General features: G+C 59.8%; 55 protein-coding genes (2 of these 55 cut by a window edge). 30 read left to right on the plus strand and 25 right to left on the minus strand.

The window, feature by feature from the left end; all coding sequences use genetic code 11:
- The 8 genes from ASE94_RS10265 to ASE94_RS10300 all read left to right on the plus strand — a co-directional run.
- Nucleotides 1–1195, plus strand: the 3' portion of a protein-coding gene (locus ASE94_RS10265; protein WP_062630314.1) for a DNA polymerase IV. Its footprint begins 134 nt before the window's first position; the window shows 1195 of its 1329 coding nt (coding positions 135–1329); its start codon lies beyond the left edge, outside the window; it ends in the stop codon at nucleotides 1193–1195.
- A complete protein-coding gene (locus tag ASE94_RS10270) occupies nucleotides 1192–1650 on the plus strand; it encodes a RidA family protein (protein WP_062630315.1) in 459 nt (152 codons plus the stop codon). Before ASE94_RS10265 ends, ASE94_RS10270 begins: the two co-directional genes overlap by 4 nt.
- 72 nt (nucleotides 1651–1722) lie before the next feature.
- Nucleotides 1723–2487: a glycerophosphodiester phosphodiesterase family protein gene (locus ASE94_RS10275; RefSeq protein ID WP_062630316.1), complete on the plus strand. Its 765-nt coding sequence runs from the start codon at nucleotides 1723–1725 to the stop codon at nucleotides 2485–2487.
- Nucleotides 2488–2521: 34 nt separating this feature from the next.
- The gene (locus tag ASE94_RS10280; protein WP_280137173.1) at nucleotides 2522–3646 is read left to right on the plus strand and encodes a GNAT family N-acetyltransferase; all 1125 of its coding nucleotides are present in this window, start codon (nucleotides 2522–2524) and stop codon (nucleotides 3644–3646) included.
- A 59-nt stretch (nucleotides 3647–3705) separates the two neighbouring features.
- Complete coding sequence (locus tag ASE94_RS10285; protein WP_062630318.1) at nucleotides 3706–4833, plus strand: hypothetical protein; 1128 nt, start codon at nucleotides 3706–3708, stop codon at nucleotides 4831–4833.
- 9 nt (nucleotides 4834–4842) lie between these two features.
- A complete protein-coding gene (locus tag ASE94_RS10290; protein WP_156352103.1) occupies nucleotides 4843–5262 on the plus strand; it encodes an HIT family protein in 420 nt (139 codons plus the stop codon).
- Nucleotides 5263–5405: 143 nt separating this feature from the next.
- Entirely contained in the window at nucleotides 5406–6119 is a 714-nt protein-coding gene (lexA, locus tag ASE94_RS10295) for a transcriptional repressor LexA (protein WP_062630320.1), read from the plus strand.
- Complete coding sequence (locus ASE94_RS10300; RefSeq protein WP_244484017.1) at nucleotides 6119–6499, plus strand: nuclear transport factor 2 family protein; 381 nt, start codon at nucleotides 6119–6121, stop codon at nucleotides 6497–6499. The genes lexA and ASE94_RS10300 overlap by 1 nt, the downstream gene beginning before the upstream one ends.
- Before the next feature lie 671 nt (nucleotides 6500–7170).
- On the opposite strand, the gene ASE94_RS10305 is transcribed toward ASE94_RS10300, so the two are convergent.
- On the minus strand, nucleotides 7171–8976 hold the full coding sequence (locus ASE94_RS10305) for an IlvD/Edd family dehydratase (RefSeq protein ID WP_062630321.1): 1806 nt from the start codon (nucleotides 8974–8976) through the stop codon (nucleotides 7171–7173).
- Between the two features lie 283 nt (nucleotides 8977–9259).
- On the opposite strand from ASE94_RS10305, the gene ASE94_RS10310 reads away from it, so the two are divergent.
- From ASE94_RS10310 to ASE94_RS10325, 4 genes are read left to right on the plus strand one after another with little or no spacing between them, the layout of a single operon-like run.
- A complete protein-coding gene (locus ASE94_RS10310; protein WP_062630322.1) occupies nucleotides 9260–10171 on the plus strand; it encodes a 2-dehydro-3-deoxygalactonokinase in 912 nt (303 codons plus the stop codon).
- Nucleotides 10172–10184: 13 nt separating this feature from the next.
- Nucleotides 10185–10796, plus strand: a complete 612-nt coding sequence (locus tag ASE94_RS10315) for a 2-dehydro-3-deoxy-6-phosphogalactonate aldolase (protein ID WP_062630323.1) — start codon at nucleotides 10185–10187, stop codon at nucleotides 10794–10796.
- Complete coding sequence (locus tag ASE94_RS10320) at nucleotides 10793–11668, plus strand: SMP-30/gluconolactonase/LRE family protein (protein ID WP_062630324.1); 876 nt, start codon at nucleotides 10793–10795, stop codon at nucleotides 11666–11668. Before ASE94_RS10315 ends, ASE94_RS10320 begins: the two co-directional genes overlap by 4 nt.
- Before the next feature lie 8 nt (nucleotides 11669–11676).
- The gene (locus ASE94_RS10325; RefSeq protein WP_062630325.1) at nucleotides 11677–13638 is read left to right on the plus strand and encodes a beta-galactosidase; all 1962 of its coding nucleotides are present in this window, start codon (nucleotides 11677–11679) and stop codon (nucleotides 13636–13638) included.
- Here the strand turns inward: ASE94_RS10325 and ASE94_RS10330 are convergent.
- Nucleotides 13607–15703, minus strand: coding sequence for a ComEC/Rec2 family competence protein (locus ASE94_RS10330; RefSeq protein WP_062630326.1), 2097 nt, complete (start codon nucleotides 15701–15703; stop codon nucleotides 13607–13609). The genes ASE94_RS10325 and ASE94_RS10330 overlap by 32 nt on opposite strands.
- A 106-nt stretch (nucleotides 15704–15809) precedes the next feature.
- On the opposite strand from ASE94_RS10330, the gene gltX reads away from it, so the two are divergent.
- Both gltX and gltA read left to right on the plus strand, forming a co-directional pair.
- Nucleotides 15810–17225: a glutamate--tRNA ligase gene (gltX, locus tag ASE94_RS10335; protein ID WP_156352112.1), complete on the plus strand. Its 1416-nt coding sequence runs from the start codon at nucleotides 15810–15812 to the stop codon at nucleotides 17223–17225.
- A 154-nt stretch (nucleotides 17226–17379) separates the two neighbouring features.
- Nucleotides 17380–18669, plus strand: coding sequence for a citrate synthase (gene gltA / locus ASE94_RS10340; protein ID WP_061911435.1), 1290 nt, complete (start codon nucleotides 17380–17382; stop codon nucleotides 18667–18669).
- A gap of 30 nt (nucleotides 18670–18699) precedes the next feature.
- Here gltA and ASE94_RS10345 read toward each other — a convergent pair whose 3' ends face one another.
- From ASE94_RS10345 to hisI, 14 genes are all read right to left on the minus strand, one after another.
- A complete protein-coding gene (locus tag ASE94_RS10345; RefSeq protein WP_062630328.1) occupies nucleotides 18700–19857 on the minus strand; it encodes a hypothetical protein in 1158 nt (385 codons plus the stop codon).
- Nucleotides 19858–20667, minus strand: a complete 810-nt coding sequence (lpxA, locus tag ASE94_RS10350; RefSeq protein WP_061911431.1) for an acyl-ACP--UDP-N-acetylglucosamine O-acyltransferase — start codon at nucleotides 20665–20667, stop codon at nucleotides 19858–19860.
- Nucleotides 20664–21137: a 3-hydroxyacyl-ACP dehydratase FabZ gene (fabZ, locus tag ASE94_RS10355; RefSeq protein WP_062630329.1), complete on the minus strand. Its 474-nt coding sequence runs from the start codon at nucleotides 21135–21137 to the stop codon at nucleotides 20664–20666. The genes lpxA and fabZ overlap by 4 nt, the downstream gene beginning before the upstream one ends.
- Nucleotides 21134–22162: a UDP-3-O-(3-hydroxymyristoyl)glucosamine N-acyltransferase gene (gene lpxD / locus ASE94_RS10360; RefSeq protein ID WP_062630330.1), complete on the minus strand. Its 1029-nt coding sequence runs from the start codon at nucleotides 22160–22162 to the stop codon at nucleotides 21134–21136. Before lpxD ends, fabZ begins: the two co-directional genes overlap by 4 nt.
- Before the next feature lie 73 nt (nucleotides 22163–22235).
- The gene (bamA, locus tag ASE94_RS10365) at nucleotides 22236–24359 is read right to left on the minus strand and encodes an outer membrane protein assembly factor BamA (RefSeq protein ID WP_062630331.1); all 2124 of its coding nucleotides are present in this window, start codon (nucleotides 24357–24359) and stop codon (nucleotides 22236–22238) included.
- Nucleotides 24360–24539: 180 nt separating this feature from the next.
- Nucleotides 24540–25676: an RIP metalloprotease RseP gene (gene rseP, locus ASE94_RS10370; RefSeq protein WP_244484018.1), complete on the minus strand. Its 1137-nt coding sequence runs from the start codon at nucleotides 25674–25676 to the stop codon at nucleotides 24540–24542.
- Between the two features lie 37 nt (nucleotides 25677–25713).
- On the minus strand, nucleotides 25714–26511 hold the full coding sequence (locus tag ASE94_RS10375) for a phosphatidate cytidylyltransferase (RefSeq protein ID WP_062630332.1): 798 nt from the start codon (nucleotides 26509–26511) through the stop codon (nucleotides 25714–25716).
- Nucleotides 26512–26570: 59 nt separating this feature from the next.
- Entirely contained in the window at nucleotides 26571–27332 is a 762-nt protein-coding gene (locus tag ASE94_RS10380) for an isoprenyl transferase (protein WP_062630333.1), read from the minus strand.
- A 34-nt stretch (nucleotides 27333–27366) separates the two neighbouring features.
- Entirely contained in the window at nucleotides 27367–27921 is a 555-nt protein-coding gene (frr, locus tag ASE94_RS10385) for a ribosome recycling factor (protein ID WP_061911417.1), read from the minus strand.
- A gap of 89 nt (nucleotides 27922–28010) precedes the next feature.
- Nucleotides 28011–28730: a UMP kinase gene (gene pyrH / locus ASE94_RS10390; protein ID WP_061911416.1), complete on the minus strand. Its 720-nt coding sequence runs from the start codon at nucleotides 28728–28730 to the stop codon at nucleotides 28011–28013.
- Nucleotides 28731–28907: 177 nt separating this feature from the next.
- Complete coding sequence (gene tsf / locus ASE94_RS10395; RefSeq protein ID WP_061911413.1) at nucleotides 28908–29837, minus strand: translation elongation factor Ts; 930 nt, start codon at nucleotides 29835–29837, stop codon at nucleotides 28908–28910.
- A 70-nt stretch (nucleotides 29838–29907) separates the two neighbouring features.
- Nucleotides 29908–30678 carry a 30S ribosomal protein S2 gene (gene rpsB, locus ASE94_RS10400; protein ID WP_061911412.1) on the minus strand — a complete coding sequence of 257 codons (771 nt, stop codon included), beginning with the start codon at nucleotides 30676–30678 and terminating at the stop codon, nucleotides 29908–29910.
- 365 nt (nucleotides 30679–31043) lie between these two features.
- On the minus strand, nucleotides 31044–34499 hold the full coding sequence (gene dnaE, locus ASE94_RS10405) for a DNA polymerase III subunit alpha (protein ID WP_062630334.1): 3456 nt from the start codon (nucleotides 34497–34499) through the stop codon (nucleotides 31044–31046).
- Nucleotides 34500–35149: 650 nt separating this feature from the next.
- Complete coding sequence (hisI, locus tag ASE94_RS10410) at nucleotides 35150–35599, minus strand: phosphoribosyl-AMP cyclohydrolase (RefSeq protein ID WP_062630335.1); 450 nt, start codon at nucleotides 35597–35599, stop codon at nucleotides 35150–35152.
- A gap of 110 nt (nucleotides 35600–35709) precedes the next feature.
- Here hisI and ASE94_RS10415 point away from each other — a divergent pair, with 110 nt between their 5' ends.
- Nucleotides 35710–36129 carry an EVE domain-containing protein gene (locus ASE94_RS10415; RefSeq protein WP_062630336.1) on the plus strand — a complete coding sequence of 140 codons (420 nt, stop codon included), beginning with the start codon at nucleotides 35710–35712 and terminating at the stop codon, nucleotides 36127–36129.
- Nucleotides 36130–36154: 25 nt separating this feature from the next.
- Here ASE94_RS10415 and folE read toward each other — a convergent pair whose 3' ends face one another.
- Nucleotides 36155–36775, minus strand: a complete 621-nt coding sequence (folE, locus tag ASE94_RS10420; protein ID WP_062630337.1) for a GTP cyclohydrolase I FolE — start codon at nucleotides 36773–36775, stop codon at nucleotides 36155–36157.
- A 142-nt stretch (nucleotides 36776–36917) separates the two neighbouring features.
- Between folE and ASE94_RS10425 the strand changes: the two genes are divergently transcribed.
- The 6 genes from ASE94_RS10425 (at nucleotide 36918) to ASE94_RS10450 (ending at nucleotide 41910) form a co-directional block, all read left to right on the plus strand.
- Nucleotides 36918–37370 (plus strand): iron-sulfur cluster assembly scaffold protein, encoded by a 453-nt coding sequence (locus tag ASE94_RS10425; protein WP_062630338.1) that lies wholly within the window; start codon nucleotides 36918–36920, stop codon nucleotides 37368–37370.
- Nucleotides 37370–37681, plus strand: a complete 312-nt coding sequence (gene yidD, locus ASE94_RS10430; protein WP_062630339.1) for a membrane protein insertion efficiency factor YidD — start codon at nucleotides 37370–37372, stop codon at nucleotides 37679–37681. Before ASE94_RS10425 ends, yidD begins: the two co-directional genes overlap by 1 nt.
- Before the next feature lie 161 nt (nucleotides 37682–37842).
- On the plus strand, nucleotides 37843–39831 hold the full coding sequence (thrS, locus tag ASE94_RS10435) for a threonine--tRNA ligase (RefSeq protein WP_062630462.1): 1989 nt from the start codon (nucleotides 37843–37845) through the stop codon (nucleotides 39829–39831).
- 28 nt (nucleotides 39832–39859) lie between these two features.
- Nucleotides 39860–40057: a hypothetical protein gene (locus ASE94_RS10440; protein WP_062630340.1), complete on the plus strand. Its 198-nt coding sequence runs from the start codon at nucleotides 39860–39862 to the stop codon at nucleotides 40055–40057.
- A 20-nt stretch (nucleotides 40058–40077) separates the two neighbouring features.
- Nucleotides 40078–40509: an alternative ribosome rescue aminoacyl-tRNA hydrolase ArfB gene (gene arfB, locus ASE94_RS10445; RefSeq protein ID WP_062630341.1), complete on the plus strand. Its 432-nt coding sequence runs from the start codon at nucleotides 40078–40080 to the stop codon at nucleotides 40507–40509.
- Nucleotides 40510–40533: 24 nt separating this feature from the next.
- Nucleotides 40534–41910 (plus strand): hypothetical protein, encoded by a 1377-nt coding sequence (locus tag ASE94_RS10450; RefSeq protein ID WP_062630342.1) that lies wholly within the window; start codon nucleotides 40534–40536, stop codon nucleotides 41908–41910.
- 92 nt (nucleotides 41911–42002) lie between these two features.
- Here the strand turns inward: ASE94_RS10450 and ASE94_RS10455 are convergent, their stop codons facing one another.
- Together ASE94_RS10455 and ASE94_RS10460 are read right to left on the minus strand one after the other, a co-directional pair.
- Nucleotides 42003–43802, minus strand: a complete 1800-nt coding sequence (locus ASE94_RS10455; RefSeq protein WP_156352104.1) for a hypothetical protein — start codon at nucleotides 43800–43802, stop codon at nucleotides 42003–42005.
- 110 nt (nucleotides 43803–43912) lie between these two features.
- On the minus strand, nucleotides 43913–44647 hold the full coding sequence (locus ASE94_RS10460; protein ID WP_082461149.1) for a rhomboid family intramembrane serine protease: 735 nt from the start codon (nucleotides 44645–44647) through the stop codon (nucleotides 43913–43915).
- A 160-nt stretch (nucleotides 44648–44807) separates the two neighbouring features.
- Here ASE94_RS10460 and ASE94_RS10465 point away from each other — a divergent pair, with 160 nt between their 5' ends.
- The 3 genes from ASE94_RS10465 to ASE94_RS10475 all read left to right on the plus strand — a co-directional run bounded on the left by ASE94_RS10465 (nucleotide 44808) and on the right by ASE94_RS10475 (nucleotide 47011).
- Nucleotides 44808–45482 carry a PAS domain-containing protein gene (locus tag ASE94_RS10465; RefSeq protein ID WP_162236081.1) on the plus strand — a complete coding sequence of 225 codons (675 nt, stop codon included), beginning with the start codon at nucleotides 44808–44810 and terminating at the stop codon, nucleotides 45480–45482.
- Nucleotides 45483–45552: 70 nt separating this feature from the next.
- Nucleotides 45553–46176, plus strand: a complete 624-nt coding sequence (locus tag ASE94_RS10470) for a PilZ domain-containing protein (protein WP_062630346.1) — start codon at nucleotides 45553–45555, stop codon at nucleotides 46174–46176.
- Between the two features lie 211 nt (nucleotides 46177–46387).
- On the plus strand, nucleotides 46388–47011 hold the full coding sequence (locus ASE94_RS10475; RefSeq protein WP_061911381.1) for a transglutaminase-like cysteine peptidase: 624 nt from the start codon (nucleotides 46388–46390) through the stop codon (nucleotides 47009–47011).
- A 120-nt stretch (nucleotides 47012–47131) separates the two neighbouring features.
- Here the strand turns inward: ASE94_RS10475 and ASE94_RS10480 are convergent, their stop codons facing one another.
- The gene (locus tag ASE94_RS10480; RefSeq protein WP_062630347.1) at nucleotides 47132–47452 is read right to left on the minus strand and encodes a hypothetical protein; all 321 of its coding nucleotides are present in this window, start codon (nucleotides 47450–47452) and stop codon (nucleotides 47132–47134) included.
- A 113-nt stretch (nucleotides 47453–47565) separates the two neighbouring features.
- On the opposite strand from ASE94_RS10480, the gene ASE94_RS10485 reads away from it, so the two are divergent.
- Complete coding sequence (locus ASE94_RS10485) at nucleotides 47566–48222, plus strand: hypothetical protein (protein ID WP_061911377.1); 657 nt, start codon at nucleotides 47566–47568, stop codon at nucleotides 48220–48222.
- 16 nt (nucleotides 48223–48238) lie between these two features.
- Here the strand turns inward: ASE94_RS10485 and ASE94_RS10490 are convergent, their stop codons facing one another.
- The 3 genes from ASE94_RS10490 to ASE94_RS10500 all read right to left on the minus strand — a co-directional run bounded on the left by ASE94_RS10490 (nucleotide 48239) and on the right by ASE94_RS10500 (nucleotide 50245).
- Nucleotides 48239–48457 carry a DUF3126 family protein gene (locus ASE94_RS10490; RefSeq protein ID WP_061911375.1) on the minus strand — a complete coding sequence of 73 codons (219 nt, stop codon included), beginning with the start codon at nucleotides 48455–48457 and terminating at the stop codon, nucleotides 48239–48241.
- A 112-nt stretch (nucleotides 48458–48569) separates the two neighbouring features.
- Nucleotides 48570–49394, minus strand: coding sequence for a serine O-acetyltransferase (gene cysE, locus ASE94_RS10495; protein WP_062630349.1), 825 nt, complete (start codon nucleotides 49392–49394; stop codon nucleotides 48570–48572).
- A gap of 80 nt (nucleotides 49395–49474) precedes the next feature.
- Nucleotides 49475–50245, minus strand: a complete 771-nt coding sequence (locus ASE94_RS10500; protein WP_062630350.1) for an alpha/beta hydrolase — start codon at nucleotides 50243–50245, stop codon at nucleotides 49475–49477.
- A gap of 148 nt (nucleotides 50246–50393) precedes the next feature.
- Here ASE94_RS10500 and ASE94_RS10505 point away from each other — a divergent pair, with 148 nt between their 5' ends.
- From ASE94_RS10505 to ASE94_RS10525, 5 genes are all read left to right on the plus strand, one after another.
- Nucleotides 50394–50639: a zinc-finger domain-containing protein gene (locus ASE94_RS10505; RefSeq protein ID WP_062630351.1), complete on the plus strand. Its 246-nt coding sequence runs from the start codon at nucleotides 50394–50396 to the stop codon at nucleotides 50637–50639.
- An 8-nt stretch (nucleotides 50640–50647) separates the two neighbouring features.
- The gene (locus ASE94_RS10510; RefSeq protein ID WP_062630352.1) at nucleotides 50648–51832 is read left to right on the plus strand and encodes an FAD-dependent monooxygenase; all 1185 of its coding nucleotides are present in this window, start codon (nucleotides 50648–50650) and stop codon (nucleotides 51830–51832) included.
- Between the two features lie 76 nt (nucleotides 51833–51908).
- Nucleotides 51909–53243 (plus strand): TCR/Tet family MFS transporter, encoded by a 1335-nt coding sequence (locus tag ASE94_RS10515; RefSeq protein WP_062630353.1) that lies wholly within the window; start codon nucleotides 51909–51911, stop codon nucleotides 53241–53243.
- On the plus strand, nucleotides 53215–53703 hold the full coding sequence (locus tag ASE94_RS10520; RefSeq protein WP_062630463.1) for a GNAT family N-acetyltransferase: 489 nt from the start codon (nucleotides 53215–53217) through the stop codon (nucleotides 53701–53703). The genes ASE94_RS10515 and ASE94_RS10520 overlap by 29 nt, the downstream gene beginning before the upstream one ends.
- Nucleotides 53704–53734: 31 nt before the next feature.
- Nucleotides 53735–55303 carry a cryptochrome/photolyase family protein gene (locus ASE94_RS10525; protein ID WP_062630354.1) on the plus strand — a complete coding sequence of 523 codons (1569 nt, stop codon included), beginning with the start codon at nucleotides 53735–53737 and terminating at the stop codon, nucleotides 55301–55303.
- Nucleotides 55304–55335: 32 nt separating this feature from the next.
- Here the strand turns inward: ASE94_RS10525 and ASE94_RS10530 are convergent, their stop codons facing one another.
- Nucleotides 55336–56637, minus strand: coding sequence for a chloride channel protein (locus ASE94_RS10530; protein WP_062630355.1), 1302 nt, complete (start codon nucleotides 56635–56637; stop codon nucleotides 55336–55338).
- 66 nt (nucleotides 56638–56703) lie between these two features.
- Nucleotides 56704–57671 carry the 3' portion of an NADP-dependent phosphogluconate dehydrogenase gene (gene gndA, locus ASE94_RS10535; RefSeq protein WP_062630356.1) on the minus strand. Its footprint extends 451 nt past the window's final position, so 968 of the gene's 1419 nt are visible here — the last part of the coding sequence; its start codon lies off the right edge, out of view; the stop codon is at nucleotides 56704–56706.

A 57671-nucleotide genomic window follows, 5' to 3' on the forward strand; every position in this document is an offset into this window, starting at 1 on the left:
CGACGCGTTCTACGCTTCAGTCGAAAAGCGGGACGACCCGAGCCTGCGCGACCGTCCTCTCATCATTGGCGGCGGTACGCGGGGCGTTGTTTCCACCTGTTGCTACATTGCCCGCCAGTTCGGCGTGCGCTCCGCAATGCCCATGTTCAAGGCGCGTGAACTCTGCCCCGACGCCGTAATCATCAAGCCGAACATGGCCAAGTATGTCGATGTCAGCCGGCAAATCCGCCGCCACATGGATGCCTTGACCCCACTGGTCGAACCCATCTCCATCGACGAAGCCTTCATGGATCTGACGGGCACCGAAAAGGTCCACAAAGCCGCCCCGGCTCTGACATTGGCGCGTTTTTCGCGCGCCATCGAGGAAGAGATCGGCCTTTCGATCTCAGTCGGTCTCAGCCACAATAAATTCCTCGCCAAGGTCGCCTCAGATCTCGATAAGCCACGCGGATTTGCCGTCATCGGTGCCGCTGAAACCCTGTCTTTCCTCGCGCCAAGGCCGATCAGCCTAATCTACGGCGTTGGCAAGGTGTTCTCCGAAACGCTCAAGAAAGACGGCTATCACACCATCGGCCAGCTTCAGCAGGAAGACCCGGTGCAGCTCATGCGGCTCTATGGAGAATCAGGCGCGCGCCTTGCACGGCTTTCGCAAGGCCAGGACAGTCGCCGGGTCTCCATCGATGGAGAAATGAAGACCGTCTCGTCCGAAACGACCTTTAATCGCGACCTCGCGACACTCGAAGAATTATCGACCGAACTTCTTAAATGCAGCGAACGCCTGTCTGAGCGGCTGAAAAGCAAGTCGCTCGTTGGCGACACAGTGACGCTCAAGCTCAAGACCACGGGATTTAAGTTGCGCACGCGGGCGAGACACCTGATGATGCCGACACAGCTTGCAAACGTCCTCTACGAAGCCGGTCTGACCCTGTTGCAGCGTGAAGCGGACGGAACGTCGTTTCGCTTGATTGGCATCGGTGTCTCGGGTCTCGATGCGGCAGATGGGTCTGACCCCAGCGACCTCTTGGAGCCACAAGTGGCCCGGAAGGCTGCAGCGGAAAGGGCCATGGACCGCGTCCGATCCCGCTTCGGCCGCACGGCGGTCGTTCGCGGCAAGCTCTACACCAACCGGTCCGAAACGCTTTCGGCTCCGGCATCCGAAGAAGAAGCAGAAGACCTGGAAGGTAAGACCAGATGACCGATCCGATCCAAAAGCTCCGCGAATATGGCTATGAGCTGCCAGCCGCCAAGGCGCCTGTCGCCAGTTATGTCCCCGTTACCCGCAGCGGCAACCTGATCTATGTATCAGGCCAGATTTCGATTGGCGAAGCCGGCGTCGTCGAGGGGCGGCTCGGCGACACGATGAATGTGCAGCAGGGCGGCAATGCTGCTGAACTCGCCATTCTCAACGTTCTCGCACACATCGTCCACACGGCTGGCGTTCAGCTCCAGGACATCAAGAAAATCCTGAAGCTCACGGTTCTCGTGTGTTCCGCCGATGACTTCACTGAACAGCACCTTGTCGCCAATGGCGCTTCGAACCTGCTCGTCGCCATCCTCGGCGAAAATGGCAAGCATGCTCGCGCAGCTTTCGGCGTCACCTCCCTGCCCTTTGGCGCTGCCGTAGAAATCGACGCGGTCGTGGAAGTCTAAGCCGAACTGCAATCACACTGTCACGGAGGCGTGCGAACCCCACGCCTCCACTCTCGCTGGCAGACTTTCACCATGACCGAACCGCTCTTTCCCCGCCCCGTCGCCCATCGTGGCCTCCATGATCGCGCCAACGGCGTCATCGAAAACAGCGCCAGCGCCTTTGCCGGCGCTATTGCGGGCGACTTTGCCATCGAATGCGACCTGCAACTCACCAGCGATGGTCATGCGGTGGTTTTTCACGACGAAAAGCTGGATCGTCTGACCGGCGAAACCGGACTCGTCAGCGACCGCACCGTCGCCGAAATGACCGCGCTGACGCTCCTAGACAGCGCCGCCGGCGATTGCCCCCAAACCCTCGACGCCTTTCTCGAGCAGATCGCTGGCCGCGCCCTCCTTCAGATCGAGCTCAAGCACCAGCCGACCACGCAAGCCACTCAGCGCCTTGCCCGCGTCGCCGCTGACGCCCTCGCGAAATATGCCGGCCCCGTCACCGTCGAATCATTTGATCCCAAGCTCATCACCCTCATCCGCGACTACGGCTTCTCCGGCCCGCGGGGCATCATCACCTATGACTATGAGGGCGAGGACTACCCACCGGGGATCTCCGAAGACGAGCGCTACTCCCTGCGCCACCTTCTCCACTGGCATGAGACGCAGTTCGACTTCATCTCTTGCGACAAGAACGCCCTGACCCTGCCCGCGATCACCTTTTGGCGCGCGCTCGGCAAGCCCGTGACCGCCTGGACGATCCGGTCTAAGGTTGAAGCAGAGGCCGCGCGCCCCTACATCGACCAGATCGTGTTCGAAGGGTTCAACCCGGACAGTGTCTCCCAATAATCTGACTGCCACCATTCATCCCACAACGGCATCTATCGGAGCCGACGTGTGGAACGCACTCGTGCCGGGCACCGATGGCGTGCCCGACAATCCGTTCCTCGACTTCGCTTTTTTCCGCGCGCTCGAAGAATCAGGCTGCGCCACCGGCCGTACCGGCTGGCAACCGCAACACGTCGTGGTTTCGGAAGGCGACACGCCCGTCGGCCTTTTGCCGCTGTTCCTCAAATCCCATTCCATGGGCGAATACGTCTTCGACCATGGCTGGGCCCAGGCCCTCGAGCGCGCCGGCGGGCATTATTATCCCAAGCTCCAGGGTTCAGTGCCCTTCACGCCCGCAACCGCCCCAAAGCTCCTGGTCCCGTCCGACAGAATCGAGATCAAAACCGCACTCCTCGAAACGGCGCAGCAGCTCGCCTTGCAGCGCAACGCTTCGTCGGTGCACCTCACCTTCCTGCCCGATGAAGATGCCGACATTGCCGAAGCAACTGGCTGGCTTGGCCGCGTCGACACTCAATTCCATTGGCACAACCAGGGCTTTGCGACCTTCGAAGATTTTCTCGAAACGCTATCCTCGCGCAAGCGCAAGACTATCCGCCGCGAGCGTCGCGACGCGCTCGCTGATGGCTTGACCGTCAAATGGCTGCGCGGCGATGAAATCAAGGAGCATCACTGGGATGCTTTCTTCGATTTTTATGAAGACACAGGCGCGCGCAAATGGGGCCAGCCTTATCTCAACCGGAAATTCTTCTCGCTTCTCGGCCGGTATATGGCCGAGCGGATCGTGCTGATCTTTGCCTATGATGGCGACGAGCCCATTGCCGGGGCCATCAATTTCATCGGCAAGGATCGCCTCTATGGGCGCAATTGGGGTTCGACCCGCGAAGTCGCCTTTCTCCATTTCGAGATCTGCTACTATCAGGCTATCGACTTTGCCATCGCCCACAAGCTTGCGGTCGTCGAGGCCGGCGCACAGGGCGAACACAAGCTGGCGCGCGGCTATACCCCCGTCACCACTCACTCCGTCCACTGGATCGCTCACGCGGGTTTACGCGACGCGGTAGCGGATTATCTCGAGGCGGAACGTCCCGCCGTTGAGCGGGAACAAGAGGCGCTTGAAGGGTTTACGCCATACCGGCGCGGCGATCGGCAGGAGCGTTAGCCCCAGCCGATCGATTGTGCTAGACAGCGCGCATCAAGTGATCAGGAGACCCGGGACTAATGGATTTGTGGGATGTCGTCGCCTTCATTATCGAAGCTCTTCTTGTCTTCGTAGTGGCAACGACCCTGTTCGACACCCTGCACTGGCTGCTGCACCGCTGGGAAAATTCCAAGATCCCGCTGCTGCGCACCTTCTCGTCCTGGCACTGGGTCCACCATAAATTCCTCGGTCTCGATATGCAGGTCAATCCGGCCTATGCCCGCCAGAATATCTGGTTTCACGTCCTGCCCGAATATTTGACCTCGATGGCCGCAATCGCGCTGTTCCTCCTCGCGCTGCCTTGGCAGCCCGTGGCCGTCGTTGCCGTCATCCGCACCGTCATGTTCGCGCTGACCCTCCGCGAGGAAGGGCTCGACTACAATCACATGTCGATGGACCGCGTGGGCGGCAAGCAAGGCCTCTTGTGGGTCAACAACAATTACCACGCCATGCACCACGTCTATCCGCACAATTTCTTCTCCTCCTTTGCCAATACCTTTGATCTCCTGGTCGGCACCACCTGCCAGATTGCTGGCCGGCGCTTCCTCATCACCGGCGCAAGCGGCGCCTTCGGCTCGGCCATGGTCAAAGCACTCGAAAAGCGGGGCGGCATTGTCGAAACGGCAAAGTCCGGCGTCGATTTCACCGCCGGAAATTACGCCGCGATGGACGAAAAGCTCGCGCGCGCCGACGTTCTGATCCTTTCGCACGGCGCCAAAACGGACGATTGCTGGAACGCCAATTACGTCACGTTTCGCGACCTGATCGAGCGCTTCACCCTCATGGGCAAGGATAGGCTCCTCGCGCCGGAGGTCTGGGCGCTCGGCTCCGAGGTCGAATTTCACGGCGATATGGGCATGGATGAATTGCGCGATTATTCCAGTTCGAAGCGCGCCTTCGCTGCCCGCGCCCGCCACTATTATCGCTCCGACGACCTCATCTATCGCCACATTGTCCCCTCCTCCTTCACCTCCGCCATGGGCAAGGGCGCGATGTCGGCGGAAACGGCGGTCGGCATCGCTCTCTTCTTCATCACCCGCGGCTTCAAATATGTACCGGTGACCCTTACCGGCCTTGCCGTCCTCAATTTCTTCCGCTTCCGATATGCCAACAATGCCGGCGACGAAGCGCTCGCCGCTGCCGAATAATCCGAGGCTTTGATGACCTACGACCCAACCAATATCTTCGCCAAAATCCTCAAGGGCGAACTGCCTTGCCACAAGGTCTACGAGGACGACACGGCCCTCGTCATGCTCGACATTTTTCCGCAGTCCAAGGGTCACACCCTCGTAATTCCCAAGGCCCCATCGCGTAACCTTCTCGATGCCGATCCCGCGGCCCTTTCGGCGGTGATGCCGCTCGTCCAACGCGTCGCCAAGGCCCTGCAGACTGTAACGAAAGCCGACGGCATCCGCCTCGCCCAGTTCAACGAGGCCCCGGCTGGCCAGACCGTCTTTCATCTCCATTTCCATCTGATCCCTGCCTACGAGGGCACCGCCTTCGGCGCCCATGCCAGCGGCCGTGCTGACGACGCCGAACTCGCCCAACTGGCGAAAGACCTCGCCGCCGTGCTCTAGTCTTGCCGCTGACGCGACGTCTTCCGGCGAAAGCGAGAATCTCTACTGCGCCTCTATTTGGCAAAGATGGGAGACTCTTGCGGAACATAGACGGAACACATATAGTCGTTCCGTATCCGTTCCGATTCTAGGGCTCACCGGCGATGCTGACGCGCAAACAACACGAATTGCTGATGTTCATCCACGAACGGATGAAGGAAAGCGGCATTCCCCCATCCTTCGACGAAATGAAGGATGCGCTGGATTTAGCGTCGAAGTCAGGCATCCATCGGTTAATCACTGCGCTCGAAGAGCGTGGCTTCATCCGCCGCCTGCCCAACCGGGCGAGAGCCCTCGAGGTCGTCAAGCTGCCGGATTCCATGAACCCATCCCTCGGCGGGCGCAAAGCCAAGTTTGAGCCGTCGGTTATCGAAGGCAGCCTCGGAAAAGTCAGCGCGCCACAGCCACGCGGCATCGCCGCGGAGGATTATGCCCGACCGATCTCGATCCCGGTTATGGGGCGCATCGCTGCCGGTACGCCCATCGAGGCGATCCAGACTCATTCCCACACCATTCAGGTCCCGCCTGAAATGCTTGGCGCGGGCGAACACTATGCGTTGGAAGTCCGCGGCGACTCCATGATCGACGCCGGCATTTTCGATGGCGACACGGTCGTTATCAAAAAGCAGGATCAGGCCAGCACCGGCGAAATCATCGTCGCGCTGGTCGATGACGAAGAGGCCACCCTCAAACGCCTCCGGCGCAAGGGCAACACTATCGCACTCGAAGCTGCCAACCCGGCCTACGAGACCCGCATCTTCCCGCCGGATCGCGTAAAAGTTCAAGGCCGCCTCGTCGGCCTCCTCCGCAAATACTAATGCCCGGCGCCGCCACACCCAAAACGGTGATGGCGGCTTATGCCGACCTGATCAACCATCACGACTTTTCATTGCTGGTCCCGCTGATCGATCCCGATGCAGTCTTCTGGTTCAGTTCCGGCAGTTTCACCGGCATCGATGCCATTCGCAGTGCCTTCGAACGAACATGGCAGCGTCTTGAGAACGAGACGTACTGGCTTGAAGACCTCACCTGGATCGCGGACGGCGACACGGCAGCGAGCTGCACCTATCGGTTCTGTTGGCGCGCTGTGGTCGATGGCAAAGACGCCGAAGGATCAGGACGAGGCACCACGGTGCTCGCCAAGCGCGGTGATGCTTGGCGCATCATCCACGAACATCTAAGCTCTTATCCGGATTGAGCGTGACATTCTTTAGTCGCGATCGCGTTTCTACGCCGAGTGCGATTAGCCTGCAGCAGCGGATTTCATATCTCAGCGGTGAAAAGGGCTGTCACTTAGGCAAACTCGATGCGTCCCTCCTCCTACTAATGGCTTCGATCCGGCCGCAGGCAAAATTGCGCCAGTGGCGCAACTTCAGGAGAGAGGGCCATGAGGGCTATGCCCGAATGGCAAACTAGGTGGGGTAAACCCCAAAACCCCAAAATACTTATCCATCTTCTCCCCGCTCCCCAAAACCTCGCCCATACTCTCCCCATTCCGCCAGTCACACGGCTCCCACGCAGGGTCGGGCGGAATGGCCGGTGGATGGGGGCGCCTATCCGGGCGGGGAGTTGAAATACGGCAGCCGCGACCGAAATAACGTTCGCGCCTGATCCCGGACCTGCTGCAAACTCCGGATCCTGTGACGGGCGGCCTTTGGCTCCCAATGTCTAAACAGGTAGAGCCAATGGCCGCCCGTCACCGTGAAAAACCGTCAGCCAAAAAAAAGGCCGGGCGGCACTCTGTGCTGCCCGGCCTGTAACGTTTGTCCTCTCCGCTATCGTCATTGCCCGGCTTGTCCGGGCAATCCATCCGTCTCGAAGATGGACCACCCGGACAAGCCGGGTGGTGACGACCGAAGGATCAAGTGATCAATGATTATCCCTTGGCAGGCCTTCTGTCTGCGCAATCCGCTGGTACTTTTCAGCCGGTTTCAGGATCGCGCCTTCGCCGAGCTGGCCGACGATACCGCGCTGGATTTCCTGCCACGGCGTCTGGTGCTTGGGATACTTGTAGCCGCCTTCAGCCTCGAGCGCCGCGCGACGGGTCGCGATTTCTTCGGCCGAGATCAGGATATCGGCTTCGCCCTTGTTCAGATCGATGCGGACGCGGTCACCAGTCTTGAGGATCGCAAGGTTACCGCCTGCAGCTGCTTCCGGAGACGCATTGAGGATAGAAGGCGAACCCGACGTGCCGGACTGACGGCCGTCACCGATACAAGCGAGCGAATGAATGCCCTTCTTGATGAGGTAGGCTGGCGGCCGCATGTTGACCACTTCAGCCGCACCCGGATAGCCGATCGGACCAGCGCCACGCATGAAGAGCAGCGTGTTTTCATCGATATCGAGCGACGGATCGTCGATCCGGTGGTGATAATCCTCAGGACCATCGAACACCACGGCCTTGCCTTCGAACATGCCAGGATGCTCGGGATTGGCGAGGTAGCGTTCACGGAATTCGGACGAGATCACGCTGGTCTTCATGATCGCGCTGTCAAAGAGATTGCCGCGCAGCACGAGGAAGCCGGCATCCACCTTGAGCGGATTGTCGAAGTGGCGGATGACCTTATCGTCCTGGATCGTCGTATTGCGGCAATTCTCGCCAATGGTCTTGCCGTTGACGGTCGGCGCATTTTCGCGGATCAGGCCTTGCGACATCAGTTCGTTGACCACAGCCGGCACGCCGCCTGCATGGTAGTAGTCTTCGCCCAGATATTCGCCGGCCGGCTGCAGGTTCACCAGCAGCGGCACCTTGTGGCCATAGGTCTGGAAATCCTGCAACTCAAGCTCGACACCGATATGCTTGGCGATCGCCTGGATATGGATCGGGGCATTGGTCGAGCCCCCGATCGCCGAATTGACGACGATGGTGTTGATGAAATTGTCCTTGGTCAGGATGTCGGACGGCTTGAGGTCCTCATGCACCATGTCGACGATGCGCTTGCCAGTGCGGTAGGCCATTTCCTGACGGTCACGATATGGTGCTGGGATAGCGGCCGAACCCGGAAGCTGCATGCCGAGCGACTCGGCAAGCGAGTTCATGGTCGTCGCAGTGCCCATGGTGTTGCAGTAGCCGGTCGACGGAGCCGAGGAAGCCACGAGTTCAATGAACTGCGCATAGTCGATCTCGCCAGCCGCCATCATCTGCCGTGCCTTCCAGACGATCGTGCCGGAACCCGTGCGTTCGCCCTTGTGCCAGCCATTGAGCATGGGCCCGACCGACAGCGCGATCGCCGGGATGTTCACGGTCGCCGCGCCCATCAGCATGGCCGGGGTCGTCTTGTCGCAACCAATGGTCAGCACCACGCCATCAAGCGGGTAGCCATAAAGCACTTCGACGAGGCCGAGATAGGCGAGGTTGCGGTCAAGGCCCGCGGTCGGGCGCTTGCCGGTTTCCTGGATCGGATGCACCGGGAATTCGATGGCGATACCGCCAGCTTCGCGAATGCCCTCACGCACACGCTCCGCCAGCACCATGTGGTGACGGTTGCAAGGGCTGAGATCGGAGCCGGTCTGCGCGATGCCGATAATCGGCTTGCCCGACTGAAGTTCTTCGCGCGAGACGCCGAAATTCATATAGCGCTCGAGATAAAGCGCGGTCATGTCCGGGTTTTCGGGATTGTCGAACCATGCGCGCGAACGCAGCTTCTTCGGAGCGCCGCTGTTATCAGTCGTCATCGTCAAATTCCTTATCCGTCCGCAGCGCGCGGACCGTGGGCCTTGCTGGTTGCCGTTTTAGCACGGCAAGCGCCGCTGTGAACGGCTCCCATCGAAAAAATCATACAATTGATTTGGGTGGGGTAACAGGGGGCATATGTGCCGGAACGCTCTGAAAATCTTACCAATCGCGGAGAACACATTTGAGCTCTCCGATAGCCCCTGCGCTGATGGCCCTGTTCATGGGCCGAGAACCCAATTAGGGTCGCGCCGCATTGTGTAGGCGGTCGTCGAGGAGGCTTGTTTGAGCGAATCTGTTGCCTGGATTGCGGTCGATTGGGGCACGTCCAATTTGCGCGGCTGGACCCTCGATCACGCGGGAAATGTCCTTGCCTCGCGCAGTTCGCCAAAAGGCATGGGCAAGCTGACGCGCGAAGAATTTCCCGCCGCACTTGCAGAATTGCTCGCCGATATTCCCCTGACGGAAAAGACCGACGTTGTCGTTTGCGGCATGGCCGGCGCCCGCCAGGGCTGGCTCGAAGCGCCCTATCTCGAAGCGCCGACTGACCTTTCCAGCCTCATCAAGGGCGCCGTCCATCCCGAGAGCGGCTCCGACAAATTCAACGTCTCCATTCTGCCCGGCGTCTGCCAGAAGCAAGGCGGCGACAATGTCATGCGTGGCGAAGAGACGCAGCTCCTCGGGCTCGCAGCCACCCTGCCCGGCTATTCCGGCCTCGTCTGCATGCCCGGCACTCATTCCAAATGGGCGCTGCTCGACGGCACGAAGATCGAGCATTTCACCACCGCCATGACCGGCGAACTGTTCGAACTGCTCTCGACCCAATCCGTGCTGCGCCATTCGCTAACCGGCGATCAAAACGCCCCTGAGCGCAATGAGGGATTCGCCGCTGGTGCGCGGGATGGCCTCGAACGACCCGCTGATCTCCTCGGCCAATTGTTCCGCGTTCGCGCCAGCGCCCTTGTTTCCGGTCGCTCCTCAGCCTGGTGCGCCGGCTATCTCTCGGGCCTTTTGATCGGCACCGAAATCGCCGCCAATCGCCACCAGATCGGTAACGAGCCGGTGCCGCTTATCGGCTCGCACGTTCTCTGCTCGCTTTATGGCCAGGTGCTCGAAATGGCCGGTGCCGCCGGCCGACCCGTCGATGCCACCGCCGTCGTCCTCGCCGGCCTTAAGGCCGCCCGCGCCGCCGCTTGAAGGAAGTCTCACCATGTCCCATCGCCACATCATCGCCATCCTGCGCGGCATCACCAATGACGAAGCCGTACCGGTCTGCACCGCCCTCGTCGAAGCCGGTATCACGCTGATCGAGGTACCGCTCAATTCGCCTAACGCCATCGAGAGCATTTCGCGCGCCGCCAAGGCGCTGGGCGACCGCGCCGAGATCGGCGCCGGCACCGTGCTCACCGAAGACGACGTCCGAGCTGTCGCGGCGGCCGGCGGCACCTTCATCGTCTCGCCCGACACCAATGAAGCCGTGATCGCCGAGACCGTCCGCCTCGGCCTCAAATCCTATCCCGGCGTCTTCTCGCCCAGCGACGCCTTCAAGGCGATCCGCACAGGCGCAACCGGCCTCAAATTCTTCCCCGCCGAAGTCTTGGGCTCCAAGGGCATCAAGGCCATGAAAGCGGTTCTGCCACCTGCCCTGCCGCTATACGCCGTCGGTGGCGCCAATCCCGACAATTTCGACGAGTTCTTCTCCGTCGGCTGCGCCGGCTTCGGCCTCGGCACTTATATTTACAAACCCGGCATGAGCGTAGCCGACGTCGCCGACCGCGCCGCTACCGCCGTCGCCGCCTATGACAAGGGAGCCAAGGCATGACCGAAACGGCACGTCTTCTCATCGACAGCAAATCCGAACTGGGCGAAGGCCCGTTCTGGCACGCCGCCCGCCAGCAGCTCTTCTGGTTCGATATCAATGAGCAGTCCCTGTTCGCCGCCAATGCAAGCGGCGAAATAGAGGACAGCTGGCTCTTCAACGAAACGGTCACCGCGGCCGCCATCGTCGACGAACACAACCTCGTCCTCGCCACCGAAAACGGCCTGATCGAATTCGATCTCAATGTCGGCGGCATCAACCGCCTGATCGACATCGAGCGCGATAATGAAGCCAATCGCAGCAACGATTGTCGCGTGCATCCCTCCGGTGCTTTCTGGATCGGCACCATGGTCAAGGAAGAGGGCCCCAAAGAGGGCTCGGTCTATCATTACCGCGCCGGCAAGCTGACCAAGATCATCGAAAACGTCGCCATCCCCAACGCGACCTGCTTCTCGCCCGATGGCAAGACCGCCTATTTCACCGATACGCCGACCAAGAAAATCCTGAAATGCGCGACCGATCCCGAAACTGGCCTGCCGGCGGGCGAATGGGAACTTTTCGCTGACGTATCCGAAGGCCGCGGCTGGCCCGACGGCGCCGTGGTCGACAGCGAAGGCTATCTCTGGAACGCCAAATGGGGCGGCAATTGCGTCGTCCGCCATGCGCCGAACGGATCGATCGACCGCATCATCGAAGTACCCGTCAGCCAGGTCACCTGCCCCGCTTTTGGCGGCAAGGATCTCAAGACGCTCTTCATCACCACGGCCGCCAAGACCCTAAGCGCCGAGCAACTGGCCGAGGAAAAAGTCGCCGGTGGCGTCTTTGCCATCGACCTCGACGTCGCCGGTCAGCCTGAACCCAAAATCGTAATCTGAGCTCTTCCATGTCCATCTCTCCCGCCCTCGGCGTTTGCTATTATCCTGAACACTGGCCCGAAGAGTGGTGGGAGAAAGACGCGGCCCGCATGGCCGAAGTCGGCATCAAATATGTCCGCATCGGCGAATTCGCCTGGTCGCGGATGGAGCCGACCCCTGGCGATATACAGCTCGATTGGATGATCCGCTCGATGGACGTCCTCGGCAAGCACGGCCATAGGGTCATCGTCGGCACGCCGACGGCGACGCCGCCACGCTGGATGGTCGACAAGCACCCGGACATGCTGGCAGTCGACGCTCAAGGCAAGCGCAAGGGATTTGGCTCGCGCCGCCACTACGATTTCTCACACCTGCCCTTCCGCGAAGAATCGGCGCGAATTACCCAGATCCTCGCCGATGCCCTCAGCGATCACCCTGCACTTGGTGGCTGGCAGACGGACAACGAATATGGCTGCCATGGCACGACCTATTCTTATTCCCCGGCTGCGCTCGAAGGTTTCCGCAAATGGCTCGCGTCCCGTTACGGGTCGATCGAGGCGCTGAACGACGCCTGGGGCAATGTCTTCTGGTCGATGGAATACAACAGTTTCGACCAGATCGAGCTGCCGAACCTATTGATCACCGATCCTAACCCGATCCACGCGCTCGACTTCCGGCGCTACTCGTCCGATCAGGTCGCGGCCTTTAACAAGACCCAGTACGATATCCTCAAGGCCAAGCGTCCCGACCTGCCGGTCATCCATAACTTCATGAGCCGCTATACGGAGTTCGACCACTACGACGTGGCCGAAACGCTCGATGTCGCGAGCTGGGATTCCTACCCAATCGGCCATCTCGCCGTCAGCGACGAACCCGACGACATCAAGCGCCAATATATGCGTCAGGGCGATCCGGACAACGCGGCCTTCCACCACGATCTTTACCGTACGGTCGGTCATGGCCGCTGGTGGATCATGGAACAGCAGCCGGGCCCAGTGAATTGGGCCAAGTTCAATCCCGATCCGCTGCCAGGCATGGCGCGCCTCTGGGCCTGGGAAGCCTTTGCCCATGGCGCCGAAGTCGTCTCCTATTTCCGCTGGCGTCAAGCACCCTTCGCGCAGGAGCAGATGCATGCTGGCCTTCTCCGGCCTGACAGCGAACCCGCACCCGCCTATGACGAAGCGATTCAGGTCGCGCAGGAACTGAAGCAGACCGGCATCGACGGTCAGGCGGGCAAAGCCCGCGTCGCTATCGTCTTCGACTACGACAGCGAATGGGCGTGGCAGGTTCAGCCGCAGGCCGACGGCTTCAAGCATGGCGCCCACGTCCGCGACATATACTCCGCCTTCCGCAAGCACGGCATCGAGATCGATATTCTCTCGCCCAAGACCAAAAGTTTTGCCGGGTATGACGTCGTCGCCATCCCAGCGCTCTTCGCCTGGACCGACGAATTGCGCGAAGCAGTCGCGAGCTTCGAAGGCTATCTGCTGCTCGGCCCGCGCACGGGCTCGAAGACGAAGAATTTTGCCATTCCGGCCAAGCTTGGTCCCGATCTCTCGCCCAATCTGCTCGACGCAAAAGTCATGCGCGTCGACAGCATCCCCGCCTATGTTTCCGTGCCCGTAAAGGGTGGCGGCTTTACTCGGCTTTGGCGCGAAAAGGTCGAGACACGCGGCGAAGTCATCATGGAAGATCATGAAGGCGTGCCCGTGCTGATCTCGCAGGGCAAGATCTTCTATCTCACGGCGAGCGGCGATCGCGGATTGATGCAGCGCATAGCTGACTATCTGATTGCCGAAGCCGATCTGCCGGTTCTCACCCTACCCGCCGGCGTCCGCGCCCGCAGCCGCGGCGGCTTCCGCATCTACGTCAACTATTCAGCCAGCGACGCGAGCCTTGTGATGGCGAGCGACGAAACCGAATATGTTGTCGGTGGCACGGAACTCGCCGCAGCCGGCGTCACCGTGGCACGACTCGCCAAGGCCGACTGAGCGTTTCCACGGCCGGACGGATATCAAACCGCCCGGCTTCGCCATTCCATTTCAGCCACTGCACGCCACCTTCAGCGAGGTCCTGTGGTCCAATGATTTGGGCCTCAGCATTGCAATTCGCAGGAGCACGTACACGTGCAATGATCAGGTCAAAGCCTCCGCAGTCCTCAGCGAAGGCTGCGGCATTGCGCACAACAGCGACACTGTAATCGTCTGTTCTCAAAATGCAGCCCAGGCTGTCGCACCGGGCTTCAGGATGGGCTGAGCCGATCTCGGTCTGGTAGTACCGGCTCCAAACATCGACTGCGAAACTGCCGGTCTTACCGGACATGAGTGCCAGATCGGGCCCATTTCGCACGGCCACTGCCTGTGTCGTATCCGCGATCAGAATGTCCGGTCTTGGGGAAAATCCCCATAGGAGAATGACCGGCACGAGAACTGCTGGTCCCACAAACCGCCATCGTCCTTCGAAGAAGGCGAACCACGCCAAGGCAGCAAGGCCAACCAGCAAGGTCCATCCCTCCAATATGGGATTGCCTGTCAGTGATGCGCTCCAACCGGCGACAAGCACCGAGACATCGACCATCCGATCGATATTCCACCCCATCAAATGCAACATTGGACCATCAAGACCAAACGGCATCGCGACGATGGCCAGCGATCCAAAACCCATGATCAGGCTGACGAACGGCAAGGCCAGCACGTTGCCGACGACACCCAACGGCGACATCTGTTGAAAGTGATAGGCGGAGAACAACAGCGTCGCGGCCCCGGCCACAAAACTTGTCCACGCTGTCGCAGATATGAACCGTACCAGCCGGCTAACCCCGCTACCGTTATTGGGCCGCCCTTGGGGCAGTTCATAGACACCGATCAGGGCGACAACGGCTGCGAACGAAAGCTGGAAGCTGGCGCGAAAAATGCTCGCTGGATCGATGAGGATAATGACGATTGCCGCAATCGCAACGTTACGCATCGTTAGCGCACGACGCCCGGCAAGCACCGCCCCAAAAATCAGCGCCAACATTAATGTGGAGCGAAAGGCGGGGACATTGTCGAGGCCGCCCGCCAGCATCAGATAGGCAAAGGCGGTCGAAAGGCCGGCAACCGCGGCAATTTGTTTGTTGGGCCAAGCAACGGTAAACGGCAGGCAGGCTAGAACCAACCGCACCATCCAAAATATGCCGCCGGCAACGATCGATAGGTGAAGGCCCGAAATCGAATAGACATGCGCCAGCCCGGCCGCGGCCATGACCTCGCGTGTCTCGTCGGAGATCGCGCTCTGGTCGCCCATGGTCATAGCTTTGCCGATCGCGGCGCTGTCCTCTGTCAGCGCAAGATCAATTCGATCCGCTATGACGCGCCGAAGGCTCTGAACCCGCCTTGCGATCGCATCTTCGCTCCCTTCCTCGATGATTGTGACGGGACCGATAGCGCTGCCATAGGCGCCGATGCCGGCAAAGTAGGCGTGAAACTGACCGTCGAACGCGCCCGGCAAAATCGGACCAGGCACCGGCGCCAGTCTCATCCGGCCCTTTACGATGTCGCCAATCTGCACCTGCGGTTCTGTCTGCAAAAGCACTCGGGCTCTTCGGATCGGAACGGCGCGAGCATCCTCCAGTGGTTCGAGGCCAGACACGACGACCCTAATGCCCTCGTCGTCGCTAGAAAGGACTTCGTCAATAGTCGCGGCATAGGTGCCATAAGCAGGCACGGCCAGCATTTGAGTTCCAAAGACAACTGCGTGCAGGGGAAGCAGAACGAAGCCCAGCCACAGTGCCGCAATCTGGGCCGCCAAGCGCAGAACCGCCATACTGTTCGTCGCAAAAGCCGCAATGACCAAACCCGTAACGGCGACCGAACCAATGGCAAAATGAAGGATCGCAGGCTCACCTGGCAAAGCGACATAGAAAACCAGGCCAAGGATCATGCTGAACGGCAGCAAAGCAAACAGGCGGCGATCATTGACCGCCGTGTTGCTGGCAGCGCCAAGCGAGGCGGTGATCTTGGTGGGTGAGACAAAAGACAACCAGCCGCGATAGCCGGAGGCCTCGGCCACCGGCATCAGTTGTCGCGTTCCAGTCCCCTGCCCGTCCATGGCGAGCCCCCGCCCTTGCGCTCAAGCCCGCCTATGCTACACACGGCCCAAAATTCCTCAATTCGTTCCGGTAATCATGTCCCAGGTCATTACTCGTTTCGCTCCATCTCCCACCGGGTACCTGCATATCGGCGGCGCTCGCACTGCCTTGTTCAGCTGGGCTTATGCCAAGAACCGGGGTGGCAAGATGCTGCTGCGCATCGAGGACACCGATCGCGAACGTTCAACCGAAGCGGCCGTGACCGCGCTTATCGATGGCCTGAAGTGGCTTGGCCTCGACTGGGATGGCGATCCGATCAGCCAGTTCGGTCGCGCGTCGCGTCACGCCGAGGTTGCGCACGAGCTCGTCAAGATGGGCCACGCCTACTATTGCTATTGCTCGCCCGAAGAGCTCGACCAGATGCGCGAAGAAGCCCGCGCCGCCGGAAAGCCGCCGCGCTATAACGGTTACTGGCGCGATCGCGACCCAAAAGAAGCGCCCGAGGGCGTCTCGCCGGTGATCCGCATCAAGGCGCCGCTGACCGGCGAAATCGTCGTCCGTGACCACGTGCAGGGCGATGTCGTCTTCAAAACCGAAAACCTCGATGATTTCATCATCCTGCGCTCGGACGGCACGCCGACCTACATGCACGCGGTTGTGGTCGACGATCATGACATGGGCGTCACCCACATCATCCGCGGCGACGATCACCTGACCAATGCCGCCCGCCAGATCATTATTTACAACGCCATGGGTTGGACTGTGCCCGAGATGGCGCATATCCCGCTGATCCATGGTCCGGATGGCGCCAAGCTCTCCAAGCGTCACGGCGCGCTCGGCGTCGAAGCCTATCGCCAGATGGGCTATCTGCCTGCAGCGGTTCGCAACTATCTCGCGCGCCTCGGCTGGAGCCATGGCGACGAGGAAATCTTCTCGACCGATCAGATGGTCGGGTGGTTCAGCCTTGAAGCACTCAACAAGGGCGCGGCGCGCTTTGATTTCGTCAAGCTCGAGAATATCAACGGCCACTATATCCGCGAAGCCGACCCGACCTACCTCTACAACGTCATGATCGAGACGGCCAAGGAAGTCGGCCGCGACGACGACGCGAAGGGCTTGATGGCCAATCATAACACAGTGCTGGCCGCACTGCCGGAATTGCAGCCGCGCGCCAAGACCGTTCTGGAGCTCATCGACCTGGCGCAGTTCATCTACGCTCTGCGCCCTATCATGCCCGATGCCGCCGCAGCCGCGCTTCTGACGCCAGAAGCCAAGACGGTTCTCGCCAGCATTGCCGAAACGTTAGGGGGCCTTGCCGATTGGTCAGTGCCCGCCATCGATGCCGAGATGCGCAAGCTGGCTGAGGAAAAGGGTTTGAAGCTCGGCAAGCTCGCGCAGCCGCTGCGCGCGGCCCTTACCGGGCGCACTGTTTCGCCGGGAATCTTCGAAGTCATGGTGCTTATAGGCCGCGAAGAATCGATGGCACGTTTGAATGACCAAACCGCTTAGTCCATAGGTAAGCAGAGGGTAACCTCTGCTTACCTATCGGTTGCCCAAGCGGGGCAAAAACTGATACCTCTCCGTCAGCAAATCGGCACCGCTGGAGGTGCTGCCCCGCTTCACCTCCCTTCCCTCGGAGCGCGGGCATTTCGAGGAGAGCTCAATGACCGAAAAAGTCGCCAAACTCACGGTCGGGGACCAGACCGTCGAATTCCCGATTCTGAGCGGAACCGTCGGCCCAGATGTCGTCGACATCCGCTCGCTCTACGCCAAGACCGGCCTCTTCACCTACGATCCTGGCTTCACCTCGACAGCCGCCTGTGACAGCGCCATCACCTATATCGATGGCGACAAGGGCGAACTGCTCTATCGCGGCTACCCGATCGAACAACTGGCCGAAAAATCCAACTATCTCGAAGTCTGCTACCTGCTGCTCTACGGGGAATTGCCGACCGCCGCGCAGTGCAAGGAATTCGAAGAGCTCGTCACCAAGCACACCATGGTGCACGAGCAGATGCATTACTTCTATCGTGGCTTCCGCCGCGACGCGCACCCGATGGCCGTCATGACCGGCGTCGTCGGCGCCATGGCTGCATTCTACCATGACTCGACCGACATCAACGATCCGCAGCAGCGCGAGATCGCGTCGATCCGCATGATCGCGAAGATCCCTACGCTCGCCGCGATGGCCTATAAGTACTCGATCGGCCAGCCCTTCGTGTATCCGCGCAACGATCTCGATTACGCCTCGAACTTCCTCCACATGTGCTTCTCGGTGCCTGCGGAAGAATACAAGGTTGACCCCGAGATTGCCCGGGCCATGGACCTGATCTTTACGCTCCATGCCGATCATGAGCAGAACGCCTCGACCTCGACCGTTCGACTCTCGGGTTCTTCCGACGCCAATCCGTTCGCTTGTATCGCTGCGGGCGTGGCCTGTCTCTGGGGCCCTGCCCATGGCGGCGCCAACGAAGCCGCACTCAACATGCTGCGCGAAATCGGCACCGTCGACCGCATCCCGGAATTCATCGCCCGCGCCAAGGACAAGAACGATCCGTTCCGCCTGATGGGCTTCGGTCACCGCGTCTACAAGAACTACGACCCGCGCGCTAAGGTCATGCAGCAGACCGCAAACCGCGTTCTGGCTTTGCTCGATGTTTCGAACAACCCGACGCTGCAGGTTGCCAAGGAACTTGAGAAGATCGCTCTCGAAGATCCGTACTTCGTCGATCGCAAGCTCTATCCGAACGTCGACTTCTATTCTGGCGTCATTCTCGATGCCATCGGCTTCCCGACCTCGATGTTCACCGTGCTCTTCGCCGTCGCCCGTACCGTTGGCTGGATCAGCCAGTGGAAGGAAATGATTGGCGATCCGCAAAAGAAGATCGGTCGCCCGCGTCAGCTTTATAACGGCGCAACGGCGCGCGATTACACCGACCTCCAGACCCGCTAAAAACAAAGGCCCCGCTTCAACGGGGCCTTTTCATTTCTGGGTCCAGTGGCTCAAGACACGTTCTGCTGGATTTACTCGTGGATCCTCCGGCGTTCCCTGCTCCATCACTGTCCGTATCCGAGCAAAACCATCCACCTGCTTGGGCGCAATGTCCGGTGCGTCCAGCAGTTGTCGGACGGCGGACGTAAGTGCCTCGCCATCGGGCTCCAGCTGTAGAATCTCCGGCACCAAAGCCTGGTCCAGAATGGCATTCGGGAGCGCGGCAAACTTCACTTTATATTTGAACCAGCGTTTGGCCTGCCCTTTGTCGGCGACATAAGTCGTGACCATCGGTACGCCAGCCAAAGCCAATTCCAGTGTGACGGTGCCAGTAACAGCGACTGCCGCAACTGCCTCTGCCATCGCTGACGCCTTCGGCCCTTCGCCTGTGATGACGTCCACCGGCACAGGCCAGTCGGAGACAAGCCGTTTGAGCGAATGTTCCAGACGACGCGGCGTTGGAATCATGAAGCCTGTCACACGAGGATGCTTGGCGAGTGCGATCGCCGTTTCCTTCATCAAGGGCAAATGGCGTCGCAGCTCTCCGTCGCGGCTGCCGGGCAGCAAAAGCACCGGGCCCGTCGCTGGAATGTCCGTACGAAAGTTCAGTGCGTGCGTCGCTGGATGACCAATATAGTGCGTTTCCGGGCCATGAGCAGTTCGCATGAACGCAGGCTCGAAGGGCAGCACCGCCATGACCTCGCGGAAACGCGGCTTTAGCTCCTGCGCCCGCTCAGGCTTCCAGGCCCACACTGCCGGCGCGACGCAGAGCAAGATTGGAATATCGGGAGCGGCTTTGTAGACCTGCTTGGCCACAATCGCCGAGAAGACCTGAGCATCGACAAAGACAACGACGTCAGGACGTTGGCGAATGATGGTCTTTGCGACCTGACGTGCCCGCCACAAGAGCTTCGGCAATCTCGGAAGAACGTCGGCCCAGCCCATCACCGAGAGCTCGTTCATATCGAAGAGCGACTGAAGGCCTTCGTCAGCGAGAGCTTCTCCACCCACGCCTGTCAAGTTTACCGCTGTCGTCTCTCGCAAGCGCTGCACGAGATTGGCGGCAATTCTGTCGCCGGAAGGCTCACCAGCCAGGATGAACAGGTTCAACGGTTTCGACAGACTCGGCGTGCCGACGGGCGCGGACAATTATTCTTCTTCCGCTTCCGCACGCGGCAAGCAAAGCGGCCTATCTTTCACGGAGGCAATGAAAGAGACGACGTCCTGGACCAGCTTGGCATCCTTGAACATGCCAGCTGCGTCATCGACGCGCTCGCGCAAAGTGCCTTCGCTCGAGAAGATCATGCGGTAAGCCGCACGCAGTCGATGCAATTCTTCGCGGTCGAAACCAGCGCGCTTGAGGCCGACCAGATTAAGGCCGGCCAAACGCGCACGATTTCCAATGGCCATGCCATAGGGAATGACATCGCCATCGACCATGCTGTGGGCACCGACAAAAGCGTGGTCGCCGATGCGAACGAACTGATGAACACCGCACATGCCGCCGAAACGAACATTGTTGCCGATGACCGAATGGCCCGCGAGACCGACGTAATTGGCCAGAACGACATTGTTGCCGACGAGCACATCGTGGGCGACGTGCGAGCACGCCATGAGCAGGCAGTCGTCGCCGATCTTCGTCAGCATGCCGCCGCCTTCAGTGCCGGGATTGATCGTCACCGATTCCCGGATCGTGCAGCGCGCGCCGATTTCGACCCGCGACAGCTCGCCATGAAATTTCAGATCCTGCGGCTGATGGCCGACGGAGGCAAAGGGGAAAACTTTCGTGTCCGCACCGATGGTCGTACGGCCTTCGATCACGGCGTGCGAGATCAGTTCTACGCCATCGCCCAGAACGACATTTTCGCCCACGATGCTGTAAGGGCCGATTTTGACGCCGGCTCCCAACTGCGCCCCGCTGGCAACAATCGCTGTCGGGTGGACAACGGTGTCGCTCACGAGTTTGCCTCGGAGATCATCGCTGTGATCTCGGCTTCAGCCACAACCTTGCCGTTGACCTTCGCTTCGGCACGATAACGGCCGACGTTGCGGCGACGCTGGATCTTGCTGACATGGTATTCGAGGGTATCGCCGGGCCCCGCAGGATGACGGAAACGCGCCTTGTCGACGCCGAGCAGCATGACGATGCTCTTCTTATCATCGCGAGAATCGTGACGGATCGCAATCGCGCCGCAGACCTGCGCCATGCCCTCGATGATCAGCACCCCGGGGAAAATCGGACTACCGGGGAAATGCCCCTGGAAAGCAGGCTCGTTGACCGTGACGTTCTTGATACCGATAGCCGAGTCGTCGCCATCGATTTCGATGATCTTGTCGATCATCAGCATCGGATACCGATGAGGCAACGTGCTGAGGATATCCATGATGGTCATGGCGTCGAGTTCGGTATTGCTCACCGGTTCAGTCATCCCCGCTTATCCCCCTTGGAAATTTTACGTAAAGCGGCCAACTCCCGCCAAAAGTCTTTTGCATCCTGGGCCGGCGCGCCGGCCAGTTTGGAGCCAGCGGGCCAATCCTTCGTCACAGCCGCGCGGCCATAAACGACGCTTCCCGCGCCAATGCGCAAGTGTCCGGAGGTGCCAACGCCACCACCGAGCAGCACACCATCCTCAACGACCGTCGAGCCCGACAGGCCGCTCATCGCAGCAATAAGGCAACTGCGCCCAATACGGCAGTTGTGCCCAATCTGAACTAGATTATCGATCTTGGTACCTTCACCGATGACTGTATCGCCCAGAGCGCCGCGATCAATCGTGCTATTGGCACCGATCTCGACGCGATCTTGGACGATGACACGGCCAAGCTGGGGAATCTTGCGATTGCCCTGACCATGATCGAGCCAGCCAAAGCCCTCAGTCCCGACACGAACGCCAGAATGCAGAACCACATCGTTGCCGAGGTGAGCGCAATCGATCGTGCAATTTGCAGCGATGACGCTGTTCCGGCCAATGGTTACGCCAGGACCAATCACCGTATTGGCGCCGATCACCGTGCCCCGGCCAATCTCGACACCATTCCCGACGACGACATTCGACCCTATGGTCACATCGCGTTCAAAGATCGGCGCTCCGAGATCGTCACGACCGCCAGCGATGACCGAGCGAGTGCTCGATGGATAGAGACGATCCAGGATTTGCGCGAAGAGGATATGAGCCTTCGGCGTTACGATGACCTGCGTATGCGAAGGAGCCTTTTCGCGAAGAACCGGGTGAACGATGGCGAAGCCTGCGGACGTCCGCGCCAGGTCTTCGGTGTAGGATGCGTGCGCCGCGAGGACGAGCTCATCGGCCGCGGCGAGTTCAAGCTCGGAAACACCGCCAACGATACCGTTTGCGTTGGTCAGGTCCGCAGCAAGCTCGGGAAAACCCAGCTCTGTGAGCAATGCCCCAATAGAAACCGGGCCGGCAAAGCGGTGAAATCGTGTATCGACCATCAGATCACTTCAAAAGAAAAAGCCGCGGGAGTTACCGCCCCGCGGCTTGATGACTTCTTTCACGTTGCTCGGACTAGAGCAAGGTCTGAAGCGTGATCTGGAACACCTGCGTACGATCCGCGGTGGACTTGTTGAAGACGTGGGAAACGTCGCCACGGAGAGGACCAAACGGTGAGTCCCAAATGAGCGATGCACCAACCGAAGTCCGGAGCGGCGTATCCTGGCTTGCCGGATCAAGGGTACCAGTACCCTGCCCTGGCAGACCATCGATCCAGGCCGCATCTGCCCAGAGCGCGCCGGTCAGACCATAGCTTTCAGGCAGAGCCGGGATCGGGAATTCGATCTCAGCGGAAGCCGCGGCATACATGGTCGCGCCAAGATATTCGCCGGTTGTCAGACGAGGACCAACGCCACGGCCTTCGAAACCGCGGATGAGGTTTGGACCCGGCATGAAGGCTTCGACCGCATGGACCGAACCACCGTCCATGCTGTTGACCACGCCGGCCTGACCACGAACGCTGGCAATGATGCCGCTATCATCGAGCAGTGGCACGAAGTAACGGGCGCGAGCCTCGCTCTTCAGCAGGTTATGATCCCAGCCAATATACTGCTGGCTAAAGGTCGCGTAGAGACCTTTTGTCGGATCCTTGGTGTCATCAAGGCCATTCCAGGTCAGCGTATAGCCGATGAATGCCTTGTTGAATTCCTGACCATTTTCGACGAGGGACGACTTGAACTGCGGATTGTCCTTCTCGTCAGTGATCGTCTTGCGTTCGTAACCACCATACAGCGACGCGGTGAGCGCGCTCGTGATCGGAACGCCGAAGCGAAGCTGACCGCCCGTCGACTGCGAACCGTAGAAGGTCGTCGTCGTTTCGTCGGAAATGCGGTGATACGCATCGACGCCAGCAGACACCTTGAGGCCCATGAAACGGGGCTCGGTGAAGGAGAAGTCGAACGTACGGCCGGACTGGGTCGCGCCGATTGCAGCACGCAGATACTGACCGCGACCGAGGAAGTTACGCTCGGTAAGCGAGACTTCGCCGAGGATACCGTCGCTGGTGGAATAGCCGGCGCTGGCGCCGTATTCGCCCGTAGAGGTTTCCGTAACGTTGATGTTGAGAACAACCTTATCCGCCGAAGAGCCAGGGGCCGTCGTCACTTCAACTGCGGAGAAGTAGCCGAGATCCTGGATGGCTTCGCGGCCACGCACAACCATGGAACGGTTGAAAGGGTCGCCTTCACCAAATTCCAGTTCGCGACGAATAACGAAGTCGCGGGTCTTGGTGTTGCCGGTGATGTTGACGCGCTCGACATAGATGCGCGCGCCTTCATCGACGAGGTAGGTCACGTTGAAGGTGCCGGTGGCAACATCACGATCGAGACGAGCCCGGACGTCGGCGAAGGAGTAACCCTGGGTCGCCGCTTCGTAGGACATGTCCTCGATAGTCTTCTGCAGGTTCGTCGCAGAATACTGCGCACCCTGCCCCGTCTGCACAGACGAGCGAAGCACTTCGGTGTTCAGACCGTTGATGCTGGTTTCAATACCAATATTGCCGAACTCGTAGCGCTGGCCTTCATTGATCGTGAAATTGATGAAGTACGCATTGCGCGCCGCTTCGTATTCAGCGACCGCATTGACCTGCGCATCGGGATAGCCACGATTTGCATAATACTGACGAACGCGCTCACGATCGACGGCAAGCTTGCGCTCGTCATACGTGTCGTCGCGGAGCAGCCAGCTGAGAATGCCAGTTTCCTTGGTCAGCATGGCGCCCTTGAGGTTGCCGCTGCTGATCGCATTGTTGCCAGTGAAGTTGATCGCAGCGATGCCCGCGCGCTCACCTTCATTGACCTGGAAGATAACACGGACGCGCCCATCGGCAGTCGCTTCAGTGCGCGACGACACCGTCACACCGAGGAAACCATCGCGATCATAGGCCTGACGGATGCTCTCGACGTCGGCCGCAACGCGCTGCTGGGTGTAGATACCGGAGGCAGACACATCGACCATCGCCAGCAACTGGGTATCAGAGAAGCGACGGTTGCCCTCGAACAACACCGAGCCGACCAACTGCTCCTGAGCCTGCGCAATGGCAACGCCCAGAACTGGCACCCCGGCTCCGACCATCGGGCTCGCGCCCATAATGGCGATCACCGAAACGGCGCCACGCATCAGCTTGGTGGGGTTAATCATATTGTTATTGCCTTCTGCGACCTGCCCGGAGAATCGTCAAACGCCGCTCCCCCAAGCCACTCCATTGAAGTGTTTTACTGTTTTTTTAACCACGGACAAGCGGGAAGCCGGGACGCGGTTAGCAATTCATTGGCGCGCTTGTATTCGTGCAACACCTTGCGAACCAAGGTTAACAAAGGGTTAGCGCAAAATCCCGAAATGGTCGAAGACCGTATCATTGAAGAGTGTAAAGACCATCAATGCCAGAACCAGCGCGAACCCAAAGCGGAAACCAATCTCCTGCACGCGCATGCTAAGAGGCCGTCCCCGAATTGCCTCGATCAGATAGTACATGAGATGCCCGCCGTCGAGCATGGGAATTGGCAAAAGATTGAATATACCAATGTTGAGTGAGAGGAGCGCCATGAGGTTGATCAGAGCGATCACCCCAAGGGTCGCGACTTCGCCCGACACTTTGGCCACCTTGACCGGGCCGCTGAGCTGCTGGACATCACCGCGCCCAACGAAGAAATCGCCCAAGAACGCGGCCGTGCGCTGCACGATGAACCGAATTTCCTCGACTGTCATGCCGATCGCTTCGACCGGTCCCGGCTTATAAAGCTCGATATCGCCTTGCGACGTTTCTCGACTAACCCCGATGCGGCCGATTCTCTGGTCGTTACCGAAGCGGTCCTGAATGACCACCGGCTCGGGCGTGAGGTCGATGGTTCGATTCGTATCGCCGCGCTGAATTTCGATGACCACTTGGCGAGCTGGACTCGTCGCAACGTAGCGCTGGAAATCCTCAAAGCCACGAACGACATAACCGTCTACCGACAGGATTCGATCTCCCGGCTCGAAACCGGCTGATTGCGCTACCGAGTCAGGCAAAACCTCGCCGATGACTGCCGGGACGCTATAGCGACCATAGCCAAGCAGCAGTGCATAAAGGATCAGGAAGGTCAGCAGCACATTCGCGATCGGACCCGCCGCAACGATGGAAATACGCTGCCAGACGTTTTTGTTGACGAACAGCCGCGGCGCGATCGCGGGGTCCTGCAATTCCGGTGCATCGGGATCGGGCATGCTGGAGGCATTCATATCGCCGGCGAAGCGGACGTAGCCGCCCAAGGGCACGGCCGAGAGCTTCCAGCGGGTTCCGTGTTTGTCGGTCCAGCCAAACAGCTCGCGGCCAAAGCCGATCGAGAAGGCCTGGATGGCGACACCATTCCAGCGCGCGACAAGGTAATGGCCCATTTCGTGGACGAAGACGATGACGGTTAGAACCGCGAGAAATGGAATGACGTAGGACAAGAGCCAAGTCACGGATTCGAACATCGTCATTCCTCAAAATGGGCCGACCGGCCCCTGGTTCTCACCAGTAAAGCAGACCTTGGGCTACCGCGCCAAATCCGCCATGTGCCGCACCCACGATTAAAACAAGCACAAGACCAAGCGTCAGGCTATCAAGCCGGTCCATCAGGCCACCGTGGCCTGGAATGATATCGCCGCTGTCCTTGATCCGGAAATGCCGCTTCACAGCGCTTTCGCAGAGATCGCCGAGCTGACCGACAATGCTGATGGCAATGGAAAGGAGAAGCCCGATCCACCAAGGCGAATCCGTGATCAGCGTCCAGACGATCAGGCCTGCGGCAGTTCCTAGGGCCAAGCCGCCAAGCGCACCAGACCAGGTTTTGGACGGAGAAATACCCGGCGCAAGCTTCTCGCCGCCGATCTGACGGCCAGTGAAGAAAGCCGCCGAGTCAGTCATCCACACCACGGTCCCTAGATAAACCCCCGCCCAGATGCCATCCATTGTGGCCCCGCGCATGAGGACCGCGGATAAAATCAGCAAGCCAAATAGCGCAAGACCACCGATGCGCCAGCTTGCGAGTTCTCGGCCCATAAAAACTGCAACGACGCAGGCAATCGCAATAGTGGCCACAAGACCGATGATGCCAAGCCAGGGGAAAACCAGACCGGAAAGCCCGACGAGACCAATAAGCGCAAAGCCGCCGGGCGTGAGCGGAGCGCGGGACACCATGGTTTCCCATTCCCGATAAACGCCCGCATAGACCGCACCGACAACGCCAGAAAAGAAATAGCTGCCGAGATAAAGCGCGGTCACCGTCAGCAGGATCAGAACCGCAGCAGAAGCCAGACGAGGTCCCACATCAGCCCAATTGCGGCTTGGGCGTGATGTCTGCTGTGGTGACGGCTCTTGAGGCTCCATCAGCTCCCGCCTGCCCCTAGGCCGCCATAACGACGGTCACGCATGGCATAGGTTTCGAGGACGCGCACAAAGCTCGTCTCATCGAAATCGGGCCAGTTTTCAGGAACGAATACCAATTCCGAATAGGCAGATTGCCAGAGAAGGAAATTGGACAGACGCTGCTCGCCACTGGTCCTGATGATGATATCGGGATCCGGAATTTCGCGCGTGTAGAGGGCGCGAGAAATAGTCGCCTCGTCGATGCTGGCCGGATCAATCTTGCCGGCGACGGCATCGGCGACCAACGAGCGTACGGCATCCGTGATCTCAGCGCGCGCGCCATAATTGAACGCGACCACCAGGACGAGGCCGGTATTGTTCGCGGTTTTGGCCTCCACCTCGTCTATCAAACGAATCAACGAGGGCTCGAGCCCTTTGCGCGCGCCAATGATCTTTATGCGGACATTGTTGCGGATCAGGCGCTGCAGATCCGACACTACGAACCGGCGGAGAAGACCAAAAATGAAGGAGACTTCGTCAGCCGGCCGGGCCCAGTTTTCAGATGAAAAACTGAATACCGTCAGATAACTGACGCCGAACTTGATGCAATATTCGACGACATTGCGGAGCGATTGAACGCCCTGCACATGACCCTCGGTGCGCCGCTTTCCCTTGGCTTTGGCCCAGCGGCCATTGCCATCCATGATGACGCCCAGATGGACTGGAATGCGCAAGCCCGGCCCTGAGGCCGGGTCAATTTTCGCAGCGTTCTCGCTTGCCATAAACGCCCCTCCCGGTGGCGCCTACACGCAGATCTTAGACCTGCATGATTTCCTGTTCTTTGGACGCGACGATCACATCGATTTCCTTGACGGCATCGTCGGTCGCCTTCTGAACCAAATCCGACTGCTTCTTAGCATCGTCCTGGCTCATGTCGCTGTCCTTCTCCGCCTTTTTCAAGGCGTCCATCCCATCGCGGCGAATGTGGCGCACCGCGACACGAGCCTGCTCGGCATAAGTATGCGCGACCTTTGCAAGTTCCTTGCGGCGCTGTTCGTTCAACTCAGGCAATGGAACGCGGATAACCTGGCCCTCGCCCATCGGATTCAGGCCAAGACCGCTGTCACGAATGGCCTTTTCGACGGCATTGGCGAGACCACGATCCCAAACCTGAACCGAGAGCATGCGGGGCTCAGGAACGGTAACGGTCGCGACCTGATTGAGCGGCGTACGCGAACCATAGGCATCAACCGTGACAGGCTCGAGCAAGCTGGCGCTGGCGCGACCGGTACGCAGGCCAGACAGTTCGTCCTTGAGCGAGGCGATCGACTTCTGCATACGGTTCTTGATGTCGTTGAGATCATAGGCCATGGCCGAGGTCCTTCCAGTCACTTGGCGCAGCCAGCTTGGGCGCGCTTCTTTTAATTTCAAAACACCTGAAGGTGCCAGACGGCCCTGCCCTAAGCCGCGCCGCCAACGCGCGTGGAAAGGCCTTCGCCCTTGAGAACGCCGGAGAGGCCCGCCGCATCATCGAGGGAATATACAATAATCGGCATCTGGCTGTCGCGGGCAAGCGCAAATGCAGCCGTGTCCATGACTTTCAGGTTCCGCGAAATGACTTCATCATAGCTGATATGGGAATATCGGACCGCGTCAGGGTTCTTCTTCGGATCATCGGAATAGACGCCATCGACCTTTGTGCCCTTGAGGACGACGTCGCATTCGAGCTCGATGGCACGCAAAGTGGCGGCGGTATCTGTGGTGAAGAACGGGTTGCCTGTGCCGCCGCCAAGGACGACAACGAAACCCTCTTCCAGGGCCTGCTTGGCATCACGTGCGGTGAAGGTGTCGGCAACCGATGGCATGGTCGCAGCGCTGAAGGGCTTGGATTTAACCCCTTGACGCGAAATGGCGTTCGAGAGCGCTAGAGCGTTGATCATGGTTCCGAGCATGCCCATGAGATCGGCCGTCACGCGATCGGTGCCGTCGGCAGCGCCGGCCATACCGCGGAAAATGTTACCGCCACCGACGACGATGGCGACCTGGGTTCCGGCTTGTGCGACTTGAGCAATCTGACGGGCAACGGCCTGGAGAAATGGCGGTTCGATGCCGAAGGAGTTGTCCCCCGCCAGCGCCTCGCCCGACACTTTGAGCAGAATGCGCTTATAAGCCGACGCCATGGGAGACCTCACGTTAAAGAGCTGCGGGCTCGCGATTCCGCAAGGCCCATGAGACACTAGGGCATAATTGCCGCAAGCTGAAGGCCGAGCCACGCAGGAAGTAGATGCAAAACTTACGGAGCTCGATCCGCATCATCGGAGAGCGAAGGACGGGCCATTGCTGGCCCGTCCAAATCATCAGGCCTTTACGCCTGCGGTCGCTGCAACTTCGGCAGCAAAGTCGGTCTCGACCTTTTCAATGCCTTCGCCAAGAGCGTAGCGCACGAACTTGGTCAGCTTGATGGGCGCACCAGCGTCCTTCTCGGCATTCTTGATCGCGTCGGCAACCTTGGTCTCGCCGTCGATCACGAAGGTCTGCGCGAGGAGCGTGACTTCTTCGTAGTACTTGCGGAGACGGCCATCGACCATCTTCTCGGCGATGTCGGCGGGCTTGCCCGATTCCTTGACCTGCTCAAGAATGATGGCGCGTTCGCGAGCCACAACGTCCTGATCCAGTTCGCTTGCATCGATTGCCAGCGGATTGGTCGCTGCGATGTGCATGGCAAGCTGCTTGCCCAGAGCCGACAGAGCAGCCTTGTCGCCGGTCGATTCGAGAGCGACCAGAATGCCGATCTTGCCCAGGCCAGCCTTGACGGCGTTGTGGACATAGCTTTCCACCACGCCATCGGTAACCGAAACGGTCACAGTGCGACGCAGGTTCATGTTTTCGCCGATCTTGGCGATCGCTTCGGTCAGCTCTGCCTTGACCGAGTGACCAGCGCCGGGGAACGGCATTTCGCCGAGCTTGGCGACATCGCCGTCAGCGTCGAGAGCGAGCTTGGCGATCGAGCCAACGATGTTCTGGAACTGCTCGTTGCGGGCAACGAAGTCGGTTTCCGAGTTGACTTCGACGACGGCAGCCTTGGTGCCGGAGGTCGCAACGCCAACCAGACCTTCGGCAGCGACGCGATCAGCCTTCTTGGCAGCCTTGGCAAGGCCACGGGTGCGCAGCCAATCAACGGCAGCTTCCATGTCGCCATTGGTTTCGGCCAGAGCCTTCTTGCAGTCCATCATCCCGACGCCGGTCGAGTCGCGGAGCTGCTTAACCAGTGCAGCAGTGATTTCCATGGGTTCACCTTTCGGCGGCCCCAGACCGGGGCCGCATAGTTTCGTTCAAACGATTCCGGACATACCGGACTTAGTTGACAGCTGCGCCTTCGGCCGGAAGATCTTCTGCCGGAGCTTCCGAGGAAGCGCCGAGATCAGCACCGAGCGAGCTGGACGAACGGCCGATACCGTCGAGGGCAGCGCGCGAGATCAGCGAAACATAAAGTTCGAGAGCGCGGCTGGCGTCATCATTGCCCGGGATCGCGTAGTCAACGATATCCGGATCGCAATTGGTGTCGACGATGGCAACGACCGGGATACCCAGACGGCGGGCTTCCTTGATCGCGTTGGCTTCCTTGTTGGTGTCGATCACGAACAGGAGCGAGGGAACATTGCCCATGTCCTTGATGCCGCCGAGGTCGCGCTCAAGACGCTCCTGCTCGCGGGACATCATCAGGCGCTCTTTCTTGGTACGGAGAGCCAGATCGTCTTCGCTCATCGATTCCAGTTCGCGCAGACGCGAGATGGAGTTCGAGATCGTCTGCCAGTTGGTCAGTGTGCCGCCGAGCCAACGCGAATTGACGTAGTACTGAGCAGACTGCTTGGCAGCTTCAGCAACGAGCGGAGCGGCCTGGCGCTTGGTGCCGACGAAGAGCACGCGGCCGCCATCGGCGACGGTGTCGGAAACGAGCTGCAGCGCGCGGCTGAGGGCCGGCACGGTCTGCGACAGGTCGAGAATGTGGATGTCGTTGCGAACGCCGAAAATGAAGCGTTCCATCTTCGGGTTCCAGCGGTGCTTCTGGTGGCCGAAGTGCACGCCGGCTTCGAGAAGCTGGCGCATGGAGAATTCTGGCAGAGCCATGTGATATATCCTTTACCGGTTAATACCTCCACGAAGCGAGTGCGACGGTTGCCCGCCACCGGATGGCGTTCCCTATTAGGAAGGCCTGCTTCGTGTGTGAGATCGCGCCTGACAAACCGCCGGACGCGTGGGCGATATAAGCGAACTCGCCCCTGAGCGCAACCCGCCTCGCCTTCCGAGACGACGAACACTCACATGATCGTCAGCGAACCATCGTCCGACTCGGTTGTTAACCAATCATAGACCCGCGCGTCGACGTGGGGACAAGGGTGAAAGCCCCGAGTGGAGGAGGATGAGTTCAGGCTCGCCTCCTCCGCGTTTATTCGTCACTAGGCATTCGTCTAATCTGCCGAGCACACATCGCGCTAATTGAACCGCACGTCCGTTATGCCTTCGAGCGCCTTGATGCCACCGGCGACTTCAGCGCTGACGGCGTATTTTCCGGGGAGTTCGATTTCGTATTCCTTGGCGCCGGCGTCGCGAATGACGACGAGACTGACGGTACCGTTACCGCCGCGTTTGAGCTGGGCGCCGACAGATGGAAGCGCCTTGGCATCAGCGGCGAAAATGGTGAGCTGACGATCAATGCTTTCCGCCGCGCCTTCGATGGGTTTTGCCCCATTGAGCATAAGGCTGATGCCTTCGGCGCGCTCTTGGGCGCCAACTTCAAGGATTACCGAGTTGCCCGGCTGTAGAATCGCTCCGAACTGGCTGATCTGTTCGGAAAAGGCGATGCACTCAAAAGTGCCGCTCTGATCCGAAAGGGTCAGGATCATCATCGGCGTGCCCTTACGCGTTCGCCTGTCGTTACGCGATGAGATGGTACCGGCAAGGCGTCCAGCGGAAGCACCATCTTTTACGGCGCGCTCGAAATCACCCCAGCGCTGAACGCGCAGCCGTTCGAAGAGATCGGCATAGGCATCGAGCGGGTGGGCCGAAAGGTGAAAGCCGATGGCCGATAGTTCGCGATCGGCGCGCTCAGTGGACGTCCAGGCGGGCACGCCTGTCGGCAACCGGAATGTTTCGGGTTCGCTCGAGGCAAACATGTTCCATTGGCCTTCGTTGCGCTCGGACGTCAGCGCCTGGGCAGTCCCCATGATCTGCTCGATGGCGGCAAAAGCGATCTCACGACGCGGCGCGAGCCCGTCAAAGGCCCCTGCACTAACGAGCGTTTCGAGTGTGCGCTTGTTTATCGCCTTGGGATCGACGCGGCGGGCGAAGTCCCCGAGATCCTTGAACGGATTGTCGCCGCGGACCTCGACGATATGCTCGGCGACTGCGCGGCCGACGCCTTTGACAGCCGAGAGCCCATAATGGATGCGATCATCCTTCACCGAGAAGACGACCTCGGAAGCGTTGACGCAAGGGGCGACGACTTCGATCTTCTTCTTGCCAGCCTCGCGGCGGAAGTCGGAGAGTTTATCTGTCTGGGCCATATCGAGCGTCATCGAGGCCGCATAGAATTCATGCGGATAATGCTGCTTGAGATAGGCGGTCTGATAGGACACCCAGGCATAGGCGGCGGCGTGGCTCTTGTTGAAGCCATAGTTCGCGAACTTGGCCAGAAGATCGAAAATCTGGTCGGCCAAGGCTTCGCCGACGCCTTGCGGGCCGGACCCCTCGCGGAAGCGAATCCGCTGGTTATCCATCTCTGCCTTGATCTTCTTGCCCATGGCGCGGCGAAGCATGTCGGCTTCGCCCAGGGAGTAGCCCGACAGGAGCTGGGCGATCTGCATCACCTGTTCCTGATAGACGATGATCCCATAGGTCTCGTCGAGCACTTCGCTGATCTTGGGATGAGGATAAGCCACCTCTTCCCTGCCGTGCTTACGGTCGATGAAGCTTGGGATATTGTCCATCGGACCCGGCCGATAGAGCGCGTTCATGGCGATGAGATCTTCGATGCGGTCGGGCTTGAGATCCATCAGGGCACGCCGCATGCCGCCACTTTCGAACTGGAAGATGCCGTAGGTGTCGCCCCGGGCATAGAGATTGTAGGTTTCGGCGTCATCGATCGGGATCGCATCGATATCGAGATCGACGCCGCGCTTGCGGACCATTTCGACAGCGTATTGGATCGTGGTCAGGGTCTTGAGACCCAGGAAGTCGAACTTGACCAGACCCGCCGGCTCAACCCACTTCATATTATACTGCGTCACCGGCATATCGGAACGCGGATCGCGATAAAGTGGGACGATGTCTTGTAGCGGCCGATCACCGATCACGATACCGGCGGCGTGAGTCGAGGCGTGCCGATATAGACCTTCAAGCGATTTCGCGATTTCGACAAGCTGGCCGACGGCCTCATCTTCCTCGGCCATCTGCTTGAACTGCGGCACCTCGTTCATGGTGCGCTCGACAGTCCAGGGATCGGCAGGATTAGCCGGCACCATTTTGCAGATGCGATCCACCTGGCCATAGGGCATCTGCAGAACGCGACCGACGTCGCGCAGCACGGCGCGCGCCTGGAGCGAACCGAAGGTGATGATCTGGGCGACCTGTTCGACGCCATATTTCTTCTGCACGTATTCGATGACTTCCTCGCGCCGGTCCTGGCAGAAGTCGATATCGAAGTCGGGCATCGACACGCGTTCCGGATTGAGGAAGCGTTCGAAGAGAAGATTGTAGCGGAGAGGGTCAAGGTCAGTGATCGTCGTCGCATAAGCGACGAGGGAACCTGCACCGGAACCACGGCCGGGACCGACCGGAATGCCCTGCGCCTTGGCCCATTGGATGAAGTCGGCGACGATGAGGAAGTAGCCGGGGAATTTCATCTTCTCGATGACGTTCAGCTCGAAATCGAGCCGATCGCGATATTCTTCCTCGGTCTTGCCGGGGCCAGGGCCGTGGGCGGCAAGACGTTTGTCGAGGCCGGTGATCGCCATATCGCGCAAGGCATTGGCTTCTGCGGCAACGACTTCATCTTCGGTCGCATGCGATCCGGCAGCGAATTTTGGGAGAATCGGTCCACGGGTGCGCGGCCGATAGGCGATGCGCTTGGCAATCTCGATGGTTGAATCGACCGCCTCGGGGAGATCCGAGAACAGCTCGATCATCTCCGCGCGGGTCTTGAAGTAATATTGGTCGTTGAGCTTGCGACGTTCGGTCTGGGCAAGGACTGAGCTGCCAGCAATGGCGAGAAGCGCGTCATGCGCTTCGTATTCTTTGGCGGTCTTGAAGAATGGCTCGTTGGTTGCGACGAGCGGAATGCCCTTGCGATAGGCATAGTCGACAAGACGCGGCTCGACATTGGCCTCTTGCGCCCGGCCGTGGCGCTGCAATTCGATATAGAGACGATCGCCGAACAGATCGGCGAGACGATCGAGCCGGCGCAGTGCATTTGCGTCCTGGCCATGAGCGAAGGGCATGTCGATGGCGCCTTCGGGGCCACCGGTCAGGCAGATCATGCCAGTGAGCGATTCTTGGGTCAGCCAGTCGAGCTTGGCGCGGGCCAAACCATTTTCGCCCTGCATATAGGCGCGCGAAACGAGGCGGGAGAGATTGGCAAAGCCCTCTTCGGACTGGGCCATCATCACGACGCTGGATTTGCCAGTCCAGGCAACATGTCCACGCTCACTGATGCGCTCTTCGGCGGCAGCAAAATCGATGGCCAACTCGACGCCGATCAGCGGCTGGATTCCCTTTTTCGTCGCCTTCTCGGAAAATTCGAGGGCGCCGAAAAGATTGGCCGTATCAGCCAGACCGAGCGCCGGCTGATTGTCGGCCGCTGCAAGTTTGAGAATCGCCTCAAGCTGGACTGCTCCTTCGAGGAGCGAGAAAGCCGAGTGAACGTGTAGGTGGATAAAGCCGGGGCCGCGCATATTGGTCTCCTCAGAAAAGTCTGAGCCAATGGACGGCCGAGGTCAAATCACCCTGCCCCCAATCCACAGGCATCAGCCCAGATGCGTCAGCAGGTCCATCCAGGTCAGCGACCCGATGGTGAAGGCTCCGAGGGTCACGAAGGCGGCGAAGTCCTTGAGGAAATCAATCATCTCTAGCTCCCGTGTTGCTATAATGTTCTTATATGTTCGGTTTTCGTTCCGGTCTAGTGAGATGATCGGGGAAAGCGGGGACAGGGTTAACGCGTTAGGGATTCATTAGAGGAAACTCGGCGGGACGCGTGATGCATCCGCTGGAATCAGCGCACGACAAAGCACCGGCCAGCCTGTGGCTTCCGGATGGGTGAACGGACCTCGGAGCGGCATTCGCCTCGAAGGGTTTTTAATAGAGTGAAGCGGATGCCGCTCCGAGGCGCCATTTTTTCGGATAGGCGCAGGACGCCGATCGATCGCTCGTCGAAAGGCGTTCAGCACCCAAACGCACGACTGGAGACGATCCATCGCGATTGGCCCTCCCACTACTGTCGTCTGCAGACCGTCCGTGCGGGATTGGAGGGACAGGATAAGCGAAAGAAAATGGCCGGGGATAAACGGGATAAGTGCGGATCTGGAGACCCGCAGCGCGCTTTCGACTACTTGCTGTAGACTGTCGCGGGATCAAAAAGCCTCGGCAGTCCCGTATCTATAAGGCTCACCGTATCGCCCGATGTCTCAATCTGACGATAAAAGCAGCTCTTGCGGCCTGTGTGGCAAGCGGCGCCCCGGCCGGTTTGGCGGACGGTCATGACAAGGCAATCCTGATCGCAATCGGTGCGGAGGTCCACGACCTCCTGCAACTCGCCTGAGGTTTCGCCCTTCTTCCAGATCGATTGGCGCGACCGCGACCAATAGTGGGCGATGCCGGTCTCAAGAGTGAGGCCGAGTGTCTCGGCGTTCATATGGGCGACCATGAGGACGTCCTTCGAGCCGTCTTCCACAGTGACGACCGTGATCAGACCATGGGCATCAAAGCGCGGGGCGAAGGTTGAACCCTCTTCCAACTCATCATGGGTCAGCGTCTTGGGGTCGGCAAAGGAGATCATTCAGGTCACCCGATATGTTGTGCGAGGCTCTAGCGCGCATCCAATTCGATTACCACTGCCGAAAACTGGCAGTTCGGCAGCCTAGTGTTTTTGGCGAACGGAGATGGATCATGACGAAATACTGGATTGCAGTGGCTTCGGCCGAACATGCGCGGCGTGGCAAAGCCGGGTTCATGCAGGTCAACCATGGGAAGAAGACGCCACTGCAGCGGATCCGTGCCGGAGATGGCGTGACCTACTACTCGCCCGCTGAAACTATCCGTGGCAAGGATCGCCTGCAGAGTTTCACGACCATCGGCAGTGTACGGGACGAGGAGCTCTATCAGGGCGAGATGGGCGGCGACTTCACGCCCTGGCGGCGCAATGTCGATTATGCGGATGCTATCGAAGCGCCAATCGCGCCTTTGCTGGACACGCTTGATTTCACGCGTGGCAACCGCAACTGGGGGTACCAGATGCGGCTGGGGCTATTCGAGATTTCGGAGCACGATTTCCGCGCCATCGCCGGAGCGATGCACGCGGACGTTTGAGTGGGAGCTTCGCCCTGTTGCCGGATCAGCGGCTGATCATGGCGAAGAAGCGGTCCTGCTCGATGCGATCTTCGGCGAAGACACCGGTGAACCGATGGGTGATCGTCTTGACGTCGTGAGCCCGGACGCCGCGCATGGTCATGCACATATGCTCGGCTTCGAGCATGACGGCGGCGCCGCGCGGACCAAGATTTTCGTTGATCGCGTCGATGATCTGCGCCGTCATCGTCTCTTGCGTCTGGAGGCGACGCGCGAACACTTCCACGAGACGTGCGAGCTTGGAGAGGCCAACGACGCCATCATGGGGCAGATAAGCGATGTGCGCCTTGCCGTAGAACGGCACCATGTGGTGCTCGCAATGGGCATAGAACGGAATATCGCGCACCAGCACGATGTCGTCGTAACCGCCCACTTCACGGAACGTCTTCGCAAGGACGGCCTTGGGATCTTGTCCATAGCCGCCGAAAAGCTCGCCATAGGCTTTGGCGACGCGCGCTGGCGTCTCGAGTAGGCCTTCGCGAGTCGGGTCATCGCCGGCCCAAGCGATCAGGGTGCGCACAGCCGCTTCGGCTTCTTCGCGCGTGGGGCGCGGGATTGCCGTCGAAGAAGTGGGTGCTGGGAAAACAGGATTGACGGACGCGTCCACGGAATGACTCCTAACTGGCAATCGCCCTGATTACGCTGGCGCCGGGCAGTTGGACCACACGGGCATATGAAACCCTGGCAGTCCTCGCCGGAGCCTCTATATAGAAGGCGTACAAGACGGGAACAAGAAGCCAGTTTTTCCAATGGCGCTTATTGAGCTCTATTCAGACAAGATTCTCGACATCGCCGGCAACGCGCCGCAGCCGGGACGGCTGGCCGCGCCGCAGGCTTCGGCGCGGAAAGTAAGCCGCGTTTGCGGATCACTGATCGACGTGGATATCGTCGTAACCGACGGGATCATCTCGGCCTATGGGCATGAGGTATCAGCATGTGCCCTGGGACAGACCTCGGCGGCGATCGTGGCGCGGGAAATCGTCGGCACGCCGGTCGAGACCTTTTTGGCGGTAAGCCAGCAGATGCGCGATATGCTCAAGGGCGAGGGCCAGACGCCGGACGGAAAGTGGTCGGACCTGGGCTATCTCGAAGCAGTCCGCGAGTATCCGGCGCGGCATGCATCAACACTGCTGGTGTTTGAAGCAGTGGCTGATGCGTTGAAGAAAATTGATACCGATCAACGCGCTGCAGCGGAAATTTGATGCAACGCGTGATCGATATGTTCTGGCGCGTCATCGATTTGCCGTTCAAATTTGCGGCCATTCTCCTGATCACCATATATCGCTACACGCTCTCCGCTTTTGCAGGGCGTACCTGCCGGCACTTGCCGACGTGTTCGGAATATACGCGGGATGCCATATGGCACTTCGGCTTTTGGCCCGGTGGGTGGATGGGGCTTTCTCGTTTTGTGCGCTGCCGTCCGGGTGGAACGCACGGCTACGATCCGTTGCCTGAAGCTATCCCGGTCGAGGCGAAGTGGTATGCGCCTTGGAGCTATGGGCGATGGAAGTAGGCCGCTGCAACTAGCAGTTGGCCCCCAAGTGTTTGAAGTGCTTGCGCCCAAGCAATGACAGCAGTGCGCCCCAAAGGGCTGGCACGACGGCAAAAGCGTGCTATTCAGGCCGCCTTGTGGCGATTTCGCGCTGCAATTATCCCAATTTCTGGAGATCCAAAATGACGATCAAGGTGACGTTCCCCGATGGTGCAGCTCGCGAATATCCGCGCGGCACCACCGGCACCACCGTGGTCGAGGGCATCTCCAAGAGCCTCGCCAAAAAAACCATCGCCATGCGCTGGAACGGCGTCGTTTCCGATCTTTCGGATGCGCTCGACGCTGACGGCAAGATCGAGTTCGTGACGCGCGATTCCGGGTCCAAGGACGCGCTCGAGCTTATCCGCCACGACGCCGCGCACGTGCTGGCCGAGGCTGTTCAGGAGCTGTGGCCCGATACGCAGGTGACGATCGGCCCCGTGATCGAAAACGGCTTTTATTACGACTTTTTCCGCAAAGCCGGGCCGTTCACCGAAGATGAGCTGCGCGTCATCGAAAAGAAGATGAGCGAGATCATCGATCGTGGTGCCGCCTTCACCAAGGAAGTGTGGACGCGCGACCAGGCCAAGGACTTCTTCCGCGCCAAGGGCGAAGAGTTCAAGGTCGAGCTGGTCGACGCGATTCCGGCTGACCAATCGCTCAAGATGTACAAGCAGGGTCAGTGGATCGATCTTTGCCGCGGCCCGCATATGCGGACCGTGAAGGATGTCGGCCAGGCGTTCAAGCTGACCAAGGTTGCCGGTGCCTATTGGCGTGGCGATAGCAATCGCCCGGTGCTTTCGCGCATTTACGGCACTGCGTTCGCGACCAAAGAACAGCTCGACGCCTACCTCGTCATGGTTGAAGAGGCGGAAAAGCGCGACCATCGCAAGATCGGCCAAGACCTGGACCTGTTCCACTTCCAGGCCGAGGCGCAAGGCTCGGTGTTCTGGCATCCGCGCGGCTTCACCATCTACAACCAGATGGAAGCCTATATCCGCCGTCGCCTGAATTCGTCGGGCTACGTCGAGGTGAAAACCCCGCAATTGATGCACGCCAAGTTCTGGGAGCAATCCGGGCACTGGGGCAAGTATCGCGAGAACATGTTCGTCGTACCCGACGTCGTCCCGAACACGGATGAAGAAGGTCCGGTGTTTGAGGACGTCGGCGATTTGCTGGCCCTCAAGCCGATGAACTGCCCTGCCCACGTGCAGATCTTCAACCAGGGCATCAAGAGCTATCGCGACCTGCCGCTGCGCATGGCCGAGTTCGGCTGCTGTCACCGCAACGAGGCCCATGGTGCACTCCATGGCCTGATGCGCGTGCGGCAGATGACTCAGGACGACGCGCATATCTTCTGCCGCGAAGACCAGATCCAGAGCGAGACGGAGCACTTCGTGCACCTGCTCTATTCGGTCTATGGGCATCTTGGCTTCGACAATGTCGTCATCAAGCTCGCGACGCGGCCGGAGAAATTCGGCGGCACCATCGAGCGTTGGGATGCAGCCGAAAAGGCGCTGGGCGATGCCCTGCGCGCGACCGGCTATGACTTCGAGATCGCCGAGGGCGAAGGCGCGTTCTATGCACCAAAGCTTGAGTTCCACCTCAAGGACGCCATCGGTCGCTCCTGGCAGGTCGGTACGCTGCAGCTCGACTATGTGCTGCCCGAGCGTCTGAACGCGACCTATGTCGCCGAGGATGGTTCGCGCCAGTTTGCCGTGATGCTGCATCGCGCGATTCTTGGATCGCTCGAGCGCTTCATCGGTATCCTGATCGAGAACCACGCCGGCAAGATGCCGGTGTGGCTGGCCCCGACCCAAGTTGTGGTTGCGACCATCGTTTCGGAAGCGGACGAGTATGGTCAGAAGCTGGTCAACCAGCTCCGGGCCGTAGGCATCCGTGCCGAGCTCGACACCCGCAACGAGAAGATCAACTACAAGGTGCGCGAGCATTCGGTGCAGAAGGTGCCGTTGATGTTCGTTGTGGGCAAGCGCGAGGCCGAGGAAGGCACGGTTTCCGTGCGTCGTCTCGGCACCGAGGGCCAGCAGGTCATGCCATCGATGGAAGCGATCGTTTCGCTTCTTACCGAGGCGACCCCGCCTGATCTCAAGGATAAGGCGCAGGCTGCATAAGATGCCGCAGCGTCCGTCTAATCGGGAAATGAAGGCACTGTTTCATCTGGGCGAGGACAAGGTCCTCGGCCCGAATGACTTCAAGGATATCGGCGAAAAAACCTTTGCCGGCATGCTGAAGAAGAAGTGGGTGGAAGAGGTCGAGCCGGGCAAATTCCGGACGACCGAAAAAGGCCGCGTCATCCATGATGAAGAGGTCTATTTCACTGGGCGCTGGAAGCGCTGAGGACAAGAAGGAGCGGGTCGATGGCTGATCCGATTGCCATAACCCGCTCCGTTTCCATCGATCCCGGCGAGATCGAGGAGACTTTTGTGCGCGGCTCCGGGCCCGGCGGACAGAACGTCAATAAGGTCGCAAGCGCGGTGCAGCTGCGCTTCGATCTCGAAAATTCTCCCAATATTCCCGAGCCGATGAAGCGACGCGTGGCGGCGCTGGCGGGCAGCCGAATGACCAAGGATGGCGTGATCGTCATTCTGGCCAATATCCATCGCGATCAGCCGCTCAATCGGGCGGAAGCGCAGGCGCGGCTTGTGGCGCTGCTGCGCGAAGGCGCCTATCCGCCAAAACCGCGCATCGCGACGCGACCGACGCTCGCCTCCAAGACGCGGCGGCTCGACGCCAAATCCAATCGCTCCAGCATCAAGACCGGACGCGGACGGCCGCAATTCGAAGATTAGTTTTCTGACATCGGGGACAGTGTCATGAGTTTGAAGTTTGGGACCAGTGGCGTGCGTGGCCTCGTGGTCGATCTCGAAGGCCAGCCGGCGCGCCGCTATGTGACAGCGTTCTTGCGGCATTTGCAAACGTCGCGGCAGATGGCAGGCGGGCGTGTGCTGGTCGGCTATGACCTCAGGCCATCCAGCCCGGCGATTGCCGAGGATTGCCTCGCGGCGATTGCCCATGCCGGGTTCGAGCCGGTGGATTGTGGCGCGGTGCCGACGCCGGCGCTGGCGTTGCAGGCGATGACGACCGGGAGCGCTGCGGTGATGATCACCGGCAGCCATATTCCCGCCGATCGCAATGGTCTAAAATTTTACAAACCGGCCGGCGAAGTCAGCAAGGCTGATGAAGCGGGCATCGTCGCGTCACTGTCGGATGTCGAGGTGCCGGACTACGATGAATCGGTGCTCGACGAAAATGAGGAAACGCTGGAAGCATATCGCGATCGCTGCGTGGATCTGTTGCCGGTCGGCGCGCTGGAAGGTTTTAAGATCGGGGTTTTCGAGCACTCGACGGTGTCGCGAGAACTGGTGGGCGAGGTGCTGGCGGCGCTTGGGGCGAAAGTCGTGTCGCTGGGGCGGAGCGATGTGTTCGTGCCGGTGGATACCGAGGCGTTTTCGGATGCCCTGTTCGCCCCCCTGCCCGGCTGGGTGCGCGAGCATGAGCTTGATGCGATCGTTTCAGCGGACGGCGATGCGGACCGGCCGCTGGTGATGGATGGCAGCGGCAATTTCGTGCGCGGCGATGCGCTGGGCTTGCTGGCGGCACGGTTCTTGTCGGCAAAGACTGTGGTAACGCCGGTGACGTCGAATTCGGCGATCGAGCGCACGGGCTACTTTGCAGAAGTCGTTCGGACCCGTGTCGGCTCGCCTTTTGTCGTCGCGGAGATGGAAAAGGCTGAAAAGGTCGTCGGCTTCGAGGCCAATGGTGGGACGTTTGTTGGTGAAGGTTTTGACCTCACGGCCCTGCCGACCCGCGACGCGATTCTGCCGGTCATTGCTGCGCTCGGCCTAGCCGCGGCGGAAAAGATTTCGGTGGCGGAACTGGTGGCACGGTTGCCGTTGCAGGTGGCGGTGGCAGACCGGTTGCAGAACGTGCCGGGCGATCGTAGTGGGCCGTTTCTTGAGCGTCTGCAAAAAGATAGCGGGTACGCGGCAGAGGTTTTTGCGCCCCATGAGATCGCCAGTGTGAATGCCATCGACGGGCTGCAATTCCATCTCAAGAGCGGCGAGACGGTACATTTCCGCGCCTCGGGCAATGCGCCGGAGTTACGCTCTTATGTCGAAGCTGGGACAGCGGACCGGGCCGCGGAATTGTTGGCTTGGTCTATGGGAGCGCTGGAGAAGGCGGTTCGCTAAGAACCTCGGCTATCGTCCCGGCGCAGGGATCCATTTTGAGCGGAAGCGAATTCCCAAAGACTTGGGGCGGCCTTGTGAGCCGCCCCTTTTATTTATTTCGCTGCGGCGGTGATATTCACCTTGTCGATTAGAACCGTGGGATCCTGTTCGGCGGCCATGAAGTCAGCCATGCCGAGACCGGGATCTTCCTTGGCTTCAATGGCGATGTTGAGCGACTTGGCCTTGCCGCTGACGAACTGGTTGATCGCCTGACCGAGCTTGGCCGCGTCGGCAGCGCCAGCCATCATGCCGACAACAGTGCCTTCAGCGAGACCGGCGAAGACCGGGCGCAGCGTTGCGGGGTCAGTGCCCTGCTCTGCTCCGACGACCGCAAGGATGATGTCCGAGAGGCCAGAATCGGTGACGTCGAGGTTGAGTGCCTTGACCGCGATTCCCATGCCGGCAGCGATGGCTTCGTTCTCATCGAGCGAGAACAAGGTTTCCGTTGCATTGGCGAAAGTACCGGTCAGCACAATGTTCGCCAGATCTTTGCCGGTGACGGAAATCTCGCTGACGTCGATCGTGTCGGTTGCTTCGTCCCAGGCTGCGGCAAAGCGGAAGCCGGCGTCGATGTCCTTGATGCCGAGCGAGATCAACTGCTGCAGTTGCGGATCGCCGCTTTCTTCCGGCAGCGCCGCCTTGATACCCGTGGCGGAGGTATCGATCATGCCCGGGATGCCGTTGACATAGTTGCCCAGCGTCAGGTCGAAATTGTCGACGTCAAAGACGACGCGCTCACCATCGGCTTCGGGGTCGGGGATATCGACCGACAGTCCGGCAAAGGAGAACCCTTCGAACGACGGGACCAAAGTGCGGGCATTGGCATCGAACCAGGCCTCGTCCACTCCGGCAGGTACATGGGCGAGCGCCTCGATGGTCGAGGTCATATCGAACTGTTTGACGGTAACGTTATCGATGGAGACTGCGCCATTGCCCTCGACCGACACGTCAAAACCATCCATCGAAATTTGCGGATAGATGCCGGGGGTCATGCCGCCCATCGTGACATTGCCGACGTTGAAGGTCATCGGCTGACCTTGGTCATCCTGCCCGTCACAGGCAAAACCTTCAAAGGTGAAAGGATCGCTTTCGAACGCCGTCAGAAAATCGGCATACATCTTGACGAACTCGCCAAAGAGCGCCGGATCGGCCATGTCGGGATCCGCTTCCATCCGCTGCGCCAGATGGACGAATTCGATAATCGAAGTCTTGAGCGGACGTCCGCGGACGCCGCCACCTTCGAAAGGACCGATCTCGCAGGTCATTTCGGGCGCTTCGAACGTGCCGCCTTCCATCTTGAAGTCGGAATAGAGCGTCTGCATCTCCTCGGATTCACCGGCGTCGACGAGGCCGTAGATGCCGAGAATTCCGCGGATGTTGAAATTGCTGACCGATGTTGCGCCCCAATCGGCGCCACCTTCGGGCATGGTCATTCCCGTACCGTCGAGGCTGGCGCTGGCGGCCACCCCATCGACCACGTCTTCGAGGACGAGGTTGGTGAAGGTCAGGACGGCTTCCTGAGCTTTGCCTTCGACGGTCGAGGTAATGTTGATGGAGATTTCCGGAACGGTGATGCTGTCGGCGTTGAGGGTGCTCAACGCTTCTGCATTCGTTTCGATGTCGCCGGAGAGAATCGACTTGATAGTGTCGCCATCGATCGACGAATTGACCGCATCGACCGTCGGAATCGACACGGAAACATCATCGATCGAGGATTCCTGGGTTGCCGGGGCACTCGTGTGCTTGTCCTTGGTCTTCTGCGCCCAAGCGGGCGCTGCAGGTAGAGCAACACTGACAAGACATGCAGCAGTGATCGCTGCCAGAGTGCGTCTCGACATGAATTTCAAAGTCATGTGGTTCTCCCGGTTGTGGGCGGACCTTGCACCGTGCCGCCGATCTCTAGCCAAAGGAATATCCGCCTATCCGCGTGCAGGCAAATGCTGCGACCGCGGCAAGCGGAGCCTCATGTGCGCCGTTCGAAAAGCCCGACCATCAGGAAGCCAGTCAAGAAGCCCCCAAGATGCGCCTGCCATGCGACACCAAGGCTTGTGCCCATCAAAAGTGGCGCCAAGGGGACCGCAGCGTTGAGCAGGAGCCAGATGAGGGTGAAAAAGCGCGACCGCGGATTGACGAAAGTCTCGCGCATACTCGCAAGACGCCTGCCGAGGACGATGCGCTGGCCAGTCTCGGGATGCTGCGCGTAGAGAATAGGCTGGAAAATGAAGCGCACGGCAGCACCGGTCAGCCCCGCCACACCACCGGAAGCGCCGATGAGATAGGCGCCGGAATAAAGCGATGTCGCAGCGAACGCCGCGGCGCCGCCGGCGGCAGAGAGAAGGAAAATCGCGAGCATCGGCCCTGCCCCATAGCGCCGCACCACCGGGCTTGCAAATATGACGAGCCAGGCGACGTTGACGAGCAAATGGTCCCAACCGCCATGAAGAAAGGCATGCGAAAATGGGGTCCAAATCAGCGGGATGGCGACGCTTAAATCCTGGGCGGCGAGGACGATCCGCAGCGGCTGAAACGCGAACCAGAAGTAGAGCTGGGTCTGCCCTTCTTCGTTAAGGACCATGGTTGCAGCGACATGAATCGCTGCCAGAATTCCGACGAGCACCGTAACGGATGCCGGTAACAGGAAGATCGGCTCGCGCGCGGGACGTCCAGAAGAACCGGGCGTTTGGTCTAATTCGCTCATCCACAGTCTCCCAGAGCCCACGGCTCCTTGGCTTACGCTGGTCTTTTCCACATTGGGACACCCGCGTTAACCTTAATTAATGTTTAAGCAGGCAATCGCCCTACCGATTTGCCATTGTCACGACGCGGCAGACGACTCTCACGGCGAGAGGTTGCCTCTCATGACAAAGCGGGTCCGAACCATGCAGATGCCGAGCACCAATACGCTCTATACCTATTGGAACACGATTCGTGGTGCGCGCAGCGCGCCCGACCGTAAGGATATCGATCCGACCCGCATCCGTGAGGCTCTGGCCAATACGTTCATTCTCGAACTCAACGAGGACGACAAGTTTTCCTTCCGCCTTGCCGGCTCGCACCTCTGCACCAGCTATTGCCGCGAATTGAAGGGCCGGTCGTTCTCGGCTCTCTGGCATGATCGCGACCAGGATGCGATGGATACGCTGATCCGCGCCGTGACCGAAGACCACGCCGTTGCGCTCGTCACGTTCCAGGGCACCACTGCCCTTCACACCAAGACCTCGTTCGAACTGATCCTGATGCCGCTCCGTCATAACGGCTCGAGCCACACGCGGATTCTCGGCGCCATGACCGCTCAGGACGAACCCTATTGGCTGGGCGTACAGCCGATCGCCGAGCAGCGGATCACGGGCCTGCGCTTGATCTGGCCGGACGAAATGCCGCGCGAGGAATCTGTGCGCGAAGTCGCCGCCAATGTCGTCAACGATATCGGTTTTGCGCCAGCAGCGCCGATCGGCGCCATGCAGACTACCCTTTATGGCCGCAGCGCACGTCGTTACGCACACCTCGCCGTCATCGATGGTGGGCGCCACTAATCCAACCATGCGTTAACCCAGAATCGGTATCCTGCTTGCATTAGGTGCTGTAGGCAGGAACCGGTAGCGCATGCTTAGTGACGATCTGGATTCTCCCCGCACACTTGCTTTTGGGCAAGAGAACCGCTTTCAACGCGTCAAGGTCTCGATCCTTGGCCGCTATATGCTTGCGGATCGACGCGAATTTCCCTGCCAGGTGTTAGAGATGTCGCCGGGCGATGCTTTCCTCATCGCGCCGGTCTCCGGCGCTGAGGGCGAGCGCATCATCGCCTATCTCGATCATCTCGGCCGCATCGAGGGCACGCTACAATCCCACGCGGACGGCGGATTCACGATGGATATCTCCGCAACGCAGCGCAAGCGCGACAAGATGGCGGCGCAGCTCACCTGGCTCGCCAACAAGGATATCCTCAATCTGCCAGAGGATCGCCGGCACGAACGCGTCGTGCCTGATCTGCGTCACTCGACTGTCGTGCTCGATGACGGTCGGCGCTACAATTGCAAGATCATCGACATTTCGCTCTCGGGTGCTGCCGTCGAGCTCGACGTGCGACCGGCAATGGGCACGCCGATCACAATTGGCCGCATGCGCGCGCGGGTCGTCCGTCACTTCCAGAATGGCGTCGCAGTGGAATTTGCGGCGGCGCAGGAAATGCTCAACGTCGTGCAGCAGAACCTGCGCATGATGAGCTGAGGGTTCACACAGTTCAGAACTGAAAAAGGACGCGCTGGTCGCGTCCTTTTTTATTGGCGTTTGAGGGCGCGACGACAGCGTAAACCAGACGTTACGGGCCTGACTAAAACACGGCTCAAATTCAACTCAAATACGCATAAAAACTGCGCTCTCGTTTTCGGAGCGGGGCAATCGGCGGTCCTTAGCGTGGTCTCCATCAGGAGATCGCATAATGACAATCAATTTCAGGCGCCTCGGCGCCGCGGGGATAGCGGTAGCAGCGCTAGCGGGCTGGGCCCAGCCAAGCGCAGCGCTCGACTTCACCAACGCCGCCTACATCCAGGTTGCGTCCACCAATACGTCTATTCCTGTCGGCCATCTCGATTTTTGCCGCCAGCGCCCCGGCGAGTGCATGCCCAATAGTGTCGTCGAGTCCGCCGTGACTCTGAATGAGACCAATTGGCAGCAGCTCGTATCGATCAACGCGCACTTCAACCAGACCATCATCCCGGTAACCGACCAAGAACTTTATCAGGTCGAAGAATTCTGGACCTATCCGACCAGCGGCTATGGCGACTGCGAGGATTTTGTTCTCGCCAAGCGCCGCGCGCTGATCGAGGCCGGATGGCCGGTGAGCACACTGCTGATTTCCGTCGTGCGCCAGACCGATGGCAGTGGCCATGCCGTGCTGATGGTCCGCACCGATCGCGGCGACCTCGTGCTCGACAATCAGGACGGAGCGATCCGGCTCTGGAATGAGACGCCGTACCAATACCTCAAGCGCCAGACCCAGGCCAATGCCGGTCAGTGGGTCGATATGCTGGACGATCGCACGACCATCGTCGCCGCGAACTAGTACGGCGCTTGAGCTAGAGTTTCCGGGCCCCGCCCATCTGATCCCTGATAGGGGCCTGAAGAACAAAGCCGGCTCTCGCTTAGCGAGGCCGGCTTTGTTGTATTTGAGATTGGCTAGACGTCAGCGAAAGAATGCGACGTAAAAGCTCATAAAGAAAAGACCGGTGACGAAAGCCCATGTAAAGGCGACGAGCGCACCGATAAGAGCCGAAGTCATGGACAGAGTGCTGTCGTCTTCATGCTGCCAGCCCATATGCAGCATGATGTAAGGACCGCAGATAATGCTCATCGCAAGGTGACCAACCGCGCCCCACAGGCTTCGGCCATCGAGCCTCAGCATGGCCTGCTGTCGGGCGACGCCCTGGTATAAATGCGTACCCGCTGCAGCAATGGAAAGCCCCACGCCCATGATGAAGGCCGCAAGAAGTAGTTCGCGCGTCATCAAAGCCTCCTCAGCCGCCGACCCTCGGCAGAACCAAACTTAACGCTTTGGTAACCATATTGCGGCTGAAGTGAAGTGTCACCTCCGCTTCCGAAAACTGGTTAATACCGGTCATGTCCGCGACATCCCATTCGAACACGGCTCAAGGCCAGATTTCAGGCCTGATGCAAAACCTGGCCGGGATCGCGCTCGGCGTATTGCTGCTGGCTGTCGGCGCGGCCTATCTCGTCGATCAGACAAGCCGACCCGGCGCACGGACGGCCGCTTCGCTGGGCGATGGCAATGCCATCGTGCAGACCGTGGGTGGCCGTGAACTAACGATTCCCCAGAACTGGTTTCGCTTTGGCGAGCAGATGCAGACCGGCTTTGTCAGCCAGGTCGATCTATCAGTTCATCTGGCGTCTGGCGTCGTCGATGTGACGCTGGTGCCTCGATCGCGGGCGCGCGCGAGCAGTGAATTGCTCGACAGCGTCTACGTGCATCAATTTGCCAAGGGCACACTTAGTGGCGTGCCGGGGCTCATTGGCCAGACGCTCGGGGGAAGTGGATATGCCGGCGAGGTGCTGTGGTATGACGCGCTGGCTGCTCAGCCATTCGTCGCCAAGTGCATTGCGCCGGTGGAAGTGGATGCCGCAAGTCGCTGCGTGCGTACGGCGCAACTGACATCGGGATTGGCGGCGATCTATAGCTTCGACGCCACCATGCTCACCGACTGGCGAGACTTCGATGCGCAGATGGGGCAGTGGTTACAGAAAATCGGCGCCAACTAGGGCGCCGATCTCAATTCTATTCGATATCGTCGAGATCGATATCGAGGATCGACATCGAGAACATGTAGGACTTGTCGCCGTCTTCATCATCGAGATGGATGAGACCGATCGACTCGTCGCCGATGAACACCTCGACGGAATCGTTGAGCTTGGCGCGCGGACGCACGTCGATGTTCTTGTTGTTGAATTTCTGTTGCAGGAATTTCTGCAGCTTGATGATCTCGGGATGGTTCACGGCAATCGTCCTGCTGTTGGGTTGGCGCGCAATCTAGTGACTGAGCGGATGCTGACAACCCCTGCCCCAGCCATTTTAGCGGTAACAACGCTTGGCAAAGGCTTGCCGTCGCTTACGGGTTCTCGTGAACCAGCACCATCTGGTCCATGATCAATGCGGGTTGTGCACAACCGGCTTCACCAATGACCTTGGCCGGAACGCCCGCGACAGTGGTCCGGGGCGGCACTTCCTTGAGAACCACCGACCCCGCGCCGATGCGCGAGCAATCGCCGACCTGGATATTGCCGAGCACCTTGGCACCGGCGCCAATCAGTACACCATTGCCAATTTTCGGGTGACGGTCCTGGTCGGCCTTGCCGGTGCCGCCAAGCGTAACGTTCTGGAGCATCGAGACATTGTCGCCGATGACTGCGGTTTCGCCGATGACGAGGCCGGTGCCATGATCAAGCATGATGCCCTTGCCCATGACGACTGCGGGATTGATATCGACTTGGAAGACCTGACTAGCGCGGCTCTGAAGGTAGAGCGCAAAATCGCGGCGTCCAGCTTTTAGGAGAGCATGCGCAAAGCGATGGGTCTGGATGGCCTGATAGCCCTTGAAATAGAGCAAGGGCTCGATAGCCCTGTGGCAGGCCGGATCGCGTTCGAGCGTGGCCGCGAGATCGACCCGTGCAGATTCGCCGATGGCCGGAACGTCGCGGAGAATTTCAAGAAAGGTCTGACGGATGATGTCGGCCGAGACGTCTTCGTGATCGAGCCGCGCAGCAAGGCGCTGCGCCAAGGCTTCTTCGAAGGTCTCGTGATTGAGAACAGTCGTCAGCGCCATCTTGCCCAGCGCAGGATCGGTGTCCAGAATCTGGCGCGCGCCAGCGCGAACCGCCTCCCAAACGGGATCGACCGATTTGATCTGTGCCGACTTCTGGACGTTGACGCTCATGGGCCGAGCTCCGCTTTATCGAGAAATACCGATATAAAGCATCTGGTTGCTCAATACAAAGGCCAGGCGCATGGATTGGTTCACGCTTTTATCGCAGGAGGAAAAGTCCTCCCCAGAAATTCGAGCGCTGCTGCCTTGAATTTGGTGTCTCCCGTAGCGCGCATGTGATCGCGCCGCGGGATCACGAATGCTTCGCCCTGCGGAAGAAGTTCGGCCAGCGGCTCGGGTGGGCCAGCCATTTCGTCGGCTTCGCCAACTGCGACGAGGACCGGAACCTCGATTCGGCGGACATCGGCGCGGGCCATCGGCTGCCGGGACGTTTCCATACAGGCAGCCAAAGCCTCGCGATCAGACCCCGTGTGATCGGCAAAGATACGGAATTGGCGGGCAGTTGGGTGGGTCAGGTCTGTGAGGCTTGGTGCACGGAGCCCCGAGATGATGTCGTTTCCGTCCGTGAGGCCATTGATCAGGTTCATGCCCATCCCGCCGAAAATGGCTGCAGCCACCCGTTCGGGATGATCATAGGCGAGAAAGGCGGCAACGCGGGCGCCCATGGAATAACCGAGAACCGCGACGCGCTGTTCACCAAGGTGGTCGAGCAGCGCCAAACTATCCTCGACCATTCGCTCAGGAAAATAGGCATCGGGATCGTGCGGCTTGTCTGACTTTCCATGGCCGCGGTGATCGAAGGTGATGGCCCTATAGCCCGCGCCGACGAGCGTATCGACCCAGCCTGTCTCGATCCAGTTAACGCGCCCGCTTGAGGCGAAGCCATGAATGCAAAGGACTGCAGGGCCTTCGCCGGCTATTTCATAAGCGAGGGAATAACCACCGGATTGGAACATGGGCATGGGGAGGCTCCTTTGCGCGACGTCTTATCGCGTGCGACCCAGCCGTGCCACCCTGACGAGTGCGACAACGAGGTGAGCACTGGCCCTTTTCTTCGGGTCGCGGCTTGGCTATGGTCCGCCATAACAAATCGGCCCTATAGGTTAGACCATGGCTCACGGCACCACCCCGCACTTTCACAACACCGATGGCCTGCGCAGCATCGAGGTTGGGTCCAAGGAATTCCAGTGCATCGGCGCCCTGCCCCCGTTTGATCATCCGCATGTCTTTCTCGACATGGGCAAGGACACCGAAATCGTCTGCCCCTATTGCTCGACGCTCTATATCTACAAATCCGAGCTGGGCGAGGGTCAGTCGAACCCTGCTTCCGCGATCTTCAAGGCCAAGGCCGCCTGAGTTAGACCATGCCCGGCACGGGCCGTAGTTACATCATAGCCGGGGCCGGAATTTCCGGCCTCACACTGGCGCTGACGCTTGCCAAATTCGGCGCGACAGTCGTCGTGCTGGAGCGCAATAGCGGCATTCAAGAGGCCGGTGCTGGCCTACAGATCAGTCCCAATGCGCGGCGCATCCTTGACCGGCTGGGACTTTCCGAGACGCTCTCGACGATTGGCCTCGTCCCCCAAGCGCTCGACACCTATAGGCCTGGCGAGACCAAGCCGTTTTTTTCCATGGAACTTGGCGCGCTCATGGAAGAGCGCTTCGGCGCGCCATATTCAGTGATGCATCGAGCCGACCTCGCCGAGGCGCTCTATAAGGCGACACGGCGGTTCGCCAATATCGACATCATGTTCGGCGTTCGCAGCTGGGATATTGCCTCCCACGCCCGCGGAGTGACTGTCGCGATCGATGACGACAGCGGACAGTCGCGAACGACGCGAGCCAGTGCCTTTATCGGAGCCGATGGGGTGCACTCTGCAACTCGGCGGCAGTTTCTCGGCGGACCCGAGGCCCAGTTCGGCGGGAGAGTTGCGTGGCGTACGCTGGTTCCTGCCGAGGCCGCGCAGGGGCTGATCGCGATGGATCGGGTCTCGGTATTCTTTGGCGGCGGACATCATCTCGTTTGCTATCCGCTGCCGCATCGCGGTCAGATCAATCTCGCGCTTTTTCTGCCGGGCCAAGCCAAGGATAACCCAAAGGTGCCAATGCTCAAGGGCAAGGCGACGTTTGGAGCGCTGGTGGCTGCTGCGGGAGAAACCTGGACACCATGGCCGCTTTTTACCGTCAAGACGTCGACATGGTACCGCGACAACGTCGGGATCCTTGGGGATGCAGCACACGCCATGGTGCCGTTTCAGGCGCAAGGCGCAGCCATGGGTATCGAGGATGCGGCAACGCTTGGGCCGTTGCTCGTGGATTGCGCAGAACCGGAAACCGCATTCGCGCGTTACGCGACAGCGCGGCAGGCTCGCGTTGAGCGTGTGGCAAAACTTTCGGCCAGCAATGGCCGTATATTTCATATGAAATGGCCGATGTCCGCAGCGCGCGACGCGGTTATGCGGGCACAGGGGCCGCGGGGGCATCTCAACCGCTTGGGATGGATTTATAGCCACGATGTGGCGCCACCGGCAGGCATGCCAGAGCGGTAATGCCTTGCCTTGCACGGCGCCGCTGTGGCAATGCCCTAAGAGACTTTGGGCTGGTTGAAAGGGAACGGAACTCCGCATGCAAGCTGCGACACGCTCCCGACTGGCCCTTGCCTGCATACTGACCACAGTGCTGATCGACATGATCGGCGTGGGTATTATCGTACCGGTACTGCCCGAACTGTTGGAAGAACTGACGGGCGGCAGCGTTGCCAATGCGGCTGTCATCGGCGGCTATCTGGTTTTCGCCTATGCCTTGATGCAGTTCGTGTTTTCGCCGGTCTTGGGAAATCTCTCAGATCGGTTCGGGCGGCGACCGATTCTCCTCGCGTCGCTTCTTGGGCTCACCTTCGACTATCTCATGATGTCGATCGCACCCTTCGTTTGGTACCTTTTCATCGGACGCATCATCGCCGGCATCGCGGGCGCGGCTCTGGCGACGGCGACGGCCTATATGGCCGACATTACGCCTCCCCATAAACGCACGCACCGTTTTGGGCTTATCGGCGCAGCCTTCGGGTTGGGCTTTATCATCGGGCCGGTGATTGGCGGCGAATTGGGCGAACTCGGGCCGCGCGTACCGTTCTACGCGGCCGCAGGTTTGGCTTTCGCCAATTTCCTTTTCGGGCTTCTGGTTCTGCCCGAAAGCCTGCCAAAGGCCAATCGCCGCAAGTTCAATATCAAGCGGGCCAATCCGCTGGGTGCCGTGGTTGCGCTGCGGCGCTATCCCTCGGTGCTGTGGCTCCTTGGCGTGCTGTTTTTCCTACAGCTTGCGACGCAGGCACTGCCGACGATCTTCAGCTATTTCACGGTCGAGGTATTCAATTTCACCTCCTCAACGATCGGCCGAACGCTGGGGGCTTTCGGCATCGGCTTTGCGTTCAGCCAGGCGGTTTTGACGGGCCCCTTATCGAAGGGCATCGGCGAGCCCGCCGTGGCCATTGTCGGGCTCATGGCGGCGGCAGCCGCCTTTGCGGGCATCGCCTTTTCGACCGATGTGTACCACCTCTATCTGTTCATCGCCGTTGGCACGGTCAGCGGCCTTGCGCCGCCTGCGATCAATGGCCTCCTGTCGCGACAGGTGCCGGACAACAGCCAGGGCGAGTTGCAGGGCGCTGTGAATGCTGCAAGCTCGCTGGCGACGATCATTGGCCCCTTGGCGGCGACGCAGATCTTTTCCTACTACTCGGACTCTTCGGGCACGGGGCATTACTTCCCTGGCGCGCCATTCATCGCCTGCGGCATCGCCGTCGTTATCGCGCTCTTGATTTTCGCAGTCGCAGCCTGGCGCTTCGAACTTTCGCATCGACCGAGCATCGCCAACAATCCACACGTGCCCGACTTGCCGCCACCGGGTCAGCTGCGTGTTGCGCCAATCGATGACGATGATGACATCAATCCGCGCCGCCGCTGAGACTGACCGCGAAGCGATTTTGAAGATCATCGCGCCGGTTTTGCGCGCTGGCGAAACCTATGCCATCGACAGCGACCTGAGCGAAGTTGCCATGCTCGACTATTGGTTCCTGCCGGCGCACGAGGTTTTCGTGGCAGTGGATGATGGTGAGATTGTCGGGACCTACTACTTGATGGCCAATCAGCGCGGCGGCGGGCAGCACGTGGCCAATTGCGGCTACATGGTTTCGCCAAAAGCACAAGGACGAGGCCTGGCGCAGGCCATGTGTGAGCATTCCCAGGAGATCGCGAAAGCGCGGCGCTTTTTGGCGATGCAATTCAACCATGTCGTATCGACCAACACGCGCGCCGTGGCTCTATGGCAGCGGCTGGGTTTCGACATCGTCGGCACGTTGCCCAAGGCATTTCGTCACCCGGTGCATGGGCTGGTGGATAGCTACGTGATGTTCAAGACCTTCTGAACCGCAGAGCTGCCTAAAGCGTAGATCCTCCATGGCCATTCTCCGTTTCATCCTCGGCGACCAACTCTCGCGCAATCTTGCGACGCTTCGCGATATCGATCGCGAGCACGACGTGGTGCTAATGGCGGAGGTCGGCAGCGAATCGACTGTCGTCGGTTTCCACAAGCAAAAGCTCGCCTTCATCTATTCGGCCATGCGGCACTTCGCAGATGAGCTTCGGAGTGAAGGCATTCGCGTTGACTACGTGTCGCTGACCGATCCGGATAATACGCAGAACCTCGAAGGCGAGTTAAGGCGGGCGTTGCAGCGGCACGCCGTCGACGGCGTGGTCGTCACTGAGCCTGGCGCATGGCGCGTCAAGGATATGATGTCGGGCTGGGAAGAGCGGCTCGGCGTAGCCGTCGACGTCCGGGAAGACGACCGCTTCATCTGCAGTCATGCGCGGTTTGCAGCCTGGGCGGAGGGGCGGAAGAGCTTTCGCATGGAATATTTCTATCGCGAGATGCGACGCGAAACCGGCCTTCTCATGGAGAGCGGAGGGCCGATCGGTGGACAATGGAATTTTGATGCAGAGAACCGACAGGCATTGCCGGATGACTACCAGCCACCGGAGCGATTGCGGTTCAAACCTGATGAAACCACGCGCGCTGTGCTCGATCTGGTGGCTACGAGATACGACAAGAACTTCGGCGATCTCGAGCCCTTTGCATGGGCAGTGACGCGCGATGGCGCTCTGGAGGCGCTGGATCATTTCATCGAGCATTGCCTGCCCGACTTCGGCACCTATCAAGATGCCATGAAATCAGGCGAACCGTTTCTCAACCACGGCCTGATTTCGCCCTATCTCAATGTCGGTCTGCTCGACCCGCTGGAGGTATGCCGAGCGGCGGAACGGGCTTACCTCGAGGGCGACGTCCCGCTCAACGCAGCGGAGGGGTTCATAAGGCAAATCATTGGCTGGCGCGAATATGTGCGCGGAATCTATTGGCTGAAAATGCCGGACTATGCAGGGACGAACCATCTTGAGGCCAAACGCGACCTACCCTGGTTCTACTGGTCGGGCAAGACGCAGATGAACTGCCTTGCCAACGCGATCGGCGACACGCAACGGCATGCCTATGCCCATCATATCCAGCGCCTGATGGTGACTGGCAATTTTGCGCTATTGTCAGGGATCGAGCCGCGGCAGATCGAAGCCTGGTATCTGGCCGTCTATATAGACGCCTTCGATTGGGTAGAGCTGCCGAACACGCATGGCATGGTGATGTTTGCCGATGGCGGGCTCCTGGCCTCAAAGCCCTATGCGGCCTCAGGCGCCTATATCAACCGGATGTCGGACTACTGCAGCGGTTGCGTCTACAGCCCTGCGACGAAGGACGGCGAAAAGGCCTGTCCGATCACCCTGCTCTACTGGAATTTTCTGATGGAGAACCGTCAAAAGCTGCAGGGAAATCGACGGATGCTGATGCCCTACCGAAACTTGGATCGTATGGATGCTGCACAGCGGAAGAGCATTCAGGCACGAGCGACTGCGTTTTTAGATGGATTGTCTGCGACTGAAGACGAGCCAGAACAGCCGCAGTTACTGTTGGATTTGTAGGGCCTATAGCCCTGAAAATCTAGCCACCCAGCCTAGGCGTTTCGCGCAGCCTGTTTGAGAATACGACGGGCCAGTGCGTGATAGACGCCTTCACGGCAAACCAATTTGGAACAGAACGTGGCGACGAGAGCACCCAACATGACAGGGAAAATCAGAGCATGATTGCCCGTCATTTCGGTGACAATGACAAAGGCCGTGATGGGTGCCTGCAGAACAGCTGCCAGGTAAGCCGCCATGCACACGATCGTCAGCGCCGCAATCGGCAGCGGGATTATTGGTGTGACCATCTCCGCAATACCTGCGCCCACGGCAAGTGACGGCGAGAAGATGCCGCCCGGAATGCCGCTGATCGACGACAGGAGCGTTGCGAGCAATTTAAGCGGCGCAAAGCCTGTGGGCGCGCCCTCGCCTGCCATAATGGCCTTCGCCTGCTCGGAGCTGGTGCCGAAGATCGAGCCATCTGTCAGGAGGCCGCAGATGGCGACGCCGAGGCCGCACAGGACAGCGAACAGCACCGGATGAGATTTGATCAGCGTCCCAATCCTACCCGGCAGTCCGTATGAGAAGGCGATCAGGCCGCGACTGAATAGTCCGCCGGCAAAACCACAGATCGCAGCAACTGGGAGCACCCAGATCCACTGCTGGATATGGCCGAGCGTCATGAGCGATCGACCAAAATACGTATAGTCGCCCACAATCGCGAGCGGGACCAAGCCTGCAACGATGACTGTGCCAAGCACGAGGCCGCTTGTGCGCAACTCGAACGAACGGCCCATCTCCTCTATGCCGAACACAATTCCAGCAAGTGGTGCGTTGAAGGCAGCAGCAACGCCCGCAGCGGCGCCGGCAAGCAAAAGACCCGGCTGGCGATGCGGCGCAAAACGGCCGAGCCAGAACATTATGGAGGCGCCGACCTGCACCGTCGGTCCCTCGCGCCCCGCGGATGCACCGACGAGCAGCCCACCGGAGAGAAGCAACATCTTGGCGGCCGCCAGCTTCGGTGACACCAATTTTGTTTTGCTCTGCTGATCCTTCAGCTGCCGCGCCGCAATGACCTGCGGAATGCCGCTACCCTGCGCGCCATCAAAATAGCGACCCGTGACCCAAGCGAGAAAACCGAACCCCAATGGCGTCACCAGCAAGGGCATATAGGGCCATTGCCTCTGCGCGGACATAAAAAGCGCCATGGCGAAATCGGCGCCATAAGCGAGCGCGAGGGCGGCAACGCCGACGACAATTCCGCCGACCACAAACAGTGCTCGGCGCCGCAAACGCGGCAACCAAATGCGGTTCACACGGAGATTCAGTGCTCGGCGGAAAGAGCGCTGGGTCATGACTAGCTTCTGAAATGATTGAGCCGGAGACTAGCCCCGGCTCATGACGTCGAGAAAATGCGGCGCTTACTTGCCGAGCGTCGAAGGCCAGGTGCCGTGAAGATCGGAGCCGCGGCCTTCGATTTCGAAGCCGTGGGCGCCGAAGAAGTCCCGCTGGCCCTGGATCAGGTTGGCGGTGCCCTTGGCCTGACGATAGCTGTCAAAGTAGCTGAGCGCAGCCGAGAGACAGATCATCGGGAATTCGCCGATGGCGGCAGCGGCAACGACCTTGCGCAGGCTCGGGTGGGCGTCCTTCATGATCTCGACGAAGTCGGGCACGACGAGCAGATTGGTTGCTTCACCCTTGGCATAGGCCGAGGACATCTGATCGAGGAAGCGCGAGCGGATGATGCAGCCGGCGCGCCAGATCTTGGCGATCGTGGCGAGCGGCAGGGCCCAGCCATTTTCTTCCGAAGCCTTGGCAATCACGGCAAAGCCCTGGGCATAAGACACGATCTTGCCGGCGAGGAGCGCCTTTTCGAGATCGGCGAGGGTGACGTCGGTCTTGGCACGGTTAGGCTTGCCATAGATGCCTTCGGCGGCGACGCGTTCAGCCTTGCGCGACGAGATCGAGCGGGCAGCGACAGCGCCTTCGATGGCGGTAGCGGGAACGCCCATCTGCTGCGCGGCGATGGCAGACCAAACGCCAGTGCCCTTCTGGCCAGCCTTGTCGAGGATCAGATCGACCAGCGGCTTGTTTGTGTCGGGGTCGACAGCGTCGAGCACGTGACCGGTGATTTCGATCAGGTAGGAATTGAGCGGACCCTTGTTCCATTCCTTGAAGACATCGGCGCAAGCCTTTGCATCCATGCCCAAACCATCGCGCATGACGCCATAGACTTCGGCGATCATCTGCATGTCGCCATATTCGATGCCGTTGTGGATGGTCTTGACGAAATGGCCGGCACCACCTTCACCGAGATAGGCGCAGCAGCTTTCGCCATCAAACTTGGCAGCAATCGCGGTGAGCACAGGCTCGGCATTGTGCCACTGTT

The organism is Devosia sp. Leaf64 (genome assembly GCF_001421945.1).
Classification (GTDB): Bacteria; Pseudomonadota; Alphaproteobacteria; order Rhizobiales; family Devosiaceae; genus Devosia.

Coding starts and splice junctions, on each gene's coding strand:
- ASE94_RS10270 (WP_062630315.1), top strand. CDS start 1,192: ATGACCGATCCGATCCAAAAGCTCCGCGAATATGGCTATGAGCTGCCA.
- ASE94_RS10275 (WP_062630316.1), top strand. CDS start 1,723: ATGACCGAACCGCTCTTTCCCCGCCCCGTCGCCCATCGTGGCCTCCAT.
- ASE94_RS10285 (WP_062630318.1), top strand. CDS start 3,706: ATGGATTTGTGGGATGTCGTCGCCTTCATTATCGAAGCTCTTCTTGTC.
- lexA (WP_062630320.1), top strand. CDS start 5,406: ATGCTGACGCGCAAACAACACGAATTGCTGATGTTCATCCACGAACGG.
- ASE94_RS10300 (WP_244484017.1), top strand. CDS start 6,119: ATGCCCGGCGCCGCCACACCCAAAACGGTGATGGCGGCTTATGCCGAC.
- ASE94_RS10305 (WP_062630321.1), bottom strand. CDS start 8,976: ATGACGACTGATAACAGCGGCGCTCCGAAGAAGCTGCGTTCGCGCGCA.
- ASE94_RS10315 (WP_062630323.1), top strand. CDS start 10,185: ATGTCCCATCGCCACATCATCGCCATCCTGCGCGGCATCACCAATGAC.
- ASE94_RS10320 (WP_062630324.1), top strand. CDS start 10,793: ATGACCGAAACGGCACGTCTTCTCATCGACAGCAAATCCGAACTGGGC.
- ASE94_RS10325 (WP_062630325.1), top strand. CDS start 11,677: ATGTCCATCTCTCCCGCCCTCGGCGTTTGCTATTATCCTGAACACTGG.
- ASE94_RS10330 (WP_062630326.1), bottom strand. CDS start 15,703: ATGCCGGTGGCCGAGGCCTCCGGCTATCGCGGCTGGTTGTCTTTTGTC.
- gltA (WP_061911435.1), top strand. CDS start 17,380: ATGACCGAAAAAGTCGCCAAACTCACGGTCGGGGACCAGACCGTCGAA.
- fabZ (WP_062630329.1), bottom strand. CDS start 21,137: ATGACTGAACCGGTGAGCAATACCGAACTCGACGCCATGACCATCATG.
- lpxD (WP_062630330.1), bottom strand. CDS start 22,162: ATGGTCGATACACGATTTCACCGCTTTGCCGGCCCGGTTTCTATTGGG.
- bamA (WP_062630331.1), bottom strand. CDS start 24,359: ATGATTAACCCCACCAAGCTGATGCGTGGCGCCGTTTCGGTGATCGCC.
- rseP (WP_244484018.1), bottom strand. CDS start 25,676: ATGTTCGAATCCGTGACTTGGCTCTTGTCCTACGTCATTCCATTTCTC.
- ASE94_RS10380 (WP_062630333.1), bottom strand. CDS start 27,332: ATGGCAAGCGAGAACGCTGCGAAAATTGACCCGGCCTCAGGGCCGGGC.
- frr (WP_061911417.1), bottom strand. CDS start 27,921: ATGGCCTATGATCTCAACGACATCAAGAACCGTATGCAGAAGTCGATC.
- pyrH (WP_061911416.1), bottom strand. CDS start 28,730: ATGGCGTCGGCTTATAAGCGCATTCTGCTCAAAGTGTCGGGCGAGGCG.
- tsf (WP_061911413.1), bottom strand. CDS start 29,837: ATGGAAATCACTGCTGCACTGGTTAAGCAGCTCCGCGACTCGACCGGC.
- rpsB (WP_061911412.1), bottom strand. CDS start 30,678: ATGGCTCTGCCAGAATTCTCCATGCGCCAGCTTCTCGAAGCCGGCGTG.
- dnaE (WP_062630334.1), bottom strand. CDS start 34,499: ATGCGCGGCCCCGGCTTTATCCACCTACACGTTCACTCGGCTTTCTCG.
- hisI (WP_062630335.1), bottom strand. CDS start 35,599: ATGATCTCCTTTGCCGACCCCAAGACGCTGACCCATGATGAGTTGGAA.
- ASE94_RS10415 (WP_062630336.1), top strand. CDS start 35,710: ATGACGAAATACTGGATTGCAGTGGCTTCGGCCGAACATGCGCGGCGT.
- ASE94_RS10425 (WP_062630338.1), top strand. CDS start 36,918: ATGGCGCTTATTGAGCTCTATTCAGACAAGATTCTCGACATCGCCGGC.
- yidD (WP_062630339.1), top strand. CDS start 37,370: ATGCAACGCGTGATCGATATGTTCTGGCGCGTCATCGATTTGCCGTTC.
- thrS (WP_062630462.1), top strand. CDS start 37,843: ATGACGATCAAGGTGACGTTCCCCGATGGTGCAGCTCGCGAATATCCG.
- ASE94_RS10440 (WP_062630340.1), top strand. CDS start 39,860: ATGAAGGCACTGTTTCATCTGGGCGAGGACAAGGTCCTCGGCCCGAAT.
- arfB (WP_062630341.1), top strand. CDS start 40,078: ATGGCTGATCCGATTGCCATAACCCGCTCCGTTTCCATCGATCCCGGC.
- ASE94_RS10450 (WP_062630342.1), top strand. CDS start 40,534: ATGAGTTTGAAGTTTGGGACCAGTGGCGTGCGTGGCCTCGTGGTCGAT.
- ASE94_RS10455 (WP_156352104.1), bottom strand. CDS start 43,802: ATGACTTTGAAATTCATGTCGAGACGCACTCTGGCAGCGATCACTGCT.
- ASE94_RS10460 (WP_082461149.1), bottom strand. CDS start 44,647: ATGAGCGAATTAGACCAAACGCCCGGTTCTTCTGGACGTCCCGCGCGC.
- ASE94_RS10465 (WP_162236081.1), top strand. CDS start 44,808: ATGACAAAGCGGGTCCGAACCATGCAGATGCCGAGCACCAATACGCTC.
- ASE94_RS10470 (WP_062630346.1), top strand. CDS start 45,553: ATGCTTAGTGACGATCTGGATTCTCCCCGCACACTTGCTTTTGGGCAA.
- ASE94_RS10475 (WP_061911381.1), top strand. CDS start 46,388: ATGACAATCAATTTCAGGCGCCTCGGCGCCGCGGGGATAGCGGTAGCA.
- ASE94_RS10480 (WP_062630347.1), bottom strand. CDS start 47,452: ATGACGCGCGAACTACTTCTTGCGGCCTTCATCATGGGCGTGGGGCTT.
- ASE94_RS10485 (WP_061911377.1), top strand. CDS start 47,566: ATGTCCGCGACATCCCATTCGAACACGGCTCAAGGCCAGATTTCAGGC.
- cysE (WP_062630349.1), bottom strand. CDS start 49,394: ATGAGCGTCAACGTCCAGAAGTCGGCACAGATCAAATCGGTCGATCCC.
- ASE94_RS10500 (WP_062630350.1), bottom strand. CDS start 50,245: ATGCCCATGTTCCAATCCGGTGGTTATTCCCTCGCTTATGAAATAGCC.
- ASE94_RS10505 (WP_062630351.1), top strand. CDS start 50,394: ATGGCTCACGGCACCACCCCGCACTTTCACAACACCGATGGCCTGCGC.
- ASE94_RS10510 (WP_062630352.1), top strand. CDS start 50,648: ATGCCCGGCACGGGCCGTAGTTACATCATAGCCGGGGCCGGAATTTCC.
- ASE94_RS10515 (WP_062630353.1), top strand. CDS start 51,909: ATGCAAGCTGCGACACGCTCCCGACTGGCCCTTGCCTGCATACTGACC.
- ASE94_RS10520 (WP_062630463.1), top strand. CDS start 53,215: ATGATGACATCAATCCGCGCCGCCGCTGAGACTGACCGCGAAGCGATT.
- ASE94_RS10525 (WP_062630354.1), top strand. CDS start 53,735: ATGGCCATTCTCCGTTTCATCCTCGGCGACCAACTCTCGCGCAATCTT.
- ASE94_RS10530 (WP_062630355.1), bottom strand. CDS start 56,637: ATGACCCAGCGCTCTTTCCGCCGAGCACTGAATCTCCGTGTGAACCGC.